Below are 57671 nucleotides of genomic sequence, written 5' to 3' on the forward strand. Positions count from 1 at the left end.
AGCTCGCAGAACATTTCACCATCAATGAAGACTCCAGTGGCGGGCATTGCATGTGCTGCGGAAATCCCACCTTTGAATTTTATCAGGGGGACAAGCAGGTGGCCATGGTGGCCTTTCATCATGGTCAGTCCATCCGTTGGGCGGACGGCACGTGGCCCGGAGACGGCATTCTCAAGGAGCAGAGCTCCACCTATCTGGTGGAGTGGCTCGCCAAAAACAACTACACCGGGCCACAGGAAGAGCTTTTCCAAGGCAGGAAGCGGGCGGCCGCGCAGCGCCGCAGAGACAGTCGCATCAGCAGCCTTCTTCCCGCCGCTGTCAGTGAGAGTCTTTCCACAGCGGAGTCGCTCGATCAGGCTACGGCCGCGTTTGAAAAGCATGTGCCAGATGTAAAATCGCGCGCCTCATTGTATTTGCGCCTCTTCGGCTGCGAGGACAGCACTTGGGCTCTTTCCACCGGCATGGACGGCACGCTGCAGGAGACTTGGCTGCCAGGCATTCCCAAAGAGACCCTGCAGGCAGTGATCTTGGCTGCGTCCATTCCCTCGGAGGAAAGCATGGGCGCCGCGCGCTGGGTGTTTGGTCTAAACCACACGGACCTCATCAAGCAGGATGGTGATGCTTTGACAAAGCTCGCTCGCTTTGCTCTAACCCATCCGCGCCAGAGCAACCGCTGGCGCACCCTTGCCGTGTTGCGTGACACAGGCACACCTGAGGCTGTGTCACTGCTCCGCCAGGTCATGCGCCAGGGCACCCAGCCCCGCGAGTTGGCAAAAGATCAAATCTTCGAGCCCGGTGGTCAGATGACTTTTTATCCCAACAACATCAGCCTGCCTGATGAAACGTCCGACACCGCCGCCGCTGCGCTTTGCCTCGCCCTCCTGGGAGACGCCGAGACCAAGGCCGAAGTGGAAAAAGTCCGCACCTCCCTTCCCGAAGCCGCCCGCAAAAAATGGGCCGAAGCGATCAGCCGCAAAAAATGACCGTCTTTCATAGCACGGTTAAGGGTAACCTTCGGGTAATGAAGCATCTCAAACCGAACGCCTCTTGGAGCGCGGAATTTATTCCGCAGCAGGTCGCGATTTTGAAGCACGTGAGGCTGGGCTTGAGCGTCGCAAGCAGGCTGATTCTGGAGCGTAAAGGCGGCGCGGATGAAACGCAAAAGGCATGGTCTCCCGGAGGGAGAATGGAACGTAGCCGGTGGTGAAGCGAGGCTTTGCGAGCGAGAACCACCGGACCAGACCCATGACGTCATTCCCACCCAGGCCGCATGCCGGAGGTATGCGAGAAGCGTTCTCCTTCTCCAGGGGGTGATCTCATTGCTGGGAGCGCCGATGTCCACATCGGCTCCGGCCGCACGTCCCTGCCGCCCCACTTCACCACACACCCCGCCAAAAACCAGCACAAATCCCCATCACCGCCCCTCCATATCGCAATCAAATCACCCATCGCCCATTCCTTTGCCAACACATTCCTCTGCCGAAAAACAGCGCTCCCCTTTCGCCCATCCACCCTCTCCCCACCTCAATCAAATCAAGACCTCCGCCCATTCACGTTGCTCTCCATTCCCTTGCTAAAAACAAACGCCCCCATTCGCCCACACGCCTCCATCCCCCAGGTGCATTTTAGATACATCCTTGTGCGCGTCCCACCCCCATCCCCCTGACAGATTCAAACACCCCGACTTGTAGCCTCCTCCGTCATCCCCCGCACCGCCCGCAAGAAACATCTCCGCCACGCCGTTTCTACCCGTGCAACCACTTCAGCATATAGAAAATGCCCGCCACCCGCTCACCCCGCCGCCAGCCAAGGACAAAGCCAAAACCCAAGGCTCCCGTCCACGACTCCGGCTTCAGCACCCCCAGCCTCGACCGCGCCCTGGCCGTGCTCCAATGCCTCGGCGGACACCCCCACGGCCTCACGCTCTCCGAAATCGCCGCAGAGCTAAAACTCTCCGTCAATTTCGTCTACCGCGTCACCCAGTCCCTCGTCTCCCACGGCTACCTCGTGCGCGATTCCGAAAAACGCTTCAGCGTCGGCTCCGCCATGCTCAAACTCTGCCAGCCCGTCATCGATGACGTCCCCCTCACCGAGGCCGCCCTCCCCGCCATGCGCTGGCTCAGCGATCAAACCGGCGAAGCCGCCCACCTCGGCATCCTCAGCGGCTTCGAAGGCATCGTGCTCGAGCGCGTCATCGGCCGCGCCATGATCAAGTTCTACGTCGAACGCGGCACCCGCTTCCCCCTCCACACCAGCGGCCCCGGCAAGGCGATGCTCGCCTTCACACCCGAACCCGAGCGCGACGAGATCATCTCCGGCATGAAGTTCGAACGCTTCCAACCCTGGACCATTTCAAATCGCAAAGATTTCCTCCAGTGCCTCGACCAAGTCCGCATCAACGGCTTTGCCACCGACATCGGCGAACACCTCGAAGGCCACCACTGTCTCGCCGCTCCCATCTTCGATGCCGAAGGCCACGCCATCGCCAGTCTCTGGATCACCGGCCCCAGCCAGCGCCTCAGCGAAGAGCGCATGCTCAAGCTCGCCCCTGTGGTGAAGCAGGCCGGCCACATGGCCACCGCAGCCTTAAATCCCCGCGCAGTCGCCCGATGAAACTCACGCCCTTCATCCTCACGCTCGCCTGCCTGCTGGCATCCTTGCACGCCGAAGAGCGCTTCCTGCTCGCCGCAGATAACCAGGTCATCGAGATCAACCGCGCTGGCAAAGTGACCGACGTTCTGAAGCACCCGCGCCACATCGGCATCTACGATGCCTGGCGCCTGCCTGATGGCGGCATCGCCTACGCCCATCGTGGCGGCCTTGCGGTGTTCAACTCAGCCCACAAGCTCTTGCTGGACCACTCCGCCCGCGCAGGGGCCAGCGGCACCGAGGCCAGCAGTTGTGCCGTTCTCGATGGCGGATCGAAGTTCGCTCTCATGGACAGTGGTGCGTGCCAGATCCGTGTGGTGGACCGCAGTGGATCCGTCATCAGCGAAACGCCCCTGCCAGATCTCGCCGCCGACCCGCTTCACTTTCGCTATCGCATGATCCGCCCCGTCCGGGGTGCGGACTCCTTTTGGGTCGCTCAGTACGCGCGCAAAACCCTGCTCAAGGTGCAGGCGCAGACAGGCAAGATTCAGCAGACCATCTCACTGGAGCCGCTGCTGAAGCACACGCCTACCACCAAGAAAGCCTTTGCTGCGCTGCAATCAGCGGATGGCTCTTTGTTCGTCTCCACCTCCACCGGCTGCCAGTTGCTGCATCTCCATGCATCCGGCAAAGCTCAGCAATGCTGGACCCGCGAGGACCTCGGCCTCTCCTGCCGCTACCTCCTCGGCATGTCGCAGTTGAGCAATGGCCATGTCCTCATCGCCTGCGGTGATTATCATCTTCAGCAGCCAGACGAAGGCCGCGACCTGCTCGCCGAAATCAGCACCGATGGCAAAGTCATTTGGCGCTTCACTCGCGACCAGTTGGTGGATCAGATCGAAGGTGCCGTCGATCCCCGCACCAAGCTGGAGGAGATGCGCATCACCCACGTGCATGCCTATGACACCGAGCGTGTGAACCAATGCCTGGAGGTGAACCGATGAACCGCCCCCTCCTCATCCTCTGTCTTTTCCCCATCTCTGCGGCATGGCCTCAATCAGCCCCCACTCAGATCGAGAAAAGCTGCCTCGAATGCCACGACAAGGACAACACCAAAGGCAGCCTCGATCTCACCGCACTCCCCTTTGATCTCACCACTCCTGCCACCCGCGACCGCTGGATCCGCATCTACGACCGCGTCGAAAAAGGCGAGATGCCCCCCAAGCCCGAAGACCTTCCAAAATCGGACCGCGCAGATCTCGTCAAATCCCTCTCCGCATCCATCACCGCCGCCGATCACGCCGACATCCTCGCCCACGGTCGCGGCCCTCTCCGCCGCTTAAACCGCGACGAGTACGAGCAAAACCTCCGCGACCTCCTCCAGCTCCCCGACCTCGACATCCGCGACATCCTCCCGGAAGACCGCGAAGGCCACCGCTTCAACAAAACCACCGACATGCTCGACATGTCCCGCGTGCAACTTGTCGCCTATCTCGACGCCGCCGAGGCCGCACTGCACGCCGCTATGACCACCGAGTCAGCACCACCGGCGCTGACCAAATATCGCGCCGTCGGCACCGATCTCTTCCCCGGCACCGGCACCTTCGGCAATCGCGAGGCCATGTTCTTCACTCGCGACAACAAGGCCGTGGAATTCAAAGGCAAAGACAAGGGCGGCCCCACCGAAAAAGACAGCGCCAAAGACGAAACCCTCGAAATGGCCCTCTTCCGTTCCGCAAGCTGGCCCTACCTCGGCACCCCCAAGCACTTCACCGCCAAACGCACCGGCAACTACAAGGTGCGCTTCTCCGCCCGCGCCGTCCTGCAGCAGCCCGGCTACGTGATCACCCCGGCCACGCAGCCCCTGCCCATGACCTTCCGCACCCGCAAGCCTGCGGGCGTGGACATCATCAACGAAGTCCACGACTCCGGCGGCATCATCGACATCCAGCCCGAAAAGCGCGTTTACGAAACCACCGTTCGTCTGCGCGCAGGCGAAGCCATCGAATACAGCCTCCTTGGCCAGCCCATGCCGCTGGCCATGAACCCCAACGGCTCCGCCCCCACCTACCGCTATCCACCTTTCCCCGAAGGCGGCCAGCCCGGCCTCGCCGTTCAATGGCTCGAAATCGAAGGCCCCATCGAATCCCAAACTTGGCCTCCTCCCTCCCACCGCGTCCTCTTTGATGATCTCGGCGTGGAGCCCAAACCCAAGGACCCCCAACAAGAAGCAAAACGCCTCCTGCGCCGCTTCGTCAAACTCGCCGCACGCGAGCCCGTGCCCGAAGAAGATCTGAAACTCTTCGACTCTCTCATCCAGACCCAGCTCGCAAAAAACGCCCCATTCGCTGAGGCCATGCTCGCAGGCTACAAAGCCTTCCTCGCCTCCGGCGACTTCATCTACGTGCGCGAACCCATCAAGGCAGATGATCACTTCGCCATCGCCTCCCGCCTCTCCCACTTCCTCACCAACTCACGTCCTGACGCCAAGCTCATGGACCTCGCGCAAAACAAAAAGCTGCGCGATCCCCAAGTCCTCCGCACCGAAACCGAACGCCTCATCGCCAGCGCCGGCTTTGATCGCTTCGTCAAAAACTTCACCGACTGCTGGCTCAACCTCCGCCACGTCCGCCGCGACGATCCCGACATCCGCCTCTTCCCCGAGTACCGCTTCGACGAATACCTCGTCGAAAGCATGGAGCGCGAGACCCGCACCTTCTTCACCGCCATGATCCGTGACAACCTGCCCGCCAGCGTGCTGGTGAAAACAGACTTCGTCTTCGCCAACGACCGCCTCGCCAAACACTACCAGCTTCCACCACTCACCGGCTCCGCCATGCGCAAAGTCACTCTGCCCAAGGACAGCCCTCTCGGCGGCTTGCTCACGCAGGCCGCTGTTCTGAAAGTCAGCGCCAACGGCACCACCACCTCACCCGTCGTGCGCGGCGCCTGGGTCATGGAGCGCCTCATCGGTCAGCCACCCCCGCCTCCACCCGCCAGCGTCCCCGCCGTGGAGCCCGACATCCGCGGTGCCAAAACCATCCGTGATCTCCTCGCCCTCCACACCAAATCCAAATCCTGCGCCGCCTGCCACGCCCGCTTCGATCCCGTCGGCCTCGCCCTCGAAAACTTCGACATCCTCGGCGGCTGGCGCACCCACTATCGCGGCCTTGAGGAAGGTCAGCGCATCACCGGCATCGACCGCGCCGGACACAGTTACAGCTACACCGTCGCCACCCCTGTGGACACCACCGGCAAACTCCTCGACGGCCGCACCTTCAATAACATCAACGACCTCAAAACCCTCATCGCCGCCGACCCCCGCCAGCTCGCCCGCAACCTCCTCCATCAGTTCACCATCTACGCCACCGGCACCCCCGTCCGCTTCTCCGACCGCCCCGAAATCGAATCCCTCCTCAACACCTGCTCAAAGGACGGCTACCGCGTGCGTGATCTGATGCTCGCCCTTGTGCAAAGTTCCATCTTCCTCGGACAATCGAAATGAACGCTCCTCACATCGCCAACTCCTTCTCCCGCCGTCGCTTCCTGCGCAGCGCCGGAGTGACTCTCGCATTGCCGATGCTCGAATGTCTGCGGCCCGTCTTTGGCAAGGCTGCACAGGTGAAAGCCCCGCAACGACTGTTGATCATCTCGAACAACCTCGGCTTCCTCCCAAAACGCTTCTTCCCGAAGAATGCCGGACGCGACTACGAACTCTCTCCGACTCTGTCTGGACTTAGCGAGGTGAAAAACGAGTTCACCCTCTTCAGCGGCATGTCCCACCCCGACGTCAACGGCGGTCACAGCGCCGAAAACTGCTTCCTCACCGCCGCACGCGGTCCCACCAAGAGCGGCTTCCGCAATCAAATCTCCCTCGATCAATACATCGCCGAAAAGCTCGGCCAGCAGACCCGCTATCCAACACTGAACCTCGGCGTCAACATCGACAAAGCCAACCGCAGCCTCTCCTGGACCCGCGACGGCGTCCTCCTTCCCGCAGAAGACAGCGCCCCCGCTCTCTTCCGTCGCATGTTCGTTCAGGGCGATCCCGCCGCAGTCAAAAAACAACTCCAGCAGCTCGACGAACGCGGCAGCATCCTCGACACCCTCATGGATCAAACCAAGCGCCTCAGCCGCGACCTCGGCAGCACTGACCGCTCACGCCTGGATCAATACCTCACCTCCGTCCGCGAAGTCGAAGAACGCCTCCTCACCGCCCGCGAATGGGAGCTCAAACCCAAGCCCGTCGCCACCCAGCCCGAGCCTAAAGACATCCAGGACAAAAAACTCATCTTCGAAAAACTCGACCTCATGCTCTCCATGGCCCAGCTCGCCTTCGAGTCCGACTCCACCCGCATCGTCACCCTCATGGTCGATGCCTTCGCCACACCCGCCTTCCATCTCCCCGGCGCTGACAACACCACCGAAGGCTATCACGGCCTCAGCCATCACGGCCAGTCCGAAGAAAAAGTACGCCAGCTCGCCGAAGCCGATCGCGAACAAATGCGCCTCTTCAAAAAGCTCATTCAAACCCTCGCCTCAAAAAAGGAAGACGAAGCCCGTCTCCTTGACCGCACCATGGTCCTCTTCGGCAGCAACATGGGCGACGCCAACACCCACGACAATTACAACCTCCCCATCCTCCTCGCCGGCGGCGGCTTCAAACACGGTCAGCACCTCGCCTTCAAACGCGACAACAACCTCCCCCTCAGCAACCTCTTCGTCACCCTCCTCCAACGCCTCGGCGTCGAGTCCGACAAATTCGGCTCCAGCACCGGCACGCTCACGGGTCTGACCTAGAGCACTTGAAATAGTTTCGTGTCCGATAAGTCCAGGGCAGCCAAAGCCGTTCTCCCTCGCCCCGCCCCTGACCCACGACAACAACGAATGTTTTCTTCGGGGAGAGGGCCGGGGTGAGGGGACGACCTGCAGGCGTCGCTAGCATGGACTAACCCCTCACTAAAAAATTCAAAATACTCTGAGCTCCCATGTCCCGCCTTCGCGTGGGTTGCACTCGTCACATTGTCAGGAATGGTTCACCCTTTGAAACCAGCCCTGCTCATCTTTGCCGCAATCCCCTGGACATGGCTGAATCCACAGCTCTTCAGCCTGGATCACCGCCAGCATGAACTTCATGCAAAGCTGGCAGCACTCCCCGCTCTTCCCCCACCCCAACCTCAAGAGCACGCCGGATTCCACAGCGGCCTTGCACCCCACGCCGACTCTATCCGCTGGGTTCAAATCGATCTCGGCGCCGAATACTCATTGGATGAGGTCGTCGTCATCCCCGCCATGCTTGGCGTGGCGGAAGCCTACGGCTTCCCCCGCCGCTTCCGCATCGATGCCTCCAACGACCCTCTTTTTGCGGAATCCGACACACTTTTGGACCAAACGTCCGGCGATGCCCTTCCATCCCTTGCCCCATGGCAAGTGGCAAAAAAAGGCATCAGAGCGCAACACATCCGCTTCACCGCCACCAAACTCGCCGCCCAACCCCACCAAACCAAGCGCTTCATCTTCTGCCTCGGCGAACTCCTGGTCTTCAGCGGCGGCCGCAACGTCGCCCTCCATGCCCAGGTGCTGGCCCCCAATTCCGTCGAAACCCTCCCCACCTGGTCCCCCCGTCATCTCGTCGATGGCGCTTACGCACTGGGTCTACCAGTGCATCCTGATGAAATCAACGGCAACGGCTGGCACAGCGGCATCTCCACCACCGCCGAAACCACCAAATGGGTGCAGGCAGATCTGGGCGCACCGCATGCCATCCAGGAAATCTGCCTCATCCCCGCCCACCCCCGCGACTACCCCGAACGCTTCGGGTTCGGTTTCCCCCGCCGCTTCAAAGTAGAAGCTGATGGCAAAACGATCTTCGACAGCACCACCGCCGACTTCCCCAATCCTGGAGACACCCCCGTTGCCTTTCCGTGCCCCGGCCTGTGCGCCCAGACCCTCCGTTGCACCGCCACGCAACTCTGGGAACGCAGCGGCGACTTTGTGTATGCGCTTGCAGAACTACAGGCCTTCGACGCAGGAAAAAACATCGTCCGTGAGGCCGTCATCACAAGTTCCGACGACACCATCACCCCCTCCTGGAGTCGTTCAGGCCTGATCGATGGCCGCAGCAGCTCCGGCGTTCTCCTCGATGAAGCCTCATGGCTCGCCGATCTCTCCCAACGCCGCCAGATCACCAATGAACTCGCCGTCTTGGAAACTCAGCGCAACGCAGCGCATGCCATCGCAAAAACACGCGCGGCATGGTTGGCTGGTGCCGTAGTTTGTCTTGCAATCCTCACCACCTGGCTGCTAGTCATGCGGTCACGCCGATCCCGCCGTCGCGAAATGGAATCCCTGCGCCACCGCATTTCCCGCGATCTCCACGACGAGATTGGCAGCCACCTCGGCAGCATCCGCCTCATGTCCGAGCTGGCCTTGCACGATGGCTCCGCATCCGAGTCCCTCGAAGAAATCCATCGCCTCGCCGGTGAAGCCGCCGAATCCATGCGCGGCATCATCTGGCTCGTTCGTGAGGGCGATGCACCGCCTCTGTCCAGCCTCGTCGAAGCCATGCGGCAAAGTGCCGGTGCGTTGTTGAAAGACATCGACTGGCAAATTGAGGCAACAGAAGGCAATTTAGCTACTGCCTCACTTGAATTCCACAGGCAGGTCTTCCTCCTCTTCCGCGAAGCCGCGCACAACATCGCCCGTCACGCGCATGCTGCGCAGGTGCGCATCGAAGTGCATTGGAAGGCAAAACACTTTCATCTACTTATCGAAGACAATGGCTGCGGCTTTGACGTCGCCGCCATCACCGCCGGCAATGGCCTCGCCAATCTTCAACACCGCGCCACAGTCCTCGGTGGAACTTTGCAGATCACCAGCAGGCCCGGCAGCGGCACCTGCATCACTTTGGAGGCCGATTTCTGATGAACACGCTTTGGATCGTTGAAGACCATGCTGCCTTTCGGCGCACGTTGGTGCGTGTCTTGAATGCCGAGGCTGACCTGAAATGCTCACACGACTTCGACTCCTGTGAAAAGCTCCTCGCCGCGCTCGCCAAGCCAGAAGCGCCCGATTTGATCCTCCTCGATGTTGGGCTGCCAGGCATGAGTGGTCTTGAGGGCATTCGCCTGATCAAAGAGCGTGCCCCCAAGACACTGGTCGTCATCCTCACCGTCTTCGAGGACGATGAAAAAGTCTTCCAGGCCATCTGTGCCGGAGCCGCCGGATACCTGCTCAAGACCAGCAGCGGTGCCGACATCACCCAGGCGGTACGGGACGCGCTTGCCGGCGGATCGCCGATGAATCCGCGCATCGCCCGTCGGGTGCTTGAGATGTTTTCCAAGTTCGCCCCGAAGCAGAACGATTATGGCTTGAGCGAACGGGAGAAGGAGATCTTACAGCTCATGACCACCGGACTCATCAAAAAAGAGATCGCCGACAGGCTTACGCTCAGTGTCCACACGGTCGATACTTACCTTCGACGCATCTACGAGAAACTGGCGGTAAATACGCGCACGGGAGCCGTGGCCAAGGCGCTGAAGGAAGGGTTGGTATGATGTCCCGCGCTCGCGTGGCATGAAAAGGCCGCTTGAGCGTCGTATGAATGATCCATGCGCCTCCTTGCTCTCATCATCTTCGCCGCCGTGCCTGCCTTCGCGGTCGATTTTGTCCGTGAGGTGAGGCCCATTTTCGAAAAGCACTGCTATGAGTGCCATGGCGCGAAAAAACAGAAGAACGACTACAGGCTCGACATCAAGGCAAGCGCTCTAACTGGTGGCGAGGATCATGCGCCGAACATTGTGCCGGGCAAAAGCTTGGAGAGCCCGCTGTTTCGTTTCGTGAGCGGCGCGGATGAGAAGATCGCGATGCCGCCGAAGGCAAAGCTCAGCAGCGCGGAGGTGGGTGTGTTGAAACGCTGGATTGATGAAGGGGCCGTGTGGCCGGAGGGTGTGGATGTGGCCAAGGTGGAGGACCGCCTGGACTGGTGGAGCTTTAAGCCGCTGGCGAAAAGGGATGGAAACATTGATGGCTTTATTCGTGCGAAGCTCGCGGAGCATGGCCTCAAGCCCGCGGAACAGGCAGACGCACGAACGCTGATCCGCCGCTTGTACTTTGATCTCACTGGTCTGCCGCCTTCTCCCGTGGAGATCGAGCGCTATGTGTTACTGCCGTATGAAAAGCTGGTGGATGATCTGCTGGCCTCACCGCGCTATGGCGAGCGCTGGGCACGGCATTGGCTGGACCTTGTGCACTACGGAGAAACGCACGGCTATGACAAGGACAAGCCGCGTATGAACGCCTGGCCGTACCGTGACTACGTCATTCGTGCGCTTAACAACGACAAGCCCTATGCGCGCTTCATTGAGGAGCAGATCGCGGGGGATGTGCTGCATCCCGGCAGCACGGATGGCATCACGGCGCTGGGGTTCATCGCCGCCGGGCCTTGGGATTACATCGGGCATGCGGAGGTGCCTGAGTCGAAGCTGGATGGCAAGATCGCGCGGCATCTGGACCGTGATGACATGGTGCAAAATACGATGGGTGCCTTTTGCTCGCTCACTGTCGGCTGCGCGCAATGCCACTACCACAAGTTCGATCCCATCTCGCAGGAGGACTATTATTCATTGCAGGCCGTGTTTGCTGCCATCGACCGCACGGAGGTGAACTACTATCCTGATGACGCTTCGATGCAGCGGTTCGTGGATTTGGAGCAGCAGAAGAAGAAAATGGCTGCCAGCATCAAGGCGCTGGAGGAGCCGCTGAAACAGAAGGCGGGGGAAGCTTACACGGCACTCAGCAAACGCATCGACGGAGCTGCCGACAAGGCGTCCAGCACGAACCCGAATGTGAAACCGGATTTTGGGTATCACAGCGCCATCGCGATGGATCAAAACACGGTGAAGTGGGTGCAGGTGGATCTTGGCAAGAGCGTGGAGATTCAGCGCATCGTGTTGAAGCCCTGCTACGATGACTTCGGGGGCATCGGCGGTGGCTTTGGTTTTCCGGTGCGTTTCAAGGTCGAGGCGAGTGATGATCCTGCTTTCAAAACTGGAGTGACGCTTATCTGGCGCAAGCACGACGCGACGTTCATGAATGACTTCAAGAATCCCGGCCTCACCCCCTTTGAAACGGGCACGGCGGGTGATGACGGCGCCATCGGTCGCTATGTGCGCGTCACGGCGGTGAAGCTGGCGGAGCGCAAGAATGACTACATTTTCGCGCTGTCCGAGATGGAGGTCTTTGCAGATAAAAACGGGCCGAACCTCGCCGCCGGGCGGCCTGTGACGGCGCTCGACAGCATCGAGGCCGCGCCGCGCTGGCAGAAAGAGAATCTCACGGACGGCATCGCGCCCGAGGTACGCACGCAGGAGGACAAGCAGCGACTCATCAAAGAGCGCGATGCACTCATGCTCGCCCAAGCGGATGCCGCGACATGCAAGCAGCTCAACGATGCACGCAAGCAGCGCGGGGTCATTGAAGCGGAGATCGCGAAGCTGCCGAAACCGGGCAAGGTGTATGCGGGTGCCATTCATACGGGTACGGGGAGCTTCAAAGGCACCGGTAACGAAGGCGGGAAGCCGCGGGTGATTCAGGTGCTGAAGCGCGGTGACATCAAACAGCCGGCGAAAGAAGTGGGGCCGCAGAGCATTGTGGCGCTCAGCGAAGCTTTTCATGATGAGTATCATCTTGCTGGTGAGAGCGAATCCGCCCGCCGCGCTGCTCTGGCGAAATGGATCACCGACAAGAACAATGTGCTCACGTGGCGCAGCATCGTGAACCGAGTGTGGCAGCATCATTTTGGGCGGGGGCTGGTCGATACTGCGAATGACTTTGGGCGCATGGGTGGCAGGCCGAGTCATCCTGAACTGCTGGACTGGCTGGCAGTTACTTTTCGTGATGATCTCGGTGGCAGCTTGAAGCGCCTGCACAAACTGATCGTGATGAGTGACACGTACCGGCAGTCGTCAGACAAGGCTGAGCCGGCGGATGCGAACAACGTCTTCCTCTCCCATCAAAACCGTCGCAAGCTGGATGCGGAATCAATTCGTGATTCCATCCTCGCCGTGAGCGGCAGGCTGGACCTCAGCATGGGCGGGCCGAGCTTTCAGGACTTCGTCATTGAGAAGCCGCAGCACAGTCCGCATTACGAGTATCAGCTGCATGACCCTGAAGATCCGAAATCCTGGCGGCGAAGCATCTATCGCTTCATTGTGCGTTCACAGCAGCAGCCCTTCATGACCACGCTTGACTGTGCCGATCCGTCGATGCGCGTGGAGAAGCGCAATGAATCGCTCAGCCCGCTGCAAGCGCTGGCCATGATGAACAACGGTCTTGTCGTCGCCATGGCGAAGCATTTTGCGGGGCGTGTGACGCGGGAAGCGCAAGGGCTTGAGGCTCAGATTCGGCATGCCTTTGTGCTGGCGCTTTCACGCAGTCCGACCAACGATGAAGTCGCGCCGCTGCTCGAGTATGCGAAGCACGAAGGTTTGGAGAACACCTGCCGCGTGATCTTGAACCTGAATGAATTCAGTTTTGTGGACTGAGCGGCAAAAATCCGCCATGCCACTTTTAGACCGACTCTCAAAAATCTTGTCACATTGCCCGGGCGGCGGAGAGGCCCCATTGGCTGCGTCGTGCGCTTGCCTGTTATTTCCAAATAGCAGGCGGCGCACTCTCCTTGCCACTGGGGCCGCTGCGCTCGCCGGATCAAAATGACAATCTTTTTGAGAACCGGTCTAGGAGTGACGGCACGCGCTGGCGGTTGAATTGTGCATGGAAGTGAAACATACGGTGCAGATGCTGCGTGATGCACATCCCTTAAATTCATGACCTGGTCTCAAAACTACGATCCACTCGGCAATCTTGTTCTCTCTTCCTGCATTGCGGCGGTGCCTGTGGTGGTGCTGCTGGGGCTGCTGGCCTTCTGGCATGTGCGGGCGCACATTGCAGCGTTCGCGGGACTGGTGGTGGCGCTGGTGATCGCGGTCACGGTGTTTCAGATGCCGGCCCAGCTGGCACTCACGGCGAGCGGTCTGGGGGCGGTGTTTGGTTTGTTCCCCATCGGGTGGATCGTGGTGAACGCGATTTTTATTTATCAGATCTCGGTCGAGACCGGGCAGTTTGAGTCTTTGAAGAAGCAGATTGCCGGGCTGGCGGGGGATCGCCGCATTCAGGCGCTGCTGATTGCTTTTGCCTTTGGTGCGTTCATTGAAGGATGCGCTGGGTTTGGCGCTCCGGTGGCGATCACGGGAGCGATGCTGATCGGCCTGGGTTTCAAACCGCTTGAAGCGGCCAAGCTTGCGCTCATTGGGAACACAGCGCCGGTGGCGTTTGGGTCGCTGGGGATTCCGCTCACAACACTGGCGGATGTGACCGGTCTGGATGTACATGTGCTGAGCTCCATTGTGGGGCTGCACCTCACGATTTTCTCGTTCATCGTTCCGTTCTGGCTGGTGGTGGCGCAGGTGGGCTGGCGGGGCATGGTGGAGGTCTGGCCTGCGTGCCTGGTGTGCGGTGGCAGCTTTGGGCTGGTGCAGTTTTTGGTTTCAAATTTTCACGGGCCCTGGCTGGTGGATATCGCTGCGGGACTGGTCTCGCTGGCTTCGATGGTGCTTCTGCTGCGTTTCTGGAAACCGAGCACAGCTGAGGAGAGGCAGGGGCCGAAGGAGAAGATCGAACGTCCGTTCCGCGCCTGGATACCGTGGGTCGCACTTTCCTTGTTTGTGGGATTCTGGACAACGCCGTTCGCCAAGGAGATGCTCAATGGTTATAAACCCGGCACCAAGGCAGTCAGCACCTGGCAGGCACCGATCATTCCTATCTCGCCGTTGCATCTGGCTGTGCAGAAAATGCCGCCAGTCGCGAAGAGTCCAGAGCCTGAAAAAGCGAACTTCACCTTTAACTACCTGTCCGCCACGGGCACCGCATTGCTGCTGGCAGGTCTCACCGCTGGAATGCTTCTTGGCAGAAGTCTCGTGTCACTGGTGAGGATTTATCTGCGCTGCCTGTGGCGCGTGCGGACTTCGATGCTGACCATCTCGCTCATGCTGGCGCTGGGTTATACCACACGCTATTCGGGCACCGATACGACGATGGGGCTGATGCTGGCGGGAACGGGCGTGCTGTTTCCATTTTTCTCGCCGCTGATCGGCTGGCTGGGGGTCGCGCTCACGGGCAGCGACACATCATCCAATGTGCTCTTTGGCAATCTTCAGCAGGTGACCGCGCAGCAGTTGCATTTATCGCCGTCGCTGATGGTCGCATCGAACAGCTCCGGTGGAGTGATGGGCAAGATGATCGATGCGCAGAGCATCGTGGTAGCCTCGGTCGCGACGGGTGGCCAGCCGGACAGTCCGGATGCGGGCACGGTGCTGCGAAGTGTGTTCTGGCACAGCATTGCGCTGGCCATTCTCATGGGCGTACTGGTGATGGTGCAGGCCTACTGGATGCCGTGGACGGTGGCTGGTGCCAGGTAAGGAGTGTCCGGCTACTTCGTGAACTTTTCATCCGTGAGCGTCTTCAAAAAGGCGACGAGCGCGGCCTTGTCCGCCGCGCTGAGGCGGATGCCGGTCGGCGGATGTTTGGCGAGGTTGGGATCCAGCGTGTCGGTGCGGCGGAGATTGTGATCGTAGTGGGCGATGACTTCTTCGAGCGTCTGGAAGCGGCCGTCATGCATGTAGGGCGCGGTGAGGGCGATGTTGCGCAGGCTGGGCGTTGAGAACTTGTAAAGATCCCGGTCATTCTGCGTGACGCGGTGGCGGCCCGTGTCTGATTCGACGGGGCTGAGGCCGTTGTTGTGAAACTGATGGTCGGTGAAGAGCGGGCCGCCGTGGCAGTGGAAGCAGTCGGCGCCGCGCTGCCCCATGCGCGGTTCGTATTCGGTCATGAAGAGTTCGAAGCCCCGTTTCTCTTCATCGGTGAGCTGCTCCTTCCCCTGCATGCTGCGATCGAATTTGGAGTCGAAAGAAGTGAGGGTCAGGAGATAGTTCTCAATGGCGAGGCCGATGCGTTCGGGCGTGATCTCGGTGCTGTCGAAGGCGCGGGCGAACTGCTCCTTGGATGTCTTCTCCAACTTGGCGACGACGTTTTCGAGCTTCTCATCCATTTCGAGATGATCCTGCACGGGCATGAGTGCCTGGGCGCGCAGCGAGGGTGCGCGGCCATCCCAGAAGAAGCTGGTCTTCCAGGCGAGATTGAAGAGCGGCATGGCATTGCGGGTGCCGATTCGGTCTTCGACGCCGGTGCTGAAACGACGCGAATCGGTGAAAGCACTGGTGCGTGTGTGGCAGCTCGCGCAGGAGAGCGTGCCATCGCGCGAGAAGGCGGTGTCGTTGAACAGACGCTCGCCGAGCGCGACGCGTTCTTCCAGCAACGGATTGTCCCGTGGCAGCGGCGGGATGGGAAAGTAGCGGCTCAGGGTGAAGCGATAGGCCACGGGCTTTTGCGGAAGGTAGAGAGGCTTGATGGGCGAGGGCCGCGCTATGTCGGGGATGCTGCTCGTAATGTGCTGAAGCTTGAATGCCGCAGGCAGATTGGCCTTGAGCGCGGCCACGACGGGATCTCCTGCGTGCGAGTGGGTGGAGAGGCCGTCTTTGACGAAGGAGAGCGGCTGTGGGCCGCTTAACAACGTGTGGAGGTCGAAGGTGAACGCGGCGCTGGCATCGGCGGTGAGATTGAAATCGCCGGTAAAGGTGAGTGCGGTGCGGTTGGGATCACGCGCGAGGTGATAGGAGAAGCCGCCGAGGGCCTGCCCGGGGACACGGAAGCTGCCTTCGAGCGCGAGAAAGATGTAACCGCCCTGCCAGCTCCAGTGCAGGCCGTTCAAGTTGGGGTTGAGCGGATGATCGGGCGCGTACTGTGCGGGAGAGGCGGCATTGGTTTTCGCATCCAGGCCCAGGTGGAGGCGCAGCGCCTGGTATTTGCCCGCAGGGATGTTTTCCAGCGCGGTGTCGAACCGGCGTTTTTCGGCATCGATCCACGCGATGTGACCCGGTGCCTCCCACCACGTACCGTCCGCTTTTTGCAAGGCAAAGCCGCTGAGCAGAAAACTGCAGCGCGTGACCGAGAAGGTTTCACCCGCCTGCGTGCTGTAACGCAGGGAATCGAGCAGCAGAGGCGCTTTCTCCGCCATCGGCATGAGGGTGAGATGCAGCGTGCTGGCCGCCGCGACGTGCACGAGGGCAAACAAGGCGCAAAAATGGATGCGAAACTGCATGGCGGAGATGAGAGAGTGGAATGCTGCGGCATGAAATCAGTTTTTGCACTGACGGGTTGTGAGAACTGCCCGCCTTCTCCCCCAGCCTCCTGAAGCGCAGGTTAGTTGATCGTCAGCGCACCTGTCATCGTGTATTTCGGGTTGGGATTGAAGGTGACCACGATGTCTTGCGCGCCCGTCGAAGCGTTGGCAGGGATCACAAAAGTGGCAGTTACCGTTCCCTGCGCCGGGCGTGAGATGCTGGTGCCGCTGATGCTTCCCGCCAGGGTCACGCTGGTGGGAATGAGATTGGCTGGCGGCTGTGGCGGCGTGGTGGGCAGCGTGATGGTCACGGTGACCGTGGTGCCTCGCGTCACTGTGCCGCCGGGAGCATTCGCAGTGCCATTGCCCGTCGTGCTCGTGGTGTAATCAAAGCCCGTGCTGTCAAAGCTAGCGAGCGCCGCAGCGCGGGTGATCCGGTAAAAGCGGCTGCTGTTTCCGGCACCACCCGTGTCCACGGTCTGCCCTTGATCATCACCGCTCAGCGTGCCGGCTGCCACGTTCGACCAAGTGCTGAGGTCAGTGCTGGCCTCTACCGTGTAGCTGCCACCCTCGATGCCGCTCCAGGTGATCGTGACATCGCTGCCGCCCACGGCTGGCGCATTCAGCACATCGGTTTTGTTCGGACCGCCGCTCCAGCTAGTCGTGACCGTCTCCGTGATGCTGGTGACTCCGCCGCCGGTGGGGCTGCCGTAATACTGGCGGCCTGTGGTGTAGGGATACTGGGGTGTACCGTCGGCATTGATCGGCGTGAAGTACGCCCAGGTGCCGGAGGGATATTCCGGTGTCACGCAGTAGCGCACGTTCTGCTCGTTCAGGTCAAAGTCGCGTACCGTCGATCCGGTCGTCTGCGTCTGGCCCAGGTCTCCGCGGTAGTCGAAATCTTCAATGTAGTGCCCCAGCGCGTAGGTGGTGTTCACGGCTGGCCCATATTGTGCGCTCGTCAGCGTGGTCTTGTTTTGGATGCGTTGCGCCCAAAGCGGCAGCACCTGCCGGACAGCGATGGCGGTCGTGCCGTTGGTGCCGTCCCGCAGCGTGAAGCCGGAGATCATGCGGCGCACACCGCTGGCGGCATTGGTCGGATCAGAGTAGCCATAGGGCCCGTAGATGGGCAGTCCGTCCGCCGCCCAGGCGAGAATGGGCGAGTGCTTCGTGACTGCCGCAGCGCTTTCCACGTAGCGGTTGGTGGCGGCGTTGTAGTCCACGTGATCGCCAAGCTGATAGCGCAGGCCGATGGGTTGCGCGTGGTAGTGGTAGTTGTTGCCCGCCTGATGCGCGAGCGCCGGATCAAACGTCACTCCTTCGTTGGCCCAGCCGTCGCGGTTCCAGATCCCGTCTCCGGTGAGTCCGTTGATCGGTGTGGCGTCTGTCGCGCTCGCATTCACATAGGAAAAGGCGTCCCGGCTGTCGAAAATGGACACGCCATTGACCGCGCGGCCCGTGGCGCCGAAACCCGTGCTCGTCTTGGTGACGGGAATCACCGGCGTGCGCGGGATGCGGTAGATCGTGGCCGTGTTGGAGGGGAAGTTGGGAAAGTTCTGCGTCTTCGACGAATCCAAATACCACGGCCCCATCATGTGGCTGGCCAGGCCGGTGGTACGGATGTACACCCAGGAGGTGGAATAGAGGATCTCGCTCACCCCCGCGTAGGTGGGGCTGCTTTGCGTGCCGGAACCCCGGCTCCAGGTGGTGGACTTTGTGCCGGCGCTTTCGGCGCTGGTGTCCTGGTAAAGACGGGCGTACTGCCCCGAGTCGGCCGTGTACCAAGAGGAGAGCTGCGGATCTGCATGCGCCGTGGTGGCGGCGAGCAGCAGGAGTGAAACAAGGCGCGTTGTCATGGTCGGGGAGGAGTTGATTGCTCAATCAAAGACCTCCGACATGAACCCCAACTCCCGGATGAGATGAATTTGCGTTTATTTTTTTGCATGCGCCGGACGGTGTTGGGGTTGGCCGCAGTAGATGGCCCGTCCTCGGCAATCCTGTCGCAGGGTCAGGGTTTCACATCGCGCAGATTGACCATGAGCAGGTGCCGCACGCGGGGTGGTTCGGCACCGCGATGAAAGCTCTGCACGGCGAGCTCGGTGCGCTGGTCCTCCATGGTGGCGCGCTCGTGCTGCCGGAGGTGCTCGGCCCAGGAGCCGACGAGGAAGGTTTCACGGTAGTGGGTGGGATCTTCCAAGTCTGCGAAGAGGGAGCAACGGAATGCACCGTCGCGCAGGCGGACCTCGCGCAGATGAAGCATGGCGGCGCGGAATGCGGGAGCTTCTTTGGGATCGATGTGATATTCGATGGTGATGAGGACCGGGCCGTCGCTGGGGGCGGGTTCGGTGGTCATCGCGCTGTGAGGCAGCATGTGGCCGGAAGGAGAGAGGTCCAGTTTTTCCACGTGACTGATGGGCAGCAGACGTGCGAGCAGAGCGCTGATGAGAAGGCAGCCTGCGGCTATCCCAAGAGTGATGGGTGCATTGAAGTGGCTGGTGAGCTGTCCCCAGGTCAGGGCACCGATGGCAAAGGCGCCCTGCATCACGACCAGATAAATGGCGGAGCTGCGGGCGCGCACCCAATTGGGGAACACACTTTGGGAGGCGACGCTGAAGGTGTTCATGCCGCTGATCCACGCCGCCCCTGTGACCATGAGGACGAGACCCATGGCGATCTTTCCAGGCACCAAAGCGAGGATGCCGGTCATTGCTGCGGAGACCACGCTGGCTCCGAACAGCACATGATCGAACGAAAAGCGCTCGCGTAGTTTGGGCAGCCACACCAGGGCCATGAGGATGGCACCGCCGCCGTAGCAGCCCATGAGGATGCCGAAATCTGCTGCGGCCCATTGGCGTGAATGCACGATGATGGGCAGCAGCACCACCGGAGCCACAGCGGCAAACATGTGAATGCCGCCACGGCAGAGGACGGCCTGCATGGAGCGTGCATGGCGCGCGTAGCGGATGGCGGCGGCCATGGCACCGAGCATCTGCTCCTGCTGGGCGCTGCGTGGAGTGGCGATGTAGTTGCCGGTGCACATCACCCCGATCACCGCGACAAAGGACAGGGCATTGAGCGCAAACACGGGTGCCGGGCCAAGTGCCGCGAGCAGCAGGCCGCCGAGGATGGGGCCGAGTGAGCGGGCGATGTTGAAGCCCACCCCATTGAGAGCAATGGCGGGAGAGAGTTGTTCGCGGCCCACGACTTCCGGGATCAGTGCCTGCCAGGCGGGCATGGTGAAGGCTGCGGCGACGCCGAGCTGAAAGGTGGCGAGAAGGAGCAGGGTCTGCGTGAGAGCGCCGTACCATGCCAGAAGCGCCATGCCGGCGGCGGTGAGCAGGGCACCGGTTTGCGCGATCAGGATCAAGCGCCGCCGGTCCACCAGATCTGCCAGTGCTCCGGCGGGCAGGGCCAGCAGGAAGAGCGGCAGGCTCGACATCGTCTGCATCAAGGACACGAGGTAGGGCGAACTCGTCATCGTGGTCATGGTCCAGACCGCCGCAGTGTCATTCATCGTGGTGCCGATGTTTGAGCCAATGCTGCCCAGCCACATGGCACGATAGACAGGATTGCGGAGCGGGGACCAGGCTGACATGTGTATGTAGCATAACGATTTTGGAGGGCCGTGCGACTGTGCAATTCGCTTCCCGCAGGGGCTGGCGCGAATGCGTGACAAGGGACTGCTGGCCAGCCGCGTATGATTGCCTACTGTCTTGTCATGTTTACCCGCCGCCAGCTTCTGCAAACCGCCGGACAAGGCTTCGGCGCGCTCGCGTTTCATTCGATGGCCAGCGCGGAGACTGCGCACCGATCCCAGGTGGTGGTGCCCAAGGCGAAGCGCGTGGTGCAGCTCTTCATGGGCGGAGCGGCGAGCCACATTGACCTCTTTGATTACAAGCCGGCGCTGATCAAGCACCACGGTGAAGACGCTGACTTTGGCGAGAAGGTGGAGGCGTTTCAAAACGGGCTCGGGCCATGGAAGAAACCGGTGTGGGACTTCAAACCCTATGGCCAGAGCGGTCGGATGTTGAGTGAGGCCGTGGCGCCACTCGGTGCTTGTGCGGATGACATGGCCTTTGTGCACAACATGGTGGGCAAGACAGGGGTGCATTCGCAGGGCACGCTGCTGCAGGCCACGGGATTCAATCTGCCGGGCTTTCCGGGTGTGGGCTGCTGGGTGAGCTACGCGCTGGGCTCCATCAGCGACAATCTGCCGACGTTTGTCGTGCTGCCGGATCATCGCGGATTCGCCTCAAACGGGCCGAAGAACTGGGACAGCGCGTTTTTGCCCTCGCAGCATGCGGGGACGATCATTTATCCCGGTGCGGAGACGCCCATCGCGGATCTGTTTCCGCACAAGGCCGGGCGCTACATCAGTGCGAAGGCCGACCGCGAGGGATTTGCGCTGCTGGAGCAGCTCAATCGCAAACACATGGCCGCGCATCCGGAAGACTCGCGTCTGGAAAGCCGCATTCAGAGCTATGAACTTGCCGCGAAGATGCAGCTCGCTGCGCCGGAGGCTTTGGATATCTCGAAAGAGTCTGACGCGATGAAGGCGATGTACGGCATTCAGGAGCATCGCAAAGTCTGGCCCACGGAAATCAATCCCGAAGAAGAGGCCGACTACATGGGCCGCAAGTGCCTGGCCGCGCGCCGTCTGCTGGAGCGCGGCGTGCGCTTTGTGCAAATCTGGAGCGGCAATGACAATGGCTTTCCCCGCCGCAACTGGGACAGCCACGAAGATGTGGAGCGCGACCACGGCCCGCTCGCCTGGGGCATGGCGAAGGCGGTGTCAGCGCTGATTCTTGATTTGAAACAGCGTGGTTTGCTCGATGACACGATCATTCTTTGGACCACGGAGTTTGGCCGCATGCCCAGCACGCAGGGCGGTAAAGGCCGCGATCACAATCCTTATGTGTTTACCAACTGGCTCTGCGGCGGTGGGATCCAGGGCGGCGTCACTGCTGGTGAGAGTGACCAGTGGGGGTACAAGCCACTGGATCGCGCGAACCCTACCACCTGCTACGACATCCATGCCACGATGATGCACCTATTGGGCATTGATCACACGCAGCTCACTGTCCGGCACAATGGCATTGATCGGCGGCTGACGGATGTACATGGTCAGGTAATCCGGGGGCTGGTGGGCTAAAACAGGATGTTATCCACGAAGCGCTGCACGTGCTGGGGTTGCTTTCGGTGCTTCCTTGTCACTGCAACGACATCGCGCTCAAAGCGTTCGGGGAAGGGTAGGGTGACGATGGATTCTTTTCTCCGATAGAGAGCGAGAGCCCGACGAGGGACGAAGGCGAGGCCAAAGCCGGAGGCGACGAGATTGATGATGAGGTCGAAGCTGTCCAGCTCCATCGTGGGCTGGAGGTCGAGGTGCTGGCGTTTCATCCAACGACGGAGGTTTTTGCCGGTTTGTGTGCTTGAGTCGATGAGAAGCCAGGGTTGCTGTGACATCCAGAGCCGTAGCCGTTCGGCTCCTTTGACGGGTGCTTTGGCTGCCATGGTGGCAGGCGCGATCAATTCAAAGGCGTCTTTGAAACGATGGGTGACCTTGATGGAGTCTGGCAGAGGTGAGGGCGGGCAGATGACGCCGACGTCAATCTCGCCAGCATCCAATGCAGTGAGGATGGAAGTGCTGGTGTTGTAGCTGACGCGGCATACGACTTCGGGATGTCGCTGGTGATTGGCATGAAAGAGACCGGGCATATGGGCCATCGCCAGGGTGCGCGAAACGCTGACACGAACTTCGGGACGGATGGAGCCAAACTCTGCCTGCAATCCGTCCAGCGCCGAGGCAACACCGCCAATGAGGCGTGCGGCTTCAGCAGCGAGGAAGAGCCCGGCTTCGGTGATTTCGACAGACCGTGTGGTGCGGTTGATCAGTGCCAGGCCGAGGCGCTCCTCCAGAGACTGCATCTGCCGCGTGAGTGCGCTTTGCGACAGACCGGCCTCGCGTGCGGCTCGCGTGAAACTGCGGTGCTTCACGACGAGGTGAAAGAGGTGCAGGGCGTAGAGGTCGAAGGGTTTTCTGGCCAGGTATTGTTGCATCATATGCAATAATACCTATATTTAATGCATTTCACGCAATTGTTTCGATGTGCGAAGGGCTGGGCGCGGACAACCCCGCCTTATCCATGCCCAACATTGAAGACCGTCTCCCTCAAAACGCCCCTGGCCGTTTTTACGTCGATAATACCTGCATCGACTGTGACCTTTGCCGCGACCACGCGCCGGATTTTTTCCGCCGCGATGATGACATCGGCCAAAGCATTGTTTTCCGTCAGCCCGTGACAGATTCAGAGATACAACTCTGCGTGGAAGCACTGGAGGGCTGCCCCACCGAATCCATTGGGCAGATCATTCAGTTACGAAATACAGGATCTGTTTGAGAGCTTGCATCTCACACTCCGTAATGACGTCATGCACAAGCTCCTCATTCTCCTTTCATTGCTGGCGCTCCCGGCCTTCGGCGAACCACTGCGACTCGCAACGTTCCGTGCCGATGTCACACCACCTGTCGGTGCGCCGTTGTGTGGTGGGCTGGTGAAGCCGGTGGTGGGGGTGAGTGAGCCGTTGCTGGCGTTGGGGGTGGTGATTTTGAGTGATGACAAGCCGGTGGTGCTGTGTGCGGTGGACTGGTGTGAGATTCGCGCGGGGGATCATGTGCACTGGAGGGAGGTGCTGGCGCAGGCGGCGGGGACGACGCCGGAGCGCGTGGCGGTGCAGAGTCTGCATCAGCACAATGCGCCGATTGGCGATGCGGCGGCGCACCGGTTGCTGGCGGGTTTTGCTTCGCCGCCGAGTGTGATTGACATTGAATGGGCCGAGCGGGCGTTGAAGGGCGTTGCGGCGAGCCTTGAGGCGGCGCTGAAGAAGGCTGAGCCGGTGACGCACATGGCGCATGGCGAGGCGGCGGTGGAGCATGTGGCCTCGAATCGCCGCATCATGGGCGACGATGGGAAGGTGGCGAAGATGCGGCTGAGCTCGACCAAGGATGCGGCGCTGCGGGAACTGCCGGAAGGGGTGGTCGATCCGCTGCTGAAGACGATCAGCTTTTGGAACGGCGAGAAGAAGCTGGCGGTGCTGCACTACTACGCGACGCATCCCATGAGCTACTATGGCGATGGCATGGTGACGTATGACTTCGTGGGCACTGCACGTGAGCGGCGCACGCAGGATGATGGTGTGCCGCATCTGTATTTCACCGGCTGTGGCGGCAACATCGGGGCAGGCAAATACAATGACGCCAGCAAGGAGGCCCGGGCGAGACTGGGGGAGAACATTCATGCGGCGATGGTGAAGTCCGAGCAGCAGATGAAACGCGTGCCTCTGACGAAGATCGAATGGCGCGCGCGTCCCGTGGTGCTGAAAGCGAATCCCGAGTTTCCGGAAGAGCGCATGCTGAAGGTGTGTGAGAACGCGATGGCTGTGGCCTCGACGCGCATCAGTGCCGCGTTTCGTGTGGGCTTTGCCCGCCAGAGTGCTGCGGGTGTACCGATTCAGTTTACGAGCCTGCATCTTGGAGATGACGTGTGCCTCCTGCACCTGCCGGGCGAGACTTTCATCGAGTATCAGCTTTTTGCGCAGCAGCAGCGGCCCGGCGGATTTGTCGCCACGGCGAGTTATGGGGACGGCGGGCCGGGGTACATCCCGCTGGAAAAATCCTTCGCCGAAGGAGGCTATGAGCCGACGCAGGCCTTTGCGGCGCCGGAGTCAGAAAAGGTGATGCGGGAGACGATTGTCGAGCTGCTCCGTACGAAGTGACAGGTTGCGATGAGCTTCAGCCCTGAAGCGTCCAGCGTCCGAGCTCCTGGAAAGTCTTTCTTTTCATGATGGCCTTGAGCAGGACGATTTCGTGCACCGTCCAGATCACGGGTTCCACATATTCTTCTTTAACGATGGCATCATCGTACAGCAGCGTGACATGCGGCGTAAAGTGTCCGGCTGGCTTGCCCATTTCGCGTTTCAATCGGGAGGCGAAAGCTCTCAAGGCTTCATTGCCTTCGCGGTCTGCGAGGACACAGGGACAATTGGATTTTTTCTCCGAGAAGCTTTTCACCCGGTCAAAGCGCACCTCAAATGGAATGACGCCCTTCACCACTTTGGCCGCGACCATTTGAGCCATTTGGACGGAGCGCTCCAATGCAGGTGGGGCATGATCGAAAGTATGCAGGGTGACATGGAAGCGCCCCGTGGGGCGGGGAGCACCCTTGAGCCCGTGTCTGGCCCTCACCTCGCACGCGCAGCGGGCGATCTGCTCAGCAGCCACCTGATCAGGAAGGATGGCCAAAAACACGCTGGTGACCGGCTGCTCTTCAAGGGCGGCGGGCATGTCGGAAAATAGGAACTGGTCGTTCATGGACAGGGCGGACGAAGGAGCGGGACACTCAGCGAGTCTGATGACAATTCAATGCGCGATGATATTCGCAGTCCGCCTTTGTGTATTGCAGTCCGCTTGAGCATGGTGTCGATTTGGAGTTCTTCCTCCCATGATCCTCGACACTCTTGAAAACTCCGCCCGCTACGAATCCCTGAATTCGCGTTTTGCCAAGGCCTTTGCCTACCTCCGTACGGTGGACGGCACACAGCCGCTGGGGCGGTTTGATCTCGATGGGGATCACTGCTTTGCGCTGGTGCAGACGTATGAGACGAAGCCGATGGAGAAGGCGAAGTTTGAGGCGCATCGGAAGTACATCGATGTGCAGTTCATCTACAGCGGTCGGGAAACCATCCTGTGGGCCCCGCTTGCGGCGATGCAGGAGGAGACGATGGCCTACAACGAGGAAAAAGAGGCCGCGCTGTGGAAACTGATCCCCGATGTGACCCCGCTGCACATGAGTGGCGGTCATTTTGCTATTCTTTACCCGGAGGATGCGCATGCGCCCTGCATCGAGTGGGAAAAACCAGAGCAGGTGTTCAAAGTGGTGATCAAAGTGGCGGTGGAGTAATCCGGCCGCAAAAACGGGCGTACTGGGGGCGTAGGTTTATTACCCCCTGATGAAGCTGACGCCTGCTGTTCTTTTTTGCTCCCTCGCCGTGACCGTTCGCGGCGCGGACCGCATGCTCACGTTTGAAAAAGACGTGCGACCGCTATTGAAGACTCATTGCACGCATTGCCATGGGGAGGAAGAGAAGCCGGAGGGCGGGGTGGATCTGCGGCTGCGGCGCTTCATGGACGTGAAACTCGATGATGAGAAGCACGTCATTGTGGCGGGGCAGCCAGCGCAGAGTGAACTGGTGCGTCTGATCAAAAGCGGAGAAATGCCGAAGAAGGGCAAACCGATGTCCGAGGCGGAACTGGCGATCATTGAGCAATGGATCGCCCAAGGGGCCAAGACCGCGAGGCCTGAGCCGCTGGCGCTCGCTCCAGGACCGATGATTTCAGACGATGACCGCGAGTACTGGGCCTTTCAGCCGGTGAAACGCCCCATGGTGCCTGCTCAGGTGGATGTGAAGCAGGTGCGCACGCCGGTGGATGCCTTCCTGCTGAAGTCGATGGGTGACAAGGGACTCACCTTTGCGCCCGAGGCTGACCGCCGAACTTTGATTCGCCGTGTGTCGCTGGATCTCACCGGACTGCTGCCGACGCCGGAGGAGGTGGAGGCCTTTGTGAGTGACAAATCACCGCTGGCCTATGAGCAGCTGGTGGAGCGCCTGCTGGCCTCGAAAAACTACGGCGAGCGCTGGGCTCGGCATTGGCTGGATGTGGTGGGTTACGCGGACTCCAACGGCTATTCGGAGGCTGACTCGGTGCGGCCCCAGGCGTGGCGTTATCGGGATTACGTGATTCGTGCGATGAACACGGACAAACCGTGGAGTGAATTCATTCAGGAGCAGCTGGCGGGGGACGAACTCGCCGGAGCGACGCATGCAGACTTCCAGCAGGCTGTGCTGGATCCGCAGAGGACTGATCAGCTCATTGCCACTGCGTTCCTGCGCATGGCGCCTGATGGCACGGGCGATGCGCCTGATGATGCGAAGCTCGCGAAAAATCAGGTCATTGCCGAACAGATGAAAGTCACGACTTCGTCGCTCATGGGCATGACTGTGGCCTGTGCTCAGTGCCACGATCACCGCTATGATCCGATCACTCAGGCCGACTATTACCGGCTGCGCGCGGTGTTTGATCCGGCCTACAACTGGGAGGCATGGCGGGCACCTGCGCAGAGGCTGTACTCACTTTACACTCCTGAAGAGCGCGCCAAGGCGGCGGAGATTGAAGTCAAAGCCAAGGAGATCGAGGTCGAGGCGCGGGCGATGAGCAAAAAGTTCCTCGATGAGATTTTCGAAGTCGAGATCAAGAAGGTGCCCGAGCCTGAGCAGGCGGCCTTCCGCGTCGCCCGTGACACGCCGGTCGCCAAGCAGACCCCTGAGCAGAAGACGCTCATCAAAAAGTATCCCTCCGCGCTGGCGACCTACTCACTCGATCTCTACGACAAGAAGAAGCAGGACATCGTGGATGCGAAGATGGCCGAGGCCAAAAAGCTGCGTGAGACGAAGCCGGTGGAAGGCTTTGTGATGGCGCTGACGGAAGTGAAGGGACAGGTGCCCGTGACCAAGCTTTTCAATCGTGGAGATCATGATCAGCCGAAGCAGGCTCTGACTCCCGGTGAGCTGAGCATCCTGGCCAGTCCACAGATTGAGCCTTTCAAACCGGTGCCGGTGAGCAGCGGGTCCAGCGGGCGTCGTCTCGCTTATGCGCAATGGCTCACCAGCGGCAAACATCCGCTGACAGCGAGGGTGCTGGTGAATCGTTTTTGGATGAACCACATGGGGCGTGGCATCGTGAACACTCCGGGTGATTTTGGCCGCCAGGGCGAACTGCCCACGCATCCGGAGCTGCTCGACTACCTCGCTGATGAGTTTGTGAAGAGCGGCTGGAAGCTAAAATCACTGCATCGCCTCATCATGCTGAGCAGTGCCTACCGGCAGTCTTCGGTGAACAACGCTTCGTTGCACAGCGATCCTGAGAACAAGCTCTACGCGCGCTTCAAACTGCGTCGTCTGGATGCCGAGACATTGCGCGACTCCTTGCTGGCCGTGACCGGCACGCTGGTGCAGTCGAGCTATGGTCCGCCGAGTGGCATTGGTCGTGATCCGCAGGGCCGTGTGGTCACCGGCATCGACAAGGGCACGATCACACTTAACAAGGTGGATCCCGGTGGTGCAGACGACTATCGCCGCTCCATCTATGTGCAGGTGCGCCGCAGCAAGCCCGTCACCGTGCTCGACACCTTTGACGCCCCCGTCATGACGCCGAACTGCGAACTGCGCGCGCAGACCACCGTGGCCCCGCAGTCACTGTTGCTCATGAACGACACCTTCGTGCTCGACAGCTCGCTCCGCCTTGCTGACCGCCTGGAGGCTGCGGCCCCTGGCAATCGCACGGAGCAGATCAAGCGCGCCTGGGAACTGCTCTTTGGCAAACCAGCGACGCAGGCTGATGTCGTCCGAGGCATCGCCTATCTCGATGAGCAGACCAAGGCGCTTGCCCAGTATCACCACGACATTCAGCATCCGAAAGGTGTCGTGCCCAATCCACCGCAGGAAGCCATGGCCAGCCTCTGCCAGATCCTTTGCAGCTCAAACCGCTTCCTCTACGTCGAATAATGAACCGCCCCCAGCTCTGCTCCCGCCGTCACTTCCTGCATGCCAATGGCTACAGCCTTGGCACGCTGGCACTCGCCTCGTTGCTTGAGAAGGATGGTCTGCTGGCCGCTCCCGTGAAGCCCGAGAGCATCACGGGTGAGATGCGCTACGATCTGCATCCGAAGAAGCCGCACTTTGAGCCGCAGGCGAAGGCGATGATTTCGATGTTCATGATGGGCGGGCCGTCGCAGATGGACCTGTTTGATCCGAAGCCGATGCTCACGAAGTACGACGGGCAGAAGTTTCCCGGTGAGATCAAGTACGACAACCTCGCGCAGGCTTCATCGAAATGCTTTGGCTCGCCATGGAAGTTTGCGAAGCATGGCGAGTGCGGCATGGAGATCAGCGAGCTGCTGCCGAATCTGAGCAAGGTGGTGGATGAGATCACGCTGATCCGCTCGATGACTTCCGGAGTGAGCAATCACGCGCAGGGTCTCTATGCGATGAACGGGGGACGCATCACCGCGGGTCGCCCGGCGCTGGGTTCGTGGCTGACCTACGGTCTCGGCAGCGAGACGGATGAACTGCCCGCCTACATGGTGCTCTCGCATCCCGGCGGTCTGCCCACTTTCAGTGGTGAGCATTTCACCAATGGCTGGCTGCCTTCGCTGTTTCAGGGCACGCTGGTGCGCGCCACCGAGCCGCGCATTTTGAATCTCGATCCGCCGCCCTCGCTGGCCGGTACGCCGCAGCAGCGGCAGCTTGATTTGCTGAAGGCCTTCAATGAGGACCATCTCGCCCTGCATCCCGGCGAGCTCGATCTGCAGGCGCGTATTTCCAGCTATGAGCTCGCGGCGAAAATGCAGGTCGCCGCGAAAGAGGCGCTCGATATTTCGAAAGAGCCTGAGTACGTCAAAAAACTCTACGGCGTCGATAATCCAATCACCAAAGATTACGCCACACGTTGCATCATCGCGCGTCGTCTCGTCGAGCGCGGTGTGCGCTACGTGCAGGTGCTGAATGCGGGCCAGTCATGGGACCAGCATGGTTCGCTCATCACGGCGCTGCCCAAGAACTGCCAGGCCACCGATCAGCCGAGCGCTGCGCTGCTCATTGACCTCAAGCAGCGCGGTCTGCTTGATTCTACTGTTGTTCACTGGGGCGGCGAAATGGGCCGTCTGCCTGTGCTGCAAAATGATGCGGGCCGCGACAAGTGGGGCCGTGACCACAACACCTACGGCTTCAGCATGTGGATGGCCGGCGGCGGATTCAAGAAAGGCTATGTGCACGGCGAGACGGACGAATTTGGCCACAAGGCTGTCATCGATGAAGTGAAGCACTTCGACTACCACGCCACGCTGCTGAAGACCTTCGGCCTCGACCACACCAAGCTGACCTACAAGCGCAACGGCCTCGCCGCATCGCTCACGGACAACCAGGGTGCCAAGGTGGTGGATGAGCTGCTGGCCTAAAATTTGACCAGCGCTTACCTCGCATGACTGACGCCGCTGATCCGAATCCACTGCATCGTTCGGCGATCTGGAAGTGGACGATCTGCGGCCTGCTGCTGCTCGCTTCGGCGATCAACTACATGGACCGCCAGACGTTGGCGAATGCGGCGGTGCGCATCACCAAGGAGTTTCGACTTTCGCAGGAGCAGTATGGCCACATCGAGGCGGTGTTTGCGTATGCGTTCGCGGCGGGTTCCATCGTCTTTGGGTGGGCGGCGGATCGTTTCTCTGTGCGCTGGCTGTATGCCATCGTGCTGACGATGTGGTCGCTTGCCGGACTGGCGACGGGTTTTGTGCACAACGAGCAGGAGCTGCTGTGGTGCCGCATGGCACTGGGATTTTTCGAGGCGGGTCACTGGCCCTGCGGCATCCGCACCACGCGGGCGCTGCTGGATGCGCGTGAGCGTTCCTTCGGCAACAGCGTGCTGCAGAGCGGCACCTCCGTGGGGGCGATCATCACGCCGCTGATCATGAGCGGTCTCATGACGGCCGAGCTCGGTAGCTGGCGCACGGCGTTTCAAGTGGTTGGCATCACCGGCTTTGGCTGGCTGGTGCTTTGGTTTGCCCTCGTGCGCAAAGCGGACCTGCCTGCACCGGTTCGTGTGAGCGAGACCTCGGACAAGAGCGATGGCACCAGCCTGTGGAGCGTCATTTTCAGCCGACGGATGCTCATCATCTTTGTGGTCATCGCGGGGATCAACACGACGTGGCAGATCCTGCGTGCATGGCTGCCCAAGATATTGCAGGAAGGCCGGGGTTACTCGGAAGCGGAGACGCTGTGGTTCACCTCGGCGTGGTATGTGGCCACGGATGTCGGTTGTCTCGGTGCTGGGGCGCTTGCCGTGTGGCTGGGGCGGCGCAAGCTGTCGGTGCATGCGGCGCGTGTGATTGTCTTTGCGGGCTGCGGGGCCTTGTGCGCCTCCTGCGCGCTCACGCCGTGGCTGGAGCATGGCTGGGTTTTGCTCGGGGTTTTCATGCTCGCGGGTGCCGGGGCGCTGGGCGTGTTTCCGTTGTATCATGCCTTCACGCAGGATTTGTCGGGACGGCATCAGGGCAAGATCACCGGCATCGCCGGAGTGGTGGCGTGGGTGCTGCCGGCGCAGGCGCAGCAGTTCTTTGGCAGGCTCGCGGATCGCACGCACTCGTTTGATCAGGGGCTGATGCTGGCCTCGTGCCTGCCTCTCATCGCGGTGCTGCCGCTGTGGTTGTTTTGGGAAAACAAATCGGAACGTTCTTCATCATCATGAGCTCATCATCCTGGACCCGCAGATCCTTTCTTCTGGCCAGCGCCGCCGCTGCCACAGCCCATGCCGCACCTGCGCCAGTGCGCAAAAAGGTCGCTCTCATCGCGACGGTGATGTTCAAGAACTCGCATGCGATGCATTTCGTGGACCGGCTTGCCATGGGCTACGCCTGGGCCGGTCAGTGGCTGCCACCGCAGACGGATCTGGTGTCGCTGTACGTTGCGCAGTTTCCGGAGACCGATCTCGCGCGTGGTCGCTCTGAGCGCTATCACATTCCGATTTATTCCAGCATCGCCGAGGCGCTCACGCTGGGCACTGGCAACCTCGCGGTCGATGGTGTCGTTCTCATTGGTGAGCACGGTGACTACCCTGAGAATGAGAAAGGGCAGACGCTCTACCCGCGCTACGAGTTCTTCAAAGAAATCGTGAAGGTCTTCGAGGCCAGCGGCCGCAGCGTGCCCGTCTTCAACGACAAACATCTTTCCACCGAATGGAGTAAATGCACCGAGATGGTGGCCGATGCGAAACGGCTGGGTTTTCCTTTTCTAGCCGGTTCCTCCTTGCCCGTGACACGTCGTCTGCCTGCGGTGGATCTGCCATGGGGCACGCCGCTGGCTGAGAGCGTGGCGGTCGGCTACGGTGGCGTCGAGAAATATGATTTCCACGGTCTCGAAACCGCGCAGTGCATGTCTGAGCGCCGCCGTGGGGGTGAGGTGGGAATCAAGAGCGTGCTGGCCCTGCGGGGCGCGAAAATGTGGGAGCATGCCGCCACGCGGAAGAACACGCAGCGGCTGCTTGGCGCTGCACTCACGCGCAGCCACACCTGGCCAGTGGAAGGGTATCCTTTGGAGCCGGTGAGCTTTGAGTGGGCGCGCAAGATCTTCCCTGATGCCTTCGCCTACTTCATCGAACATCGCGATGGCTTCCACACCACGCTGTTCATGCTGCCTGTGCGTGATTTCAACTATGCGGGCCTGAACTCCGAGACAGGTGAAATCACCTCCTGCCAGATGTTTCTGCCGATGCCGGGATCAAGCTCGACCACCGCCGACTTCTTCAATCCGCTCGTCCATCACATCGAGGACATGATCCTGCACAACCGTGCGCCGTATCCTGTGGAGCGTACGCTGCTGACTTCCGGCATGCTGATTGCAGCGGTGGAATCGTTGTATCGCAAGGGCGAGGTCATTCAGACACCCGAGATGGGGGTGGCCTACAACGTGTCGAAGGAGTCGCTGTACTGGCGCGAGTGATCGCAGCAGCACCAGTTTGCCATTCTTGGCCATGAGCAGGTCATGTTGCGGCCGTGAATGTTCTGAGCAAGTCAGCGGCTTCAACCAGCGCTCAATCCGTCGGCTCAGGCAACACGACCGCCCGGCCAGATTGAAGCCTGGCCTGATGCTCATGGCGGTGACGCAACGGCGTGGTGCCGGTGAATTTCTTGAAGCGCTTCACGAACGAACTTGGATCATAGAACCCGCAGTCGAGCGCGATCTGCGCGATGCTTGCGGAGCTGTGCTGGAGGGTGTCGAGCGCGTGAAACATCCGCACCTGCTCCACAAAAGCATAGGGGGTCATGTTCATGCGCTGCTTGAAGATCCGTGTGAAGTGGCTCTCAGAAAAGCTGCAGCGCTGGGCCAGTTGAACGACCGTGATGGTCTCGGCATAGTGTTTTGAAATGTATTCGATGGCAGGCAGCAGGCGGTTCAGTGCATCGTCCTGGCCCATCACGTCGTTGTATTCCTCATTGATGGTGATGAGGCCGATGACTTTGCCCTGGCGGTCACGCAGTGGAAACTTGCTCGAACAAGCCCATTTCATGGCATGAGCGAAAAACCCCACAGCATGGACTTCATTGAGGAGCGGCCTGCCATGCTTGAACACTTGCAGGTCGTTCTGGCGGAAGCTCTGTGCGATGATCTTCGGAAACAGGTCGAAGTCCGTCTTGCCGATCACTTCGAAATTGTCCGGCACGTGGACCGCCCGGCGCAGGGCCTGGCTCATGTAGATGTAGCGGGACTCGAGATTCTTGATCATGAACATCGCGCCCGGGATGCGATCCAGGGGATCGAGCAACTGGCACAGATCGGCCACCTCAGTGAGAAATTTTTTCTGCAGCGGTTTCATGGCGATATGATCGGATATTACCATTTTTTGCGTGTATGGCCACAGAGAGACGGCTTTCTGGTGGCGTAGGTTCCTTTGCACAAAACCGATGAAGTTGTTCGCCACCATTGCATGTCTGCTCACCGCCTCAGTCATGGGCGCGGAGGACATCTTCGTCTCCAAGGTGGAGCCCCTGCTGAAACAGCGCTGCTTTGAGTGCCATTCGCATGAGACAAAAATCAAAGGCGGCCTCGCTCTTGACTCGAAGTCAGGCTGGGAAAAAGGCGGTGAGAGCGGCCCCGCCATTGTTCCAGGGAAGCCGGAAGCAAGCCTGCTGATGCAGGCGCTGAGTCATGCCGAAAAGGATGTCAAAATGCCGCCGAAGAAGATGCTTCCTGCTGCGGAGATTGCCGTGTTTGCGGAATGGATCCGGAGCGGGGCTCCCGATCCGCGAGTATCAGTGGCGAAGAGCACGCAGGATCTGGCAGCAGGCGACACCTGGGACGTCGAGTTCCACAAGCGCCTCGACTGGTGGAGCCTCAAGCCCATGCGCAAAAACGAACCGCCGAAGGTGGATGATGTGGCATGGTCAAAAGAGCCGGTGGATCGTTTCGTGCGTGCGGCGCTGGCGGCCGCCAAACTCCAGCCTGCGCCCCCTGCGGAGCCTGGCGTGCTGAGGCGGCGGCTTTCATTTGTGCTGACGGGGCTGCCGCCATCCTCGGCTTCAGCATCTTTGTCTGACGAGGCCTATGTGGACATGCTGCTGCAAAGCCCGCGCTTCGGCGAGCACTTCGCGCGGCATTGGATGGACGTCGTGCGCTACACGGATACCTACGGCTACGAATGGGACAATCCGGCCAAGGGTGCCTACGAATACCGTGACTACCTCATCCGCGCCTTCAATGACGACATCAGCTTCGCTCAATTTCTGTGCGAACAAATAGCGGGAGATCTTCTGCCGGCGCCGCGCATCAACACCGCCTCACAAACCAAGGAAAGCCTCATCGGCCCCATGTTTTATCATCTCGGGGAGCATCGCCACGGCAGCAGCCTGATGTTCAACGGCATTCACCAGGAAATGGTGAACAACAAGATCGACGCCTTTTCCAAAGCTTTCCTCGCCACCACCGTGGCCTGCGCACGCTGCCACGATCACAAGCTCGAAGCCGTCTCGCAGCATGACTACTACGCTCTTGCCGCCATCTTCACGACACCGCGCTGGACTTCCCGCGTGATCGATGCGCCGGGGAAAAATGATGCGGCCATCGCAAAGCTCAAAGACCTGCGCGCGGCGATCCGCACCGAGGTGGCAGCAGCGTGGAAAAAGCCGTTCGCGGCGGCCTTCCTCAAACAGTGGGCGGAGTCGCACAGCAGCGTATTGAAAGGCGTCGGTGCGCCGCTTGCAGCGCCAGGTCAATTCACACAAAAAGCTGTCGAGTGGCGCAAGGCCCGCGTGGCCGCGCAAAACGCCAACGCCATTTTCAAACCGTTGGCTGATCCCGCCAAGGCGCAGTTACCCGACGGATGGGTGATGGAGGGCGACGGGATGAAGCACGGCTTTGCTGAAGAAGGCACGCTTCTCATAGCTCTTGAAGGCGATGCCGTTATTGCGCGCTTCCTGCCGCGCGGCTGGCACACGCATGCCTTGTCTTCCAAGCTGCCCGGAGCGCTGCGCATGCCGCCTGAGCATCTCATCCCGGGCAGGTTCGTGAGCCTTGACCTCGCAGGCGGGGAATTCGGCGGTCAGCTTGTGGTCGATGACCATGCGTTTCAAAACGAAACCATCGCTTTCTACACCAACACCCAGCCGGAGTGGCGGACCTTTGCCGATGCCGAGCTGAAGAATGGGGTGCAGCAGGTCACGGTGGAGTTTGCCACCTCGTCGTTGAACCCGAATTTCCCACCGCGAACCGGTCTGGCAAAGGGGCTCAAAAATGACGACTTCGGCTATGACAAACGCAGCTGGCTGAGTGTCTGCGGCATTGTCTCGCATGACAAGGCTGGCACGCCGCAGGATGAACAGGATGCGTTTGCTGGTTTGTATGACGCTGGCGGTTCACCGGACGCCTGGGAGCGAATCGCGGCTTGGTTCAACTCTGCCGTTGCGCGGTGGGGTGACGGCAATCCACAGCCCGGTGATCAGCCTGTTCTCGACTGGCTGCTCGCCAGCGGTTTGCTGCCAAACAAGGCGGAACCCGGAAGCAAGCTCGCGACTCTCGTGGCCGAATATCGCAGCGTCGAGGCGGGCATCGGCTTTCCGCGTACGGTCAACAGTATGGACCAGCGGGAAACGTCCCCCGCCAGCTACCCGCTTAACGTGCGCGGAAATGTGGATGCGCCCGGCAGTCTGGTGCAGCCGGGATTTTTGAAAATGCTGGACTCTGGGGTGCGAGTGTCGGACCGCCTGGCACTCGCCGAGTCACTGCTGGATCCCGAGCATCCGCTGACGGCCCGTGTCTATGTGAATCGGGTATGGCAGTGGCTCTTCGGCACCGGACTCGTGGCCACCCCGGATGATTTCGGACGCCTCGGAGACAAGCCCTCGCATCCCGATCTGCTCGACTGGCTGGCACGCGAGTTCATTCGCGAAGGCTGGTCCACGAAGAAACTGGTGCGGCGTCTGGTCTTGAGCCAGGCTTTTCGGCAGTCCGGACTCGTCAACGATGCCGCGCGCGAACGTGATCCAGAGAACCGACTGCTGCACCACTACGCTACACGGCGGCTGGAGGCGGAGGCCATTCGCGATTCACTGCTCGCGATCTCCGGTCGTCTAGACCCGCAGCTTTATGGCAGGCCTGTCCTGCCGTTTCGCAGTGTCGAGGATGGTGCCAAGCGCCTTTTCAGCGGTCCGCTCGATGGTCATGGCCGCCGCTCGATCTACCTGCAGATGTCCATCATGGACCCGCCGAAATTTCTCGTCGGTTTCAATCTTCCGGATTTGAAGCTGCCTGCCGGCAGACGAGACGTGACCAATGTTCCCTCCCAGGCGCTGATCATGCTGAATGATCCGTTTGTGAACGAGATGGCAAAATGCTGGGCGGCTGGTTTGTTAAAGGACAAGGACATGAACCGCGAAGACCGCGCGCGTCAGATGTTCGGTCAGGCTTTGGCCCGTGCGCCGGACGCAGCCGAACTGAAACGCTGGATAGTCGCGTTGCAGGATTTTGGCGGTGACACGCCGGATGCATGGGAACGGCTTGCCCATGCGTTATTCAACACCAAGGAGTTTCTCTACTACCGCTGAAATGTTGCCGCATGACCATCATCTTTGCACGCGCCGCCAGATTCTGGCAGGGGCTGCCGCAGGCTTTGGCATGCTGGCGCTGCGTGCCATGGCAGGTGTGCCGCTGCACCGCCGAGCACGGGCGAAGAACATCATCTTCTGCTTCATGGACGGCGGTCCCAGCCATGTGGACACCTTTGATCCCAAGCCCATGCTCAAGAAGTTCGAGGGCACAGCCATCGGCAGTGGCGCGGTGTCAAAGCGTTCGCAGTCAAATGCGGGCCGCGTCTGGTTTGGCAGTCCCTGGGAGTTCAAGCAGCGCGGGCAGAGCGGCTTGTGGGTGAGCGAGCTTTTTCCGCACATCGCGCAGGTGGCGGACAAGCTCTGTGTCGTGCGTTCCATGGTCGGTGAACTGCCGCTGCATGGTCAGCAGAATTTGCTGCTGCACACCGGCCGCATCCTTGGCCAGGCGCCGAGCATCGGCTCCTGGGTCTCCTATGGCTTGGGCACGGAGAACCGCAACCTGCCCGGCTACGTCGTTCTCAACAACGACTGGGTGCCAAACGGCGGGCTCGAAAACTTCGGCAGTTCTTTCCTGCCCGCGAGTCATCAGGCCACCATGGTTCGTGCCAAGGGTGTGCCGGTCGATAACATTGCTCCGCATGATGAGGCGGTCATCCAGAGGCGCAAACTCGCGCTGCTGGCACAGCAGGACGCGGAGTTTGCGGCGGGCGCCTCGGACGCGCAGATCATTGAAGGAGCCATTGCGAACTATGAGACTGCGTTTCGCATGCAAAGCGCGGTTCCAAGCATTGCGGACATCGCCGGTGAACCTGAATACATTCGCAGGCTCTATGGCGTGGATTCCACGGACGAACATCAGCGCTTTTATGCCACCCAGGCCCTGCGTGCACGGCGCTTGGTGGAGGCTGGGGTGCGGTTTGTCGAAATCACCTGTCCGAGTTTCGATGGCAACAATTCGCCCTGGGATCAGCACGGGCAGATTCGCCAAAACCACGCCAAAAATGCGCGCATCACCGATCAATCCGTCGCCGCTCTCATCAGCGATCTTGATCAGCGAGGCCTGCTCGATGAAACCATCGTGCTCTGGGCTGGCGAGATGGGCCGCACTCCGCATACGCCCAAAATCAGCGAGTCGTGTGGCCGCGATCACCATGTGAACGGCTACAGCATCTTCATGGCTGGCGGCGGTTTCAAAGGCGGCATGGCCTTCGGTGAAACTGACGAGTTCGGCAACTCCGTTGCCAGCGATCCCGTGGACATCCATGACATCCATGCCACGCTCTTGCATCAAATGGGCGTGGATCACGAAAAACTCACCTTCCGCCACGGTGGTCGCGACCAGCGCCTTACCGACGTGCATGGGCGCGTGCTGCGCGAGTTGACAGCTTGATTGGATACGCCATACGCGCTCATTCTTAGCACCATGAAATCCATCGTTGCATTCCTTTCATTGATGACTGTCCACGGCCTTGCGGCTGACCCCGTCGCTGCCTGGTCCAAAGATGTCACCATCAAGCCGGTGTCGTCTGTGGAAGGACGGCATACCACGCACAGCTACTACCTGACCAATCCCGAAAGTCCGGATGGAACGCGGGTGCTGTTTTTCACCTCCACCGATCCGCAGGGCCATGTGGGTGAAGTCCGCATGCTGGAGCGTGCGACGGGGAAGGAGACGGTGCTGGCTGACAATGTGCACACGGAGGACGCACACCGCGTCGCGTGTCAGCAGTGGCTCTCCGGCGGCAAACGCGTGGCGTATCATGAAGTGATCGACAAAAAGTGGCGCGTGGTCGTGGTGGATGTGGAGACGCTGGCGAAGACGATCGTCGCTGAAGATCATCAGGTGGGTTTTGGCAGGCCGGAAGGTGACCTGCTGCCCATGTATGGCTGCCATTGGAATCCGGGGCCGTATCGTGATCTCGAAGTGTGGGACGCGTCCACCGGCAAGATCACCACGATGGCGAAGATCGCGGCGGTGGAAGCCCAGTATGGCGACTGGTTGCAGAAGGAGTTTGCAGGCAAGCCGTGCTCCATTTTCTTTCCGGTGCTCAGCCCGGATCTGAAGCGCGTGTTTTTCAAAGTGGCCGCAGGCAATGGCGGGGACAATTACATGTCCAGCGGAGCCAGCCATCGGCAGGGTACGGTGGTGTATGATTTTGAAAAAGCGGCCTGCGTCTGGCAGCGTAACAAGTGGGGCCACCCGGCCTGGACACCTGACTCACAGCACATCTTTGAAGCGGGAAACATCAGCTTCGACATCCAGGACAACCCTGCCAGATACACCCGTCTCAAAGACGTGCCCGTCCTCGGTGGTACGCATCCTTCGGTGAGTCCGGATGGTACCCTTATGGTTACCGACGGCCTGAGCCGCAGTGTGGGCGGCCAAGGTGATGAATGGGGTATTCAGGTGGCGGACATGCAGGGTGGCAAATGGGTCCTGCTGCAGAGCTTTGCCCAAAACGGCGGCGCCAAATCCTGGCGGCGCAACCACCCGCACCCGGCCTTCAGCGCGGATGGCAAACGCATCTACTACAATGTCAACGATGGACCCTTCACGCGCCTGATGGTGGCGGAACGTCCGTAATGTGCGCCGGGTTCGCAGCGTTGGTAGCCCATGAAAATCATTGCCGCATGGCTGTTCGCATTGTCGTTGTCCGGGTTAGTCGCGCAGGAGGTTGAGCCCAAAAACCTGCAACGCATCGTCGCCATCGAGAATGTGTGTGCGTGGCCCAATCTCACGTTGCTGCCGGATGGCACGATCATCGCCATTCTTTTCAATCAGCCCGGCCACGGCACCATGCAGGGGGATGTGGACTGCTATGCCAGCAGCGACGGTGTAAAATGGGAGAAGCGCAGCACGGTCACGCAGCATGAGCCGGACACGATCCGCATGAACCATGCGGCGGGACTGGCGAAGAATGGAGATCTTCTGGTGCTCTGCTCCGGCTGGACCAATGTGAAGCAGCCGCAGCGGCCCAAGCAGGCTGATTTCCGCGATGCCGTGCTGCGCAGCTGGGTGCTGCGCTCCAAAGATGCTGGCCGCACCTGGAACAAGAGCGATGTCTTTCCCCCGACTGAGTCTGACGAATGGACCGAGCACATTCCCTTTGGCGACATCTGGACGGCGCAGGACGGCACGCTGCGCACGTCATGCTATCAGGGGCAGATCACTGATCCGACAAAATCGTCCAAGGCCAAGGGCTGGCGCTCTTGGTGTTTCCGCAGCGATGACGATGGCATCACGTGGAAGCCGCAGTCCATTATCGGTGCCACACATAATGAGACGGACATTTTTCCCCTTGGCGGCAAAAGCTGGCTGGCTGCCGCACGCACCACGCAGATGGAGCTGTTTCGGAGCGATGACGATGGCGCGACCTGGGGTGCACCTCTCAAGGTGACCGCACGCAATGAGATCAACGGCCACCTCACACGTCTGGCAGACAAGCGGCTGCTGCTAAGCTATGGCGTGCGCATCGCCGGGCAGCACGGAGTCTGCGCGAAGTTCAGCAGCGACGATGGCAAAACCTGGAGCTCTCCCATCCGTCTCGCAAGCAGCGAGGTGGGAGACTGCGGCTATCCCTCAAGCGTGCAGCTCGCGAACGGGAAAATCGTCACCGCCTACTACTCCAAAGCCGCGCCCGAATGTGATCATTACCACATGGGCGCGGCGGTTTGGGAGACTCCGGCACGGTGAGTCAGCGGGCTCCGGGAAAGGCGTCCGCGCCTTCGCGTGCGAGCTGTTCTTGACGCAGCTCCGCTTTGGCTCTGGCTTCATCTTCCTCAAAGACCGCCAGACCGATGACGCCCACATTGCCTGCTCCTCCGCTGGAGGCAGCTTTGGAGCGTGCCACACTGCCAAACACAAATGACCGTGTGGTCGTGTCGTTTTTGCGAAAGCCATCGACATCGTACGTTTCTTTGGGGTCCAAAATGAAGCCTCGTTGTTTCGGACTTGCCGCCTTCCCGTTGAGGACGTTCAAACCATCCACGCTTAAAACGACCTCGATGCGTTTTTTGGTGCGGTTTTCGAGCCTGACTTCGTAGTGGCTGCCATTTTCACCAATCACGATGCGCTTCCCGCCGGCATCATAATGCGGGAAGACGCGGCCATAGCGAACAAGACCCACCTTCAGGCGTTCTCCAGCGGCAGGAAACAAACCGCTGCGTTTGGTCATGCTGCCACCGAGGACTCCCGCCATGGCCTTTGCTCCCGCTTCGTCATTGTAATGAAATGAGTCCACCGCATCGGGTGTGTCGGATTTGCGGAGCATGCGTGTGCTCTCCAGCACGGAATACTTTTCCTGACCGGCTGAGGTGCCCAGACCGGGACGGTCCTGGATCCGAGTGGTGGAACCAGTCGCCAGTAGATGGTCGATGGACTGGTTTTGGATGGCAAAACCGCCGGATCGATTGCCTGCGGTGATGGGACCAGCACCATAAGAAAACGGCATCACCGGGTTAAGAGGAGACGCAGTTTTTGAATTCATCGAAGAGCATGACGCAATCAACGTGATGGCCAATAAAACGGAGCAGACAGCAATCGAACGGCGGAGTTGGGCTGGGTTCATAAATGCAGAAATATCAGCATTTGAAATTCCGGCAAGATTAAATGCAGAAAAATATGCATTTAAGCTGAGCGTTCGAGAATCCACCCTGCGTGGAGGCTTACAGCAATCTGCGCTTGCGATCCTGCTTAAATGCAGCATTTTCAGCACATGGCAGTCAAAGACGATCAACTTTCCAAACGTGAGCGGCAGGCGATGGACATTGTCTATCGGCTGGGCAAGGCGACGGCGGAGGAGATCCAGGAGGAAATGCCGGACAGCCCGTCCTACTCGGCGGTGCGCGCGCTGCTGAGCATCTTGGTGGGCAAGAAACTGCTCAAGCACACGCGTGAGTCGCGCCGCTATGTGTATGAACTGGCCATCTCGCGTGAAAAGGCGCGTGATACGGCGCTGCGAAAGCTCATGCGCACGTTTTTTGACGGCTCACCCGGTAAGCTGATGGCCTCCCTGCTGGAGACGAAAGACCGCAAACTGCCGCCAGAGGAAGTCGCAGCGATCCGGAAATTGCTGGACGAGCAGTCGCCTTCCTGATCCACTTTATACACACGTCATGACCGCCTGCTGGATCGCCATCGCTCTCAAAGCAACACTGTGGGCGGCGTTCATGAGCGCCGCCGCACTCGTGGTGCCGATGCAGCATCCGCAGGTTCGGCGTCGGTTTGCCTTGCTGGGCATGTGGGGGCTGTGGGTGCTTCCCTGGCTGCCTCTGCCATGGTCAGGCTTTCCAACGGCTTCGTTTGATGTCGCGACTGGCAGCCCCTCTGAATCTGGCTGGTGGTGGCCGATTCTGACTGCTGTCTGGGCGATCGGCAGCTTGATCTTGCTGCTGCGAGTGGTGAACGACATCGCTGGCATCCTGCGACTGGTGCGCCAAGCCGAGAAGTCCACGCTGAATCCGGGAGGTGCTGTCGAAGTGCTCTTCACGGCGGAAATTGAAGGCCCCTGCATGACGGGGTGGCTGCGGCCTTGTGTGCTGCTGCCGCTGGAGGCAGCCTCCTGGCCGGAGGGTACGCTGCGTGCCACTCTGCGGCATGAGTGCCAGCATGCGCGGCAGATGGACGGGCTGCACCGCTTCTGCGCGGCGCTCGTCCGCGCCTGCTTCTGGTGGAATCCTGCCATGCATGTGCTTTGCGGCATCTACGAGGCGGAGTCCGAAGTCTGCTGTGACGAGGCGGCTGCCACGGCCTGCAGCCGTCGTGAGTATGGAGAAATGCTGCTGGCCCATGCCACCCTGATGCCGCTGCCGGCATTCGCCTTGGCCTTTGCCCGTCGCTCAGGCCTGCGCATCCGCATTCAACGTTTGTTTGCAACTCGCCGGGACTCCCGCTGGATGCTTTCTGCGCGCTGGCTGACGGCCCTGACACTCATCATTGGCGCCGCAATGCTCATGGCCTCGATTCGGGTGATGTCGCCTGAGATGGCACAAGGAAACTCGCTCAAAAGCGAGGCGCAGCTCCGTTTGAATGCAGATCCGTTTCCCGGCGCACCGTAGCCTGCACTGCGCCGATGGTGACGCCGCGCACTCCATGAAAACGTTACTCTTCCTCCTGTTGTTCTCCGTCAGCGCCTTCGCGGCGAAGCCGAACATCATCGTCATTTTCGTCGATAACTTTGGGAACGGCGATCTCGGCTGCTTTGGCTCGAAACTGCACCGCACGCCGAATGTGGACCGGCTGGCGGCGGAGGGCACAAAGTTCACCAGCTTCTATGTGGCCAGCGGCGTCTGCACGCCGAGTCGTTCGGCGTTGATGACGGGCTGCTATCCGCGCCGCGTGGGCATGCATGTGAGCGATACGGGCGGTGCGGTGCTGCAGCCGGTGGCGCGCAAGGGGCTCAATCCCGCCGAGGTCACGATGGCTGAAGTTTTGAAGAGCGCGGGCTATGCGACGATGTGCATCGGCAAATGGCATCTCGGGGATCAGCAGGCGTTTTTGCCGACGAAGCAGGGGTTTGATGATTTCTTCGGCCTTCCGTACAGCGATGACATGACGAAGGATAAAAAGCCGGATCTCTGGCCGGAACTGCCGCTCATGCGCGGAGAGAAGGTGATCGAGGCGCCTGCGGATCGCGATCATCTGGTGAAACGCTGCACGGAAGAGGCGGTGCGCTTCATTGAGAAGCACAAGGAGGAGCCGTTTTTTCTCTACCTGCCGCACACGATGCCAGGATCGACCGCGCATCCGTTTTCGAGCGAGCACTTTCGCGGCAAGAGTGCGAACGGGGAGTATGGCGACTCGGTGGAGGAGCTTGACTGGAGCACCGGGGAAATCATGGCGGCCTTGCAGCGGCTGAAGCTCGCGGACAACACGCTCATCGTGTGGACCTCCGACAACGGCGCGGTGAAATGCAATCCACCGCAGGGCAGCAATGCGCCATATCGCGGTTCTGGGTATGATACATCTGAAGGTGCGATGCGGATGCCCTGCGTGATGCGCTGGCCGGGAAAAATCGCCGCCGGAGCGGTGAATGACGCGCTGTGTTCGACGATGGACCTGCTGCCGACCTTTGCCGGTCTCGCGGGTGCCAGTGTGCCGCCGCACAAGATCGACGGCCATGACATCGCGCCGATTCTTTTCAATGCTGGGAGCGCCGCCTCGCCATGGGATGACGATGGTTTCTTTTTTTACCGCATGGATCAACTTCAGGCCGTGCGTGCGGGAGACTGGAAACTCTACCTGCCGCTGACCGGCAAGTTTAAAACTCTGAGCAGCAGGCAGGAGCCTTTCAGCCTGGAGCTGTTCGACGTCCGCCATGATGTGAGTGAAGAACGCGAAGTGTCCGCCCAGCATCCTGAGGTGGTGCAGAGCCTCATGCGGCTGGCTGACAAAGCCCGCGCTGACCTGGGCGATTTCAAACTTGCGGGCTCCGGCCAGCGGGAGGCAGGCATGGTGGAGAATGCCGTGCCGCTCTTGCCCTGAGCCCGATTGCCTGCTGTGTTGTGGCATGACCCGTGGCAGCCGTTCGCTCCTTCTTCTGACTCTCGTGATTCTCGCGGGGATCATCGTGCCGTTTGTGATCTGGGGGGCGCAGTTTGACCAGACCCTGAGCCTCGCAGGCGCGCGAAAGTGGATGGAAGGCTACGGCGCATGGGCATGGGTGGCGGGGATCGTGCTGCTGGTGGCTGACATCGTGCTGCCGGTGCCTTCGACGGTGGTCATGTCTGCACTGGGATGGATGTATGGCTGGTGGCTGGGCGGCCTGATTTGTGCGACCGGGTCGATGCTTTCCGGCGTCATCGCCTACGCTGCCTGCCGCTGGTTGGGGCGCGGTGCGGCGCGCAGGATTGCGGGCGAAGAGGGGCTGCGCCGAGGCGAAGAGGTGTTCGAGAAGCGCGGCGGCTGGCTGGTGGCGCTCTCGCGCTGGATGCCGGTGCTGCCAGAGGCGGTGGCCTGCCTCGCAGGACTTTCCAGCATGCGCTGGCGTGTTTTTTTGCCCGCGCTGGCGTGCGGCTCGGTGCCGACGGGGTTTGTGTTCGCGGCGATCGGCCACCTCGGGCAGAGCGAGCCTGGCTGGGCGTTTGCCTTGAGCGCCATCGTTCCTGTTTTGCTATGGCTGGGCGCGGCGCGGATGCTGAAGCGCTAACGCATTTCAATCAATCCGGCACTGGCAGCCGCTGAACGCGCGAGCCTGCGCATTTCACGGCGGATGAACCACACGCCGAGCGGGAGCAGCAGGGCGATGGCGAGGACCGCCACGAGGCCCAGCACGACGAGCATGTGCAAACCTGCCGCCATCAAAATCGCGGTGACGATGAGCCACAGCAGCATATTCCACCCGAAGCTGCGGCGGATGCGCAGGAGCAATTTCACCCGTGTGAGGCAGCGTCCTTTGGCATGGAACTCTGTGACACTCAAAAAGGCGCGGGAAACTTCCGACCAGGGCCAGGCCTCGATGTCAAACCAGCGCCAGCCGTCGTCCTCACGAAAGATGATGTGCGCAGCTCGGAGCGCCTTGCGCATTTCCTGCAGCCACGCATCACGGGTGATGCCGGTTTCGCTCCAGAAGCACAGCGTTCCCAGGCTGAGGGTGATTTTATGCGGTCGTGTGGGTGGAATGATGTCTGGCAGCAGCGGATGACGGCTGGGCCGTGCGTCCAGTGCCAGCATGCCACGCAGCCGCGCCCACTCGCGCACCACGGGCTGCAGGAAGCTCAGCCACCAGAGCAGCAGGCGATCCAGCGGGCCATGGATGCTGGCTGCTGCAGCGTGGCGAGCACTGACCTGCCAGGCAGACCAACCGGCAAACCCCAGCAGTCCCAGCGCCAGCCACGGCTGCTGACAAACCAGCGCCAGCAGCAGCAGCGCGAGCCATAGCAGGCCGGTGAACCACTCCCACCAGCGGAAGCTGGAGGATGAGTAGATCACCTGGAAAGCACCGAGTCCCAAGGGCCCGTGGAAGATGCTGCCTTCGACGGGATAATCCGCCGGATGCTGATCTCCGTAAATGCCCCCACGCCAGCGCGCGCCGCCGAGGTAGCCGAAGCGTTCGGGATGCGTCTTCATCAGGAGCGCTTCCGCGCAGCCATAGCCAAACTGCTGAGTCAAATACGCCCGGATGGTGAAACGCCGATGGTGCCAGACCATCGCTCCGGGCACGAAGAGCAGCCGCCTGCCGGTTTCACGCAGCCGCCAGCAGATGTCCACGTCATCACCCGCTGTTTTGAATTCAGCCCGAAAGCCGCCGATGAGTTCAAGAGTGTCCTTCCGAATGGCGAGATTGCAGCCCGGCAGGTGCTCGGCTTCGGTGTCATTGAGCAGCACATGCGCCGGTGCGCCCGGGGCTGCGGCGACGATGTGCTCGATGCGATTTCGTGGCGGAGGCGGGATGTTGGGACCTCCGGCCGCGGCGACGGTTTCATCCGCAAAGGCATGGCTCAGGTGAAGGAGCCAGTCGGGGTGTACGATGCAGTCATCATCGGTGTAGGCGATGATGGCACCGGTGGCGAGCCGGGCACCGAGATTGCGGGCCACGCTGAGTCCGGCGTGCTCCTGAAACTGGTAGCGTACCTGCGGATGGGCTTTCGCGATCTCGGCGATGTGATGGCGCGAACCGTCGTCGATGAGCAGGATTTCGAAGTCGGGATAGCGCAGCGCCACCAATGAATCCAGGCATTGACTCAGCGTGGCGGCACCATTGTGGGTGCAGACCACGACGGAGATGCGTGGCGCTGTAGCAGGCGGCAGCCAGACGGGTGGCAGCGCGCGCTGAAGGGCGCAGGCAGGGCGTTCCTTTCTTTCATGATCCACGAGGCCAAACTGCCAGTCGGTGATCTCCCTGCCGCCCCGGAACCATTCATCGGTATAGGCAAACCAGACTCCGCCCGCACAGCCGCCGCTCAGCAGGCAGTCATGCTGCCAGCGCACCACCTCCGCCTGTCGCTCAGGTCCGTGGGAGGCGACATCGAGACCGAATTCCGTGATGAGCAGCGGCTGGTTGCCTGCGAGATTCTGCCATTGAGCGAGGCAGGCGCTGAATGCTGCAGCGGATTCCAGATACACGTTCACCGCGATGAAGTCGGCATTGCGCGGCACGAGATAGCCGGTGGACGGATACGTGGCGTAGCTGATGAGCGTCTGCGGCGCATGGCGGCGGGCAATCTCGATGAGTTTTTCGATGAATGCCCGCACCCGCCGGGGCTTCATCCAGCGGACCAGAGTTTTCTCGATCTCATTGCCGACGAGGAAGGCGGTGATGCAGGAATGAGAACCCAGTCTGGCGCATGTGGTGGCGACCTGGGTTTCGATCTCACGGCAAAGAGAGCGGCTGGCGAGGAAATCGACATGCTCACTCCAGGGAATGCCAACGATCAGGCGCAGGCCAAGGGCTTCGACTTCGCGCAGCACGGCTGCTGTTGGGGGATCGTACAGCCGCACGGTATTGAAACCCATCGCTGTGATGTGGCGCAGGTCGGCAGCGAGCTGGTCGTCTTCAGGGAAGGGCTCGCCACGCGAGTTTGGTTTGAACGGGCCATAGGTGACGCCGCGCATGAAATGGGGGGTGCCATCGGCCAATTGCAGGAACTTTCCTGCCACCGCCACGCGCTGCCCGTGGCTCACGGGTGCAAGGGGGGCAGAAGGGATGGCGGAAGTCATGCAGGCGTCAGGTTCACATTCGGCGGGTCCGAAGGGTGAAACAGGTACGTGCCGAAGACCAGTCAGACTTCAGACTTCGGAAGCTTTGTCACCGGGCGTTTGAACTGCCATGAGGTCTTCCGGCACGGCAGGGTCCGTGATCTCCATTTCCACCCAGCCGTCGCCTTCGCGTTCGATACGACGTGCATTGATGAACATCACGATGCAGAAGCCGACAAATGCGGTGCTGGTCTCCAGCACAAACGGAGTGGAGAAGAAGGTGAAGAAATAGGCCAGACCCTGAGCCACGATCTCACGTGCAGTTTCATTCACATAAGCCGCAACGGCGACGCCAATGATGATGGCAGCAGACCAGAGCAGGGATTCGAGCCACCAGAGGGATTTTTGGGGAATGGTTTCAGGCGCAGGCATTCGCAGATCAGTTTACAGGGGTAGCTTTATGGGCAGTGCCCGGAAAATCCACCTGTTTTGTTGTCACATTCGCCGCACCTCCCGTGCCTGGGGCGGCCGCCAAAGGGGCTGGCGAGGAGGTGTCATCGTCCTCGACTGGCAGCGCCTTCAGCGCGGCAGGTTCCACCTGGCTGCGCAAGTCAGCGACATGCATTCCCCACATGGCGGTGCCGGCGAGGACGAGGATAAAGACCGCGAGGGCTGCTGGCAGCGGGGACTTGATGGAGTTCACCTGGCCTGCTGCGGGCGCGGTGACGCGCTCATGATGCGTGGCAGGCTCACGCAGCCATGGCCCCTGGGATTGTGTCAGATAACGATAATCCCGCTCTCCACCCAGGGCACCTTCGGGCAGCTCCTCCAGCATGGAGGATGCGTCCACTTCAAGGAAATCGCTGTACTGGCGCATGAACGAACGCGCATACGTCAGGCTGCCAAAGGCCGCAATGTTGCCGGATTCCAGATAGCGCAGGCGCTGCGCCGGAATGCGTGTCTCATGCGCAGCGTCCTCAATGGACAAGCCGCGCTTTTCACGCGCAGCGGTGAGCATCCGGCCGAAGTTAGCAGTCATGGTTTAATTTGAATACGTCAAATGTGACATCGCCGGATGTGGAAGCGATGATTTTTTTTCATATTCCACCTGACATTGAATGAGGAAAAACAACGCGGGATTCTTCCCGGTAATCTTGTAATCAAAGCAAGGAGTACTAAAATCGTGACATGAAAGCTCTCCATGAGACCCGTCTGAAGATTCGCCGTGAACTGGAGGCTCCGCCTGCTTTGAGAAAGTTCGGCAGCGGGTGGATCAGCGGCGTTTTGGGCATGATGTTTGGTCTGGCGGCGCTCGGCTGCGTGGTGATGATGCGTTTTCCGGGGGTCTTCACCATGAAGGAGAACGCGGCGGTGATCGGGCATCCGGCCTTCCGCACGGGCATGTTTGTCCTGATGGTGCTGGCGTTTGGCTTTTCACTGCTCAGCCTCCTGCTGCGTCCGGGCAAGGCCCTTGGACTCACGGGAATGGTGGCGACGCTGCTGGCGGTGACGTTTGGCGGCACTTCAGCGTCTGCGGTGGTCGCCGATCTGACGCCGGTGTATTTCGGGCTCGATTTTTTCATCCTGCGGCTGCTCTTCACCGGCTTTCTCTTCATCCCGCTGGAGACGATTTTCCCGCACCGGGCGGAGCAGGGGATCTTCCGCCAGGAATGGCGGGAGGATCTGTTCTACTACCTCATCAGCAGCATGATGGTTCAGATCCTGACCTGGCTGAGCTTCATGCCGGCGCAGACGCTGTTTAAGCACACGTCATGGACGGAGATGCGCGCCTGGGTGGCGGCGCTGCCGTTTCTTGTGCAGCTCTTCGCCATCATGTTCTTCACGGATCTGGTGCAGTACTGGGTGCATCGGCTGTTTCACCGCATTCCGGCGCTGTGGCGCTTCCATGCAGTACATCACTCGGCGCAAAGCATGGACTGGATGGCCGGAGCGCGGATGCACTTCTTTGAGATCCTCGTGCTGCGCGGGACCACGGTCTTTCCGATGATCCTGCTCGGTTTCAGCCAGACGGCTGTGAATGCGTATGTGCTGGTCGTTTATCTCTTCGCCACCTTTGCCCATTCGAACCTCGGCTGGAAGCTCGGCATCTTCGAGAAATTCTTCGTCACACCCCGCTTCCATCACTGGCATCATGGCATTGAGAAGGAAGCCATCGACGTGAATTTTGCCATTCACTTTCCGCTGTTCGACAAGCTCTTCGGCACCCATCACATGCCCGAAAACGGCCGCTGGCCCGAAGGTTACGGCATCGGCGGCCATCCGGTGCCCAAGGGCTACTGGCAGCAGTTTCTCCATCCGTTTCGGAGGAAGAAGTAATCACTCGTATTTGAGCTGAGCCGTGGCGGTGCATGCGGCATCAGCCGTGACACGGAGCCAGCGCGCCTGCACCGCTGGCTCGAACTCGATGCTGAGCTGAGCGCCTGCTTTCAATTTGGCTTCTTTGTAAGTTACCCAAAGACCGGTGCCGGTCAGATCCAGCTCGACTTTCACGTTCACTGCCTGCGCATCATCCGTGCTCAAGGTCAGCGTACGTTTGTCATAGCCCCACATGAGGTAAGGGTCGCTTGCCTGACCTGCTTTGACCTTCGTGTTCTTCCAAGGACCGCCCACACCGCGTGGCTTGCCGAGTTTCCAGAGATCGTCAATCGCACCAGCCCAGAGAGCGGCTTTGCCATCGGCGCTGCGGAGGATATGTTCACTGGCAGGCGCATCCGGTTTGATGCCGCTCATAAGCAGCATGCCACGGTAGCCGCCGAAATCGGTCACACGTAGATTGTGCGAGGCGATGGGGCGGATCTTGGCAAAGCCGTCGGCATTTTCAGCGGGAAGCTCGAAGAAGGTGCCGCAGGCGCTCAGCATGTCGCGCTCAGTTGCCACCTCACGGCAGATGCGCAGTTCGCCTGCGTTTGTGGCAGCATCCAAATCAGGGCTGGCACGTGGAAGGCGCCAGCGGCGGCCTCGATCATCGACGACAAGAACGCTGGCTTCATCGAGCGTGATGACCTGCTGAGGAATCGCGACCTTTGTCTTCACAAACTGCTCTGCTTTGGTGTCCTCGACCCGCTGCAGATTCAAAGCGGCGTCCAGTTCGTAATAGCCTGCGTCGGCTGCGAGGCTAAGCGTGCGCTTGTTTTCGCCACGCGCGCGGAAGATGCCGGTCTGGACTTTGTCATCGCCCACACGCGCCACGCCGTCGAAGATCGCATCGGCTTGCGTGCCGCGTGAGTCACCATTTGTGAGCGTGATGATCATGCTCACATCTTTGCCATCCTGGTCGGCTTTCACAGTCAGCCACTCTGAATCACCGCTGATGTCCTCGCGCCTGGCGGTGCCTGCCGCGTGATCAATCCGCCAGAGGCTGCGGTGCTTCCATCCCGCAACGAGAAACGGGTCCGACACATCGCCCGCCTTCACGCTCTCATGCAGCCACACCGCACCGCTGGCGTGCGCGGGGCCGAGTTTATCCGGCGTCTCAGGACTCGTAAACCACAGGTTGGACTGAGACTGCCCCACGCTGTCGATGCCGCCTTTGACTTTGCGTTTGTTGAGAAACTCCGACTTCGCCGAATCATCACAGCCGAAGACCAGGCGGTCATTCCAGCGGCTGAAGTCGCCGATGACCTTCATGTAGGCGCTGCGCACGCGAATGCCGTTCGTGTTGGCCGCGGAGAAGGTTCGTGGGAAGCGCCAGAACGCGCCATGCATCGTCATGAGCAGATCGTCTTCGCCGATGTCGCGGATGCGCGGCCATTCGGTGTTCCAACCGTGCGCGCCGTCGTAGCTGTGGCTGACTTTTGGCAGACGAAACGACTGCCATTTGCCGCCGTCCAGCAGCATTAGAATGAGGGATTTTGCATCCCAGCCGATGCTCCACGCCGGTGCGTCTGCCGCGCTGCCCTGGATGCCGCCCGGGCCGGTGACTTCGGTGAATTGATTGCGCCGCACCAGCTGCCAGTCATCTCCGGGTTTTCGCCATTCTCCCAGAGCGCCGCTTGGGGTGGTGGGGTCGGTGAGCACGCGTTTGTCGCGGTCACCGTTGTTGGCGTAAATCAAGCGGCCTTGGGTCGAATAGAGTCCTTTGCCGTGATAGCCAGGCAGTTGAGACTCCAGCTTTGTGAGAGGTGTTGTGACTTGGAAGCCTTTCTTCAAGGGATTGCCGTCGCGGATCAGTGAGGTGACGGCCAGCGATTTTACGTCCACTTCGTAGAGGCCTTCCTCCATCGTCGCGTAATAGATTTTTCCGGCGGGATCGATCAGATGGCGCGCATTCCCGGTGAGCCGTCCGGGCATTTTGTTCGGTGGAATCACCCGCACGGCGCGGTCGGAGCCGATCACATAAGGCCCGATGAAAAGCTGCTGCGACTCGGGATGGATCATCCGGTTCGCGGGCGTGCCGCCCACGCTCTCAGGCCGCACGAGCTGTTTTAAATCCGAAGTGATCTCGTAAAGCTTGTCGCTCGATCCAAAAGGCAGGTGCGGTCCGTAGGTGATGACCCAGAGGCGGTCCGCCCAGGGCACCACGGCACCCGTGCCACATTCGCCTTCATTGTTGAACATGGCGAGGCCGGGGTAGATGCCGCTGACATGGCGTGGTTCCTCGGCTGCGAGGAAGCCTGTGAATGCCGCGAGCAGCAGGAGGTTGGATTTCATGTGTGGATCAAAGCCACGCCGGGGGCGCTGGCAACCCGGGTGAATTATGCCGGATTGAAATCGCTTACATCCCCCGCATAGCTGGATGATGCCCAAAAAGCAGGTCATCCAACTTCCCGGCGATGTCTGGCGCAGCCTGCGCCATGAGTGGCTGTGGGTGTATCGTGGTCCCGTGCCGCAGTGCGGGGTGTGGTCGGCTGAGATCCCGGTGCCTGCGGGAGTCTTCTTCGTGGAGCGTGGTGAAGTGCGCATCCAGGTGGATGGCAAAGAGACCCTTGTGCCACGCGGGCAGGCGTTCTTCTCATCGCCCCGGCCGCGGCGGCATTGGTTTGCGGCAAACACCCGGCTGCTGTCCGTCGGCTTCCGCAGCCAGTGGCCGGATGGTACATCCTTGTTTCGCGATGCGCTCAACTTTGCCGCCGAGGCTCCCGCATTGCGAAAAGCGACGCAGGAACTTTTTGCCAGCATTCACGGTGCGCAGAAAGTCGTCACCTATCGTCAAGCCATTGAGGCTGCACAGTATTCCGCGATTGAGTGGGTTGCGCGTGAGGCCGCATTCGCCGTCTGGTTTGCGGTGTGGATGGAAACTGTGCAGGAGCTCGGCGTGCAGCCTGAACTCCAGGTGAGGATTCGCCGCCGCCGGGTGGATCAAATCGTTGCGTGGCTGCAGGCGCTGCCGCTGGATCAAACGACGCCGAGTTTGCCCCCGGATTTCCCGATCGGCAGCCGGCGTGCGGAACAATTGATGCAGCAGCAGTTTGGCATTGGACTGCGCATGTTTATGGAACGGAGGCGGCTTGATGTGGCACGCGAGCGCATTGTGGCGGATCAGGCCACGCTCAAGGAAATCGCCTTTGCCCTGGGCTTTCGCCATGCGTCCCACTTCACCGCGTGGTTCCGCCGTCATACAGGGATGTCGCCGTCAGAGTATCGCTTGAGCGGGGTGGAACAGGCGGCGTGAGGATGAATTACGAATATGTCATTTGAAGGATGGGTGAGCTTGGCTTCAAATGACCGGGACGTTGGCAACCAGCCTAGTTTTCAACGGCTCGTTCACACTCCATGCAACCCGACGTCTCACTCATCATTCCCGTCTTCAACAACGAGCTGTATTTGGATGAATCCTTGACGGCGGCGTGTGCGCAGGGGGAGCTGTCGGTGGAGATCATCGTCATCGATGATGGCTCCACGGACGGGTCGCTGAGGAAGATCAAAGCCCACGCGGAGCGTGATCCAAGGATCGTCGTGATCGAGCAGGCCAACCAGGGTGTCTCCGCGGCGCGGAATGCCGGGCTGGACCGTGCGTCGGGCAAATGGCTGGCCTTTCTTGATGGGGATGACTGGATTGCCCCCGGCTCTTTGACGGCCTGGCATCAGCAGGCTGAGCGGGGAGATCTGGACTGCCTATTGTGCAACGGTTTCAGTTTCAGGACCGATCCGCAGGTGCTCCTGAATTCTCAGCCGCCAGCCATTCTCAGCCGGCAGCCCTGGGATTCTATCTTGAGCGGATCCGACTGGCTGGTGCAGGGTGTCATACAGCGCGAATGGCCCCATTATGTGTGGCTGCAGTTTTGCCGACGCAGCGTGATCGAAGCGGCGAAGATGCGGTTCAGGCGTGACATGATCCATGAAGACATCCCTTGGACGGTGCAGCTAGCGCTGGCCGTCAAACGCATGGGGTTTTCGCAGCCGCCGCGCTATGGCTACCGGAGCAATCCAAGCTCGCTGACACAGTCACGCGATGCAGCCAAAGTGCATCATCGCATCGCCAGCTATCTCAAAGTCGCGGCGCTGCTGAAGGATTTTGCCAAGGGGCAGCCGCCAGCACTGCGCGGGGCCTTGCATAACCAGATCATGCGTGAGATGGGGCACTTCCTTGGCAAGATGCGCAAGGGGAACGTCTCACGCGCTGACCGAAGCCAGTTTGCGGCTGAGTTCCTGGCCGCAGGCTTTGCCGGGACCATGTTCAAAGGCTGTTCCAATTACCGTGAGCTGGCGGCCACCTTCAAAGCCTGGTACATGTGCCAGATCTGGAAGCGGCAAAGGGCTTAGCGGCTACTTCTTGCCGCCCTTGATGAACTCGTCACGGCTCAGTGTGCCGTTGCCGTCGGTGTCGAATTTGGGGAAGCGTTTGGGCGCTTCGTCGGGGTCGGGCTGGTTGAGCAGAAACTCATCCTTGGTGAGCTGGCCGTCTTTGTCCTTGTCGCGTTGGTCAAACATCTTGCCACGATCCTGTGCGGGCTTTTTGGGTGCAGTCTCCGGCTTGCTGGAGATCTGCGGTTTGGCCTCGGGATGCTGGGAGAGAATCTGGCGGAGCACCGCGACGACGGCAGGCTGCTCGGCGGCGAGGTTCTTCGTCTCGGCAGGATCAGCCTCGTAGTCGTACAATTCGAGGATGGCGGTCTCGGGCGCAGCGCCGGGCTTCTTCCATTCGATGAGGCGATGGCGCTGGGTGCGGATGGCGCGGCCGATCAAGCCGCCTCCACGTGGATAGACATGAATGGCATGGTCACGCACGGTGGTGGCAGGATCTTTGAGCACGCTGGCAAAGCTGCGGCCATCACCCTGGGGCGGGGCGGGGAGCTGAGCGAGTTCGGCCAGCGTGGGGTAGATGTCGCAGGATTCGATGAGCGCCTGCGTGCGTGCCGACTGGATGCCGGGAGCGGCGACGATGACGGGAATGCGCGCCGCCTGCTCGTAGTTCGTGTGCTTGCACCATATGCCGTGGTCGCCGAGATGCCAGCCGTGATCACCCCAGAAGACGATGATCGTGTTGCTGGCCAGGCCGCTTGCGTCGAGGGCATCGAGCACTTTGCCCAGCTGCGCGTCCATGTAGCTCGTGGCGGCATGGTAGCCGTGGATGAGGTGAATGGCCTGCTCCTGCGTGAGCGGGCCTTGCTCCGGCATGTCCCGGTACTGGCGCAGTTCTCCCCAGGTTGATGGCGCGAATTCGGGCGCGCCTGCGGGGGCGGTTTGCAGAGCAGGCAGTTTGAAGGAAGCGGGATCGTAGAGATCCCAGTATTTCTTCGGCGCCACAAAGGGAAGATGAGGTTTCAAAAAGCCGACTGCCAGGAAAAACGGCTCGTCAGGTTTCTGCTTCGCGGCATCGAGACGCTTCACGGCTTCGTCGGCGATCATGCCGTCGCCGTAGCGGTTGTCAGGCACATCGGCGGACTCCGTGGGTGCGCCGCGGGGCAGCTTCCAGGCCTCCGTCTTGTTTTCAAACAGCGCCTGCTCGCGCGTGGACTCCGGCGGGTTGTTTTCCTTCAGCGCGTAGCTGATCGTCTTCGGCGTGAAGTGCGGCACGCTCCATGAAGCAACGTCGTTCACATTTCCATGACCCACGTGGAAGATCTTGCCCAGACCTTCCGCCCGGTAACCGTTGTTCATGAAGTGCTGCGGCAGCGTCACGGCATTCGGCGCGGCTTTGCGGAAGTTTGTGGCCAGTTCATAAATTCCCAGCGTCTGCGAACGCAATCCCGTCAGCAGCGCATTGCGCGACGGCGAGCACACCGCCTGATTGCAGTACGCTTTTTCAAACAGCACCCCGCGCGCGGCCAGACGGTCGATGTTGGGTGATTTCACCAAAGTGTCGCCATAGCAGCCGAGCAGCGGCTTCAAGTCATCGACGCAGATGAGCAGGACGTTGGGTTTTGCGGCGGCGAAAAGCGAGGTGCTGCCAAGGAGCAGAAGTGTGAGAGCGCGGAGCATGGATGGTGAGAACGCCAACAGGTTCCCATGCTTTCGTCGAATCGCGCCTATTCCGGCAGCTTGTCGAAATGAAACTGGCAGCAGCCCAAGTCGAGGGTGTTGGAGTTTTTCGCGAGTTTTTCGCTGAACGCTTCCGCGAGCGCATAGATGCGCTGCTGCCCCTGCTTCTCGACTTCGAGCAGCCCGGCCTCCTTGAGCACCCGCAGGTGTTTGGAGACGTTGTACGGCGTGACGTTCAGAGTTTCACACAGCTCGGTGACCGGCTTCGCACCACCGATGAGGAGGCGCACCAGACGGAGACGTGTCGGCTCTCCCAGCGCGCGCATGGCGGTGAGGCAGTCGAATGAACGTGTCACGGTGCGTGATGGCATGCCGAGATGTTTAGCAGATCGCCCTGTACCCGCAAGAATGCCGAAGCACACCGGGTGAAATAATAATTGCCAAGAGGTGCAAGTAAGATAAGACGCACCGCCGTTTATTGCATTCTTGCCGCCGCTGGCAGAGGCGACCAATTTTCCAAACAATCCCATGTCCACCAAAGCACGTTACATCATGATCGGCGGTTTCCTCGGCGCCGGGAAAACGACCACTGTCGGCCGTCTGGCCAAACATCTCAGCGATCAGGGACTCCGCGTCGGCCTCATCACCAACGATCAGGCCGGTGGTTTGGTGGACACCAAGCTGCTGCGTGGTCAGGGCTATGCGACGGAGGAGATCGCGGGAGGATGTTTCTGCTGCCGTTTCAACACGCTTGTCGATGCGGCGAGCAAGCTGGCGAATGAAGCGAAGCCGGATGTGTTCATCGCCGAGCCCGTGGGAAGTTGCACGGATCTGGTGGCCACTGTGACGTATCCACTGCGCCGCATGTATGGCGATGCCTTCACTGTCGCTCCTCTTAGTGTGTTGGTGGATCCCATTCGTGCTCGCCGTGTGTTTGGTCTGGATCAAGGTGGCACCTTCTCCGGCAAGGTGGCTTACATCTTCAAGAAGCAGCTCGAAGAAGCGGACATCATTGTCATCAGCAAAAGTGATCTCATTGAGGACGCGCAGCGTGAGGAACTGCGTGTGGTGCTGGCGAAGGAGTTTCCGCTGGCGAAGATCGTGACCGCCTCACCACGGCAGGAGACGGGGCTGGATGAACTGTTTGCGAGTTTGATGACGGACGAGCAGGCGCGGCGCAATCCGATGGCGGTTGATTACGAAGTGTATGCGGATGGCGAGGCGCTGCTGGGCTGGCTGAATGCCACGGTCACGCTGAAGGCGGATGACGAGTTTGATGCCAACACTTTCCTCAAACAGCTCGCCAGGATCGTGCAGGCGCGTCTCCAGCAGAATGGTGCCGAGATCGCGCATTTTAAAATGACTTTCAGTCCCGATGACGGCATCGCGGGAGAACTGGCCAGCATCAATCTGGTTCGCAGCGACTATGTGGCCGAACTCGGCATGGAGCTGGACGAGCCGACCACGGGCGGGCAGTTGATCGTGAACCTGCGTGCCGAAGCTGACCCCGCGTCGCTGATGGCAGCGGTGAAGGATGGGATGGATGAAACGACGCTGAATTTCTTCGGCCTGAAGGCCACGCTGGATCATGAAGAACATTTCCGCCCCGGCAAACCCACACCGACTCATCGAGATGGGGAAGTGTGATGGAAACCACGGGCGGCTGCTGTTGATTGGTTGGAGAATGTGACGGCAGTTTGATTGCCGGGGTTCGTTTGTACATGTGATGAAAACCATGTCTCCGCTCTCCACCATCGCATTGCTCGCCGTTTGCGCTGTCACCGCTCCGCTGGTTGCGCAAACGAAGAAGCCGAAGGCCCCGCCGCCACCCATTGTCATGGTGAAGACGGACTACGAACTGGTGGACGCTTTTCCGGGTTTGAAGTTCGAAATGCCGCTGGGCATCGTCAGTGCACCGGGGGACAAGAAGCGGATTTTCGTCGTCGAGAAAACCGGGCGGGTGCAGGTCATTGCCGGGCTCGATACGGACAGGCCGGAGAAGAAGCTGTTTCTCGATCTCACACAAATTCCGGAGGCCACGCTGGTGACCGAGGGCGAGTGCGGAATGCTGGGACTCGCCTTCCCGCCGGACCATGCGCAGAGCGGGCGCTGCTTTGTT

43 protein-coding genes (2 of these 43 only partly in view) are annotated in these 57671 nt (G+C 60.5%); 30 read left to right on the forward strand and 13 right to left on the reverse strand.

The genetic code is table 11. The features are described 5' to 3' along the window. The 9 genes from AC24GY_RS06755 to AC24GY_RS06795 all read left to right on the forward strand — a co-directional run. Positions 1 to 983 carry the end of a hypothetical protein gene (locus tag AC24GY_RS06755; RefSeq protein ID WP_487681406.1) on the forward strand. 1168 nt of this gene lie to the left of the window's left edge, so the window shows 983 of its 2151 coding nt (coding positions 1169–2151); its start codon lies off the left edge, out of view; its stop codon occupies positions 981 to 983. 793 nt (positions 984 to 1776) lie between these two features. Continuing rightward, complete coding sequence (locus AC24GY_RS06760; protein WP_487681408.1) at positions 1777 to 2613, forward strand: IclR family transcriptional regulator; 837 nt, start codon at positions 1777 to 1779, stop codon at positions 2611 to 2613. Further along, positions 2610 to 3593, forward strand: a complete 984-nt coding sequence (locus AC24GY_RS06765) for a hypothetical protein (protein WP_487681410.1) — start codon at positions 2610 to 2612, stop codon at positions 3591 to 3593. Before AC24GY_RS06760 ends, AC24GY_RS06765 begins: the two co-directional genes overlap by 4 nt. Next, the gene (locus AC24GY_RS06770) at positions 3590 to 6094 is read left to right on the forward strand and encodes a DUF1592 domain-containing protein (protein WP_487681412.1); all 2505 of its coding nucleotides are present in this window, start codon (positions 3590 to 3592) and stop codon (positions 6092 to 6094) included. Before AC24GY_RS06765 ends, AC24GY_RS06770 begins: the two co-directional genes overlap by 4 nt. Next, entirely contained in the window at positions 6091 to 7389 is a 1299-nt protein-coding gene (locus AC24GY_RS06775; protein WP_487681414.1) for a DUF1552 domain-containing protein, read from the forward strand. Before AC24GY_RS06770 ends, AC24GY_RS06775 begins: the two co-directional genes overlap by 4 nt. Positions 7390 to 7632: 243 nt before the next feature. Next, positions 7633 to 9513 (forward strand): histidine kinase, encoded by a 1881-nt coding sequence (locus AC24GY_RS06780; protein WP_487681416.1) that lies wholly within the window; start codon positions 7633 to 7635, stop codon positions 9511 to 9513. Then, positions 9513 to 10145: a response regulator gene (locus AC24GY_RS06785; protein WP_487681418.1), complete on the forward strand. Its 633-nt coding sequence runs from the start codon at positions 9513 to 9515 to the stop codon at positions 10143 to 10145. The genes AC24GY_RS06780 and AC24GY_RS06785 overlap by 1 nt, the downstream gene beginning before the upstream one ends. 54 nt (positions 10146 to 10199) lie before the next feature. Next, positions 10200 to 13133 (forward strand): DUF1553 domain-containing protein, encoded by a 2934-nt coding sequence (locus tag AC24GY_RS06790; RefSeq protein ID WP_487681420.1) that lies wholly within the window; start codon positions 10200 to 10202, stop codon positions 13131 to 13133. Positions 13134 to 13415: 282 nt separating this feature from the next. Continuing rightward, the gene (locus AC24GY_RS06795; RefSeq protein ID WP_487681422.1) at positions 13416 to 15065 is read left to right on the forward strand and encodes an L-lactate permease; all 1650 of its coding nucleotides are present in this window, start codon (positions 13416 to 13418) and stop codon (positions 15063 to 15065) included. Positions 15066 to 15076: 11 nt separating this feature from the next. Here AC24GY_RS06795 and AC24GY_RS06800 read toward each other — a convergent pair whose 3' ends face one another. From AC24GY_RS06800 to AC24GY_RS06810, 3 genes are all read right to left on the reverse strand, one after another. Further along, positions 15077 to 16804 (reverse strand): MbnP family protein, encoded by a 1728-nt coding sequence (locus AC24GY_RS06800; protein WP_487681424.1) that lies wholly within the window; start codon positions 16802 to 16804, stop codon positions 15077 to 15079. Positions 16805 to 16905: 101 nt separating this feature from the next. After that, complete coding sequence (locus tag AC24GY_RS06805; protein WP_487681426.1) at positions 16906 to 18681, reverse strand: YHYH protein; 1776 nt, start codon at positions 18679 to 18681, stop codon at positions 16906 to 16908. Between the two features lie 152 nt (positions 18682 to 18833). Further along, positions 18834 to 20420: an MFS transporter gene (locus AC24GY_RS06810; protein ID WP_487681428.1), complete on the reverse strand. Its 1587-nt coding sequence runs from the start codon at positions 20418 to 20420 to the stop codon at positions 18834 to 18836. Positions 20421 to 20543: 123 nt separating this feature from the next. On the opposite strand from AC24GY_RS06810, the gene AC24GY_RS06815 reads away from it, so the two are divergent. Next, positions 20544 to 21977 carry a DUF1501 domain-containing protein gene (locus AC24GY_RS06815; protein WP_487681430.1) on the forward strand — a complete coding sequence of 478 codons (1434 nt, stop codon included), beginning with the start codon at positions 20544 to 20546 and terminating at the stop codon, positions 21975 to 21977. Here AC24GY_RS06815 and AC24GY_RS06820 read toward each other — a convergent pair. After that, positions 21974 to 22888, reverse strand: coding sequence for a LysR family transcriptional regulator (locus AC24GY_RS06820; protein ID WP_487681431.1), 915 nt, complete (start codon positions 22886 to 22888; stop codon positions 21974 to 21976). The genes AC24GY_RS06815 and AC24GY_RS06820 overlap by 4 nt on opposite strands. An 83-nt stretch (positions 22889 to 22971) precedes the next feature. Between AC24GY_RS06820 and AC24GY_RS06825 the strand changes: the two genes are divergently transcribed. Together AC24GY_RS06825 and AC24GY_RS06830 are read left to right on the forward strand one after the other, a co-directional pair. Continuing rightward, positions 22972 to 23226 carry a ferredoxin gene (locus AC24GY_RS06825; RefSeq protein ID WP_487681433.1) on the forward strand — a complete coding sequence of 85 codons (255 nt, stop codon included), beginning with the start codon at positions 22972 to 22974 and terminating at the stop codon, positions 23224 to 23226. Between the two features lie 31 nt (positions 23227 to 23257). After that, entirely contained in the window at positions 23258 to 24601 is a 1344-nt protein-coding gene (locus AC24GY_RS06830; protein ID WP_487681435.1) for a hypothetical protein, read from the forward strand. Positions 24602 to 24617: 16 nt separating this feature from the next. Here the strand turns inward: AC24GY_RS06830 and AC24GY_RS06835 are convergent, their stop codons facing one another. After that, positions 24618 to 25196 carry a 2'-5' RNA ligase family protein gene (locus AC24GY_RS06835; protein WP_487681437.1) on the reverse strand — a complete coding sequence of 193 codons (579 nt, stop codon included), beginning with the start codon at positions 25194 to 25196 and terminating at the stop codon, positions 24618 to 24620. A 130-nt stretch (positions 25197 to 25326) separates the two neighbouring features. Here AC24GY_RS06835 and AC24GY_RS06840 point away from each other — a divergent pair, with 130 nt between their 5' ends. From AC24GY_RS06840 to AC24GY_RS06860, 5 genes are read left to right on the forward strand one after another with little or no spacing between them, the layout of a single operon-like run. Then, the gene (locus tag AC24GY_RS06840; RefSeq protein ID WP_487681439.1) at positions 25327 to 25785 is read left to right on the forward strand and encodes a NanQ anomerase/TabA/YiaL family protein; all 459 of its coding nucleotides are present in this window, start codon (positions 25327 to 25329) and stop codon (positions 25783 to 25785) included. A 49-nt stretch (positions 25786 to 25834) separates the two neighbouring features. Beyond that, entirely contained in the window at positions 25835 to 28447 is a 2613-nt protein-coding gene (locus AC24GY_RS06845; protein ID WP_487681441.1) for a PSD1 and planctomycete cytochrome C domain-containing protein, read from the forward strand. After that, positions 28447 to 29898, forward strand: a complete 1452-nt coding sequence (locus AC24GY_RS06850) for a DUF1501 domain-containing protein (RefSeq protein WP_487681443.1) — start codon at positions 28447 to 28449, stop codon at positions 29896 to 29898. The genes AC24GY_RS06845 and AC24GY_RS06850 overlap by 1 nt, the downstream gene beginning before the upstream one ends. Positions 29899 to 29921: 23 nt before the next feature. Next, entirely contained in the window at positions 29922 to 31184 is a 1263-nt protein-coding gene (locus AC24GY_RS06855; RefSeq protein WP_487681445.1) for an MFS transporter, read from the forward strand. Next, positions 31181 to 32434 carry a hypothetical protein gene (locus AC24GY_RS06860; protein ID WP_487681447.1) on the forward strand — a complete coding sequence of 418 codons (1254 nt, stop codon included), beginning with the start codon at positions 31181 to 31183 and terminating at the stop codon, positions 32432 to 32434. Before AC24GY_RS06855 ends, AC24GY_RS06860 begins: the two co-directional genes overlap by 4 nt. Before the next feature lie 91 nt (positions 32435 to 32525). Here the strand turns inward: AC24GY_RS06860 and AC24GY_RS06865 are convergent, their stop codons facing one another. After that, positions 32526 to 33308 carry a PAS domain-containing protein gene (locus tag AC24GY_RS06865; RefSeq protein ID WP_487681448.1) on the reverse strand — a complete coding sequence of 261 codons (783 nt, stop codon included), beginning with the start codon at positions 33306 to 33308 and terminating at the stop codon, positions 32526 to 32528. A gap of 88 nt (positions 33309 to 33396) precedes the next feature. Between AC24GY_RS06865 and AC24GY_RS06870 the strand changes: the two genes are divergently transcribed. From AC24GY_RS06870 to AC24GY_RS06885, 4 genes are read left to right on the forward strand one after another with little or no spacing between them, the layout of a single operon-like run. Beyond that, positions 33397 to 36531: a PSD1 and planctomycete cytochrome C domain-containing protein gene (locus AC24GY_RS06870; RefSeq protein ID WP_487681450.1), complete on the forward strand. Its 3135-nt coding sequence runs from the start codon at positions 33397 to 33399 to the stop codon at positions 36529 to 36531. Between the two features lies 1 nt (position 36532). Beyond that, on the forward strand, positions 36533 to 37924 hold the full coding sequence (locus AC24GY_RS06875; RefSeq protein ID WP_487681451.1) for a DUF1501 domain-containing protein: 1392 nt from the start codon (positions 36533 to 36535) through the stop codon (positions 37922 to 37924). Between the two features lie 33 nt (positions 37925 to 37957). Beyond that, positions 37958 to 39118: a hypothetical protein gene (locus AC24GY_RS06880; protein WP_487681453.1), complete on the forward strand. Its 1161-nt coding sequence runs from the start codon at positions 37958 to 37960 to the stop codon at positions 39116 to 39118. 30 nt (positions 39119 to 39148) lie between these two features. Beyond that, on the forward strand, positions 39149 to 40228 hold the full coding sequence (locus AC24GY_RS06885) for a sialidase family protein (protein ID WP_487681455.1): 1080 nt from the start codon (positions 39149 to 39151) through the stop codon (positions 40226 to 40228). A 1-nt stretch (position 40229) separates the two neighbouring features. Here AC24GY_RS06885 and AC24GY_RS06890 read toward each other — a convergent pair whose 3' ends face one another. Beyond that, positions 40230 to 41249, reverse strand: a complete 1020-nt coding sequence (locus tag AC24GY_RS06890; RefSeq protein WP_487681457.1) for a hypothetical protein — start codon at positions 41247 to 41249, stop codon at positions 40230 to 40232. Here AC24GY_RS06890 and AC24GY_RS06895 point away from each other — a divergent pair, their 5' ends adjacent. Genes AC24GY_RS06895 through AC24GY_RS06910 form a run of 4 tightly spaced genes read left to right on the forward strand, consistent with a single transcriptional unit; the run spans position 41250 to position 44681 of the window. Beyond that, positions 41250 to 41630 carry a BlaI/MecI/CopY family transcriptional regulator gene (locus AC24GY_RS06895; RefSeq protein ID WP_422322768.1) on the forward strand — a complete coding sequence of 127 codons (381 nt, stop codon included), beginning with the start codon at positions 41250 to 41252 and terminating at the stop codon, positions 41628 to 41630. A gap of 19 nt (positions 41631 to 41649) precedes the next feature. Continuing rightward, on the forward strand, positions 41650 to 42591 hold the full coding sequence (locus AC24GY_RS06900; RefSeq protein ID WP_487681459.1) for a M56 family metallopeptidase: 942 nt from the start codon (positions 41650 to 41652) through the stop codon (positions 42589 to 42591). A gap of 34 nt (positions 42592 to 42625) precedes the next feature. Further along, complete coding sequence (locus AC24GY_RS06905) at positions 42626 to 44017, forward strand: sulfatase family protein (protein WP_487681461.1); 1392 nt, start codon at positions 42626 to 42628, stop codon at positions 44015 to 44017. Between the two features lie 25 nt (positions 44018 to 44042). Then, positions 44043 to 44681 (forward strand): TVP38/TMEM64 family protein, encoded by a 639-nt coding sequence (locus AC24GY_RS06910; protein ID WP_487681463.1) that lies wholly within the window; start codon positions 44043 to 44045, stop codon positions 44679 to 44681. Here AC24GY_RS06910 and AC24GY_RS06915 read toward each other — a convergent pair. The 3 genes from AC24GY_RS06915 to AC24GY_RS06925 all read right to left on the reverse strand — a co-directional run bounded on the left by AC24GY_RS06915 (position 44678) and on the right by AC24GY_RS06925 (position 48209). Further along, on the reverse strand, positions 44678 to 47191 hold the full coding sequence (locus AC24GY_RS06915) for a glycosyltransferase family 2 protein (RefSeq protein ID WP_487681465.1): 2514 nt from the start codon (positions 47189 to 47191) through the stop codon (positions 44678 to 44680). The two genes, AC24GY_RS06910 and AC24GY_RS06915, sit on opposite strands and share 4 nt — an antisense overlap. Positions 47192 to 47260: 69 nt before the next feature. Continuing rightward, positions 47261 to 47602: a hypothetical protein gene (locus AC24GY_RS06920; RefSeq protein WP_422322759.1), complete on the reverse strand. Its 342-nt coding sequence runs from the start codon at positions 47600 to 47602 to the stop codon at positions 47261 to 47263. Between the two features lie 7 nt (positions 47603 to 47609). Beyond that, a complete protein-coding gene (locus AC24GY_RS06925; protein WP_487681467.1) occupies positions 47610 to 48209 on the reverse strand; it encodes a helix-turn-helix domain-containing protein in 600 nt (199 codons plus the stop codon). Between the two features lie 149 nt (positions 48210 to 48358). Between AC24GY_RS06925 and AC24GY_RS06930 the strand changes: the two genes are divergently transcribed. Further along, positions 48359 to 49507, forward strand: coding sequence for a sterol desaturase family protein (locus AC24GY_RS06930; protein ID WP_487681469.1), 1149 nt, complete (start codon positions 48359 to 48361; stop codon positions 49505 to 49507). Here AC24GY_RS06930 and AC24GY_RS06935 read toward each other — a convergent pair whose 3' ends face one another. Beyond that, a complete protein-coding gene (locus tag AC24GY_RS06935; RefSeq protein WP_487681471.1) occupies positions 49508 to 51841 on the reverse strand; it encodes a hypothetical protein in 2334 nt (777 codons plus the stop codon). Positions 51842 to 51926: 85 nt separating this feature from the next. Here AC24GY_RS06935 and AC24GY_RS06940 point away from each other — a divergent pair, with 85 nt between their 5' ends. Together AC24GY_RS06940 and AC24GY_RS06945 are read left to right on the forward strand one after the other, a co-directional pair. Continuing rightward, complete coding sequence (locus AC24GY_RS06940) at positions 51927 to 52802, forward strand: helix-turn-helix domain-containing protein (RefSeq protein WP_487681473.1); 876 nt, start codon at positions 51927 to 51929, stop codon at positions 52800 to 52802. A 101-nt stretch (positions 52803 to 52903) separates the two neighbouring features. Next, positions 52904 to 53893, forward strand: coding sequence for a glycosyltransferase (locus AC24GY_RS06945; protein ID WP_487681475.1), 990 nt, complete (start codon positions 52904 to 52906; stop codon positions 53891 to 53893). A gap of 3 nt (positions 53894 to 53896) precedes the next feature. On the opposite strand, the gene AC24GY_RS06950 is transcribed toward AC24GY_RS06945, so the two are convergent. Then, a complete protein-coding gene (locus tag AC24GY_RS06950; RefSeq protein WP_487681477.1) occupies positions 53897 to 55552 on the reverse strand; it encodes a sulfatase-like hydrolase/transferase in 1656 nt (551 codons plus the stop codon). Positions 55553 to 55599: 47 nt separating this feature from the next. Further along, positions 55600 to 55923, reverse strand: coding sequence for an ArsR/SmtB family transcription factor (locus AC24GY_RS06955; protein WP_422322745.1), 324 nt, complete (start codon positions 55921 to 55923; stop codon positions 55600 to 55602). 157 nt (positions 55924 to 56080) lie between these two features. On the opposite strand from AC24GY_RS06955, the gene AC24GY_RS06960 reads away from it, so the two are divergent. Together AC24GY_RS06960 and AC24GY_RS06965 are read left to right on the forward strand one after the other, a co-directional pair. Further along, positions 56081 to 57199 (forward strand): GTP-binding protein, encoded by a 1119-nt coding sequence (locus tag AC24GY_RS06960; RefSeq protein WP_487681479.1) that lies wholly within the window; start codon positions 56081 to 56083, stop codon positions 57197 to 57199. An 88-nt stretch (positions 57200 to 57287) separates the two neighbouring features. Beyond that, on the forward strand, positions 57288 to 57671 hold the 5' portion of the coding sequence (locus AC24GY_RS06965) for a PQQ-dependent sugar dehydrogenase (RefSeq protein WP_487681481.1). The gene runs 939 nt beyond the window's last position; only the first 384 of its 1323 coding nucleotides appear in the window; it begins with the start codon at positions 57288 to 57290; the stop codon falls past the right edge of the window.

The sequence above is a fragment of the Prosthecobacter sp. Pr1 genome, assembly GCF_057652315.1.

Excerpts from the sequence above, each read along its gene's own strand:
- AC24GY_RS06865 (WP_487681448.1), bottom strand. The coding sequence starts at position 33,308 with ATGAAACCGCTGCAGAAAAAATTTCTCACTGAGGTGGCCGATCTGTGC.
- AC24GY_RS06950 (WP_487681477.1), bottom strand. The coding sequence starts at position 55,552 with ATGCTCCGCGCTCTCACACTTCTGCTCCTTGGCAGCACCTCGCTTTTC.
- AC24GY_RS06920 (WP_422322759.1), bottom strand. The coding sequence starts at position 47,602 with ATGCCTGCGCCTGAAACCATTCCCCAAAAATCCCTCTGGTGGCTCGAA.
- AC24GY_RS06760 (WP_487681408.1), top strand. The coding sequence starts at position 1,777 with ATGCCCGCCACCCGCTCACCCCGCCGCCAGCCAAGGACAAAGCCAAAA.
- AC24GY_RS06855 (WP_487681445.1), top strand. The coding sequence starts at position 29,922 with ATGACTGACGCCGCTGATCCGAATCCACTGCATCGTTCGGCGATCTGG.
- AC24GY_RS06845 (WP_487681441.1), top strand. The coding sequence starts at position 25,835 with ATGAAGCTGACGCCTGCTGTTCTTTTTTGCTCCCTCGCCGTGACCGTT.
- AC24GY_RS06805 (WP_487681426.1), bottom strand. The coding sequence starts at position 18,681 with ATGACAACGCGCCTTGTTTCACTCCTGCTGCTCGCCGCCACCACGGCG.
- AC24GY_RS06850 (WP_487681443.1), top strand. The coding sequence starts at position 28,447 with ATGAACCGCCCCCAGCTCTGCTCCCGCCGTCACTTCCTGCATGCCAAT.
- AC24GY_RS06910 (WP_487681463.1), top strand. The coding sequence starts at position 44,043 with ATGACCCGTGGCAGCCGTTCGCTCCTTCTTCTGACTCTCGTGATTCTC.
- AC24GY_RS06785 (WP_487681418.1), top strand. The coding sequence starts at position 9,513 with ATGAACACGCTTTGGATCGTTGAAGACCATGCTGCCTTTCGGCGCACG.
- AC24GY_RS06840 (WP_487681439.1), top strand. The coding sequence starts at position 25,327 with ATGATCCTCGACACTCTTGAAAACTCCGCCCGCTACGAATCCCTGAAT.
- AC24GY_RS06765 (WP_487681410.1), top strand. The coding sequence starts at position 2,610 with ATGAAACTCACGCCCTTCATCCTCACGCTCGCCTGCCTGCTGGCATCC.
- AC24GY_RS06955 (WP_422322745.1), bottom strand. The coding sequence starts at position 55,923 with ATGCCATCACGCACCGTGACACGTTCATTCGACTGCCTCACCGCCATG.
- AC24GY_RS06925 (WP_487681467.1), bottom strand. The coding sequence starts at position 48,209 with ATGACTGCTAACTTCGGCCGGATGCTCACCGCTGCGCGTGAAAAGCGC.
- AC24GY_RS06915 (WP_487681465.1), bottom strand. The coding sequence starts at position 47,191 with ATGACTTCCGCCATCCCTTCTGCCCCCCTTGCACCCGTGAGCCACGGG.
- AC24GY_RS06770 (WP_487681412.1), top strand. The coding sequence starts at position 3,590 with ATGAACCGCCCCCTCCTCATCCTCTGTCTTTTCCCCATCTCTGCGGCA.
- AC24GY_RS06885 (WP_487681455.1), top strand. The coding sequence starts at position 39,149 with ATGAAAATCATTGCCGCATGGCTGTTCGCATTGTCGTTGTCCGGGTTA.
- AC24GY_RS06905 (WP_487681461.1), top strand. The coding sequence starts at position 42,626 with ATGAAAACGTTACTCTTCCTCCTGTTGTTCTCCGTCAGCGCCTTCGCG.
- AC24GY_RS06930 (WP_487681469.1), top strand. The coding sequence starts at position 48,359 with ATGAAAGCTCTCCATGAGACCCGTCTGAAGATTCGCCGTGAACTGGAG.
- AC24GY_RS06835 (WP_487681437.1), bottom strand. The coding sequence starts at position 25,196 with ATGAACGACCAGTTCCTATTTTCCGACATGCCCGCCGCCCTTGAAGAG.
- AC24GY_RS06940 (WP_487681473.1), top strand. The coding sequence starts at position 51,927 with ATGATGCCCAAAAAGCAGGTCATCCAACTTCCCGGCGATGTCTGGCGC.
- AC24GY_RS06960 (WP_487681479.1), top strand. The coding sequence starts at position 56,081 with ATGTCCACCAAAGCACGTTACATCATGATCGGCGGTTTCCTCGGCGCC.
- AC24GY_RS06935 (WP_487681471.1), bottom strand. The coding sequence starts at position 51,841 with ATGAAATCCAACCTCCTGCTGCTCGCGGCATTCACAGGCTTCCTCGCA.
- AC24GY_RS06875 (WP_487681451.1), top strand. The coding sequence starts at position 36,533 with ATGTTGCCGCATGACCATCATCTTTGCACGCGCCGCCAGATTCTGGCA.
- AC24GY_RS06810 (WP_487681428.1), bottom strand. The coding sequence starts at position 20,420 with ATGTCAGCCTGGTCCCCGCTCCGCAATCCTGTCTATCGTGCCATGTGG.
- AC24GY_RS06820 (WP_487681431.1), bottom strand. The coding sequence starts at position 22,888 with ATGATGCAACAATACCTGGCCAGAAAACCCTTCGACCTCTACGCCCTG.
- AC24GY_RS06870 (WP_487681450.1), top strand. The coding sequence starts at position 33,397 with ATGAAGTTGTTCGCCACCATTGCATGTCTGCTCACCGCCTCAGTCATG.
- AC24GY_RS06795 (WP_487681422.1), top strand. The coding sequence starts at position 13,416 with ATGACCTGGTCTCAAAACTACGATCCACTCGGCAATCTTGTTCTCTCT.
- AC24GY_RS06880 (WP_487681453.1), top strand. The coding sequence starts at position 37,958 with ATGAAATCCATCGTTGCATTCCTTTCATTGATGACTGTCCACGGCCTT.
- AC24GY_RS06895 (WP_422322768.1), top strand. The coding sequence starts at position 41,250 with ATGGCAGTCAAAGACGATCAACTTTCCAAACGTGAGCGGCAGGCGATG.
- AC24GY_RS06945 (WP_487681475.1), top strand. The coding sequence starts at position 52,904 with ATGCAACCCGACGTCTCACTCATCATTCCCGTCTTCAACAACGAGCTG.
- AC24GY_RS06900 (WP_487681459.1), top strand. The coding sequence starts at position 41,650 with ATGACCGCCTGCTGGATCGCCATCGCTCTCAAAGCAACACTGTGGGCG.
- AC24GY_RS06800 (WP_487681424.1), bottom strand. The coding sequence starts at position 16,804 with ATGCAGTTTCGCATCCATTTTTGCGCCTTGTTTGCCCTCGTGCACGTC.
- AC24GY_RS06775 (WP_487681414.1), top strand. The coding sequence starts at position 6,091 with ATGAACGCTCCTCACATCGCCAACTCCTTCTCCCGCCGTCGCTTCCTG.
- AC24GY_RS06815 (WP_487681430.1), top strand. The coding sequence starts at position 20,544 with ATGTTTACCCGCCGCCAGCTTCTGCAAACCGCCGGACAAGGCTTCGGC.
- AC24GY_RS06825 (WP_487681433.1), top strand. The coding sequence starts at position 22,972 with ATGCCCAACATTGAAGACCGTCTCCCTCAAAACGCCCCTGGCCGTTTT.
- AC24GY_RS06860 (WP_487681447.1), top strand. The coding sequence starts at position 31,181 with ATGAGCTCATCATCCTGGACCCGCAGATCCTTTCTTCTGGCCAGCGCC.
- AC24GY_RS06790 (WP_487681420.1), top strand. The coding sequence starts at position 10,200 with ATGCGCCTCCTTGCTCTCATCATCTTCGCCGCCGTGCCTGCCTTCGCG.
- AC24GY_RS06830 (WP_487681435.1), top strand. The coding sequence starts at position 23,258 with ATGCACAAGCTCCTCATTCTCCTTTCATTGCTGGCGCTCCCGGCCTTC.